Here is a 57,671-nt window from a genome sequence, read left to right on the forward strand (position 1 = left end):
AGCTGGCTGGGCGCACTTGGTACTGGAAAATCACGCCTGTTGCCACCACGCAGCCATTGCTGAAAGCATTTGATGTGAGTGTCGCGCTCGAGAAAAACGCGAGCCCAGTCGTGACGGTACGAAGTTATGTGGCGCAATAAGAATCCACGCGCAAGTAAGCGCCAACTGGCAAAAGGTTTTACACTTATTGAAGTGTTGGTCTCGATTGCCATCTTTGCCAGTTTAAGTGTCGCCGCGTATCAAGTGGTATCGCAAGTGCAGCGCAGCAATGCACTATCACAAGAGCGAACTCAGCGCTTAAATGAAATTCAGCGCGCCATGGTGATGATGGATAATGACTTTCGTCAAATGGCGATGCGCCAAACGCGGACAAATGGTGAAGAGCCCGCGAGCCAACTGATTTTTTGGTCAGATTACTTGCTCGACTCCGACACTAAAGGGCTAATGTTTGCTCGCTTAGGATGGCACAACCCTCAACAGCAGTTTCCCCGAGGGGAGGTCACCAAGGTTGGCTATCGTTTAAAAGAAGAAACATTACAACGAGTATGGTGGCGCTACCCTGACACGCCAGTGGGTCAACAAGGCATCGTTACCCCATTGCTGACGCAGGTCGAATCGTTTGATATGCGTTTTTACGATGGTAAACAATGGAAAAAAGAGTGGGATGATGAAAAATCGCTACCGAAAGCGGTTTCTGTAATCCTTACTCTCAAAGATTATGGAGAGATTGCCCGCACCTATCTGACTCCTGATGGCACATTGAGTCAGAAAGAAGGAAGTTCAGGAGGCAGCAATAATGGTTAATCGTCAGCGCGGTGTCGCTTTGATTATTGTGCTGATGTTACTGGCGATTATGGCGACAGTTGCCGCCAGTATGTCGGAGCGTTTGTTTTTGCAGTTTCAGCGGGGCGCCAATCAAGTTAACTACCAGCAAGCGTATTGGTATAGCCTTGGGGTAGAGGCGTTGGCAAAAGTCGGTATCGAGCAAAGCTACAAAGACACCGATACGATCAATATGAGTCAGCCGTGGGCAATAAAAGAACAAGTCTATCCGCTAGATTATGGTCAAGCGGCGGGACGAATTAGAGACAAACAAGCGTGCTTTAACCTCAATGTATTGAGCCGTGTACAACCGACGGGACAGCAAATCGCAAGACCTTATTTAGTCAATGTGCTGCAGCGTTTATTGGAAGAATCGGATGTTGAATCGTATCAGGCAGAAATCATTGCAGACTCTACCTGGGAATACATTGATGCTGATGACACCGTTCGCTCCACAACCGGGGTCGAAGACAGCACATATGAAGCGATGAAACCCGCGTATTTAGCGTCAAATGGTTGGATGGCAGATGCCACCGAGTTGCGAGCGGTTTATCAGGTGAGTGGTGAGATTTTCCAAAAATTGGAACCGCTAATCTGCGCATTGCCTAGTGATGATTGGCGTTTAAACATAAATACGATTGAAGTCGAGCAAGCTCCGATTTTGGTGGCGATGTTCTCACCAAACTTAAGCAGTAGTGATGCTATTCAGCTAATAGAAAAACGCCCGTTTGATGGGTGGGATAGTATTGATGAGTTTTTAGCTGAGTCAGAGATCGCTGGCTTAAGTGAAGATGTAAAGAAAAACGCCAAAGGCTATTTGGGTGTGGATAGCGCCTTTTTTGAATTGGATGCACAAGTGTTGGTGGATGAATCACGTGTACGTATCCGAAGCCTTTTGCAAAGTACAAATAGAGAGACGGTGACCGTAGTTCGCCGTCGTTTTGGAGGGATCAGTGAGCGAGTTTCTGACCGTTCGGCTGAGTAGCGAACAACAAAGTACCATTCCTTGGGTGGTGTGGTCGACAGATCAACAGGAAGTGATTGCCAGCGGTGAAATCGCCGGATGGGAACACTTAGATGAGTTGATCTCTTATGCAGGTCAGCGCCAAGTTGTGGCGCTATTGGCGAGTAATGATGTGGTCTTGACGCAAGTGGATATACCGCCAGGCGCAACACGTCAATTCGACGCGATGTTACCGTACCTCGTGGAAGATGAAGTCGCGCAGGACGTTGATGGCCTTCACTTTACCGTGTTAGGTAAACAAGCGGATAAAGCGCAAGTGTGCGCTGTTGAACGCGCTTGGATTCAGACCGTATTGCAGCGTTTTTCAAGCCAAGGCATCACCATCAAACGCATCTTGCCAGATGTGCTTGCGTTACCTGTTCAGGGAGAGCATAGCAGTGCCGCGATGCTTGGTGATCAATGGTTGATTCGTCACTCAGCGACAGAGGGTGCGGTTGTCGATGCTTCTTGGTTAGACCTTTACCTCTCTTCTTATCTACAAAATCATGAAGGTTGGAAGCTCGATTGCTATAGCTCAGTCCCTGAATCTGCGTTACCTGAAGTATGGGAGCCGCAGCCAGAAGAAATGACCATGGGGTTACTGGCGAAGGGGGTGACAGAAAGCAAAGTCAATTTGCTGACCGGGATCTTCAAGCCTAAATCTTCTTGGGGTAAATACTGGAAGCTCTGGCAAAAAGCCACCATTGCTGCGGGCGTGCTTATCGTTGTTATGGTTGCGCAGCAGTTGCTCGTCGTCCACAAGTACGAAGCACAAGCACAAGCGTATCGTGAGGAGAGTGAGCGTATTTTCCGCCAGGTGTTCCCGAATAAACGACGAATTCCTACCGTTAGTTATCTCAAACGACAAATGGATGATGAAGAGCGCCGCTTATCTGGTGGTGGCGGTCAGCAGGCGATGTTGTCTTGGTTGGCGGCACTGCCCGCGACACTGGGTCAGGTCAGCGATTTGGAAATCACCAGCTTTAAATATGATGGTCAACGTGGCGAAGTGCGAATTCAAGCTCGCAGTTCAGACTTCCAACCTTTTGAGCAGGCTCGCGTGAAATTGGCAGAGAAGTTTAATGTTGAGCAAGGACAGCTGAACCGTAGCGATAACGTTGTGGTTGGCAGCTTTGTTTTGAAGCGTTTGTGAGGTGATGATGAAAAACTTAATTTCTCAAGCTCAGGTTTGGTGGAGCAGCATCTCACAGCGTGAGCAGCGTTTGGTCATGGGATGTGGCGCTATCGCCGTTATCGGCATTATTTATTGGGGGTTGCTACAGCCAATGAGCCAACGTGCGGATCTAGCTCAATCACGTATTCAAAGTGAAAAACAGTTGCTGGCTTGGGTACAAGATAAAGCGGATGGCATTACTGCACTGCGCAAAAGCAGCGGTGTGAGCTACTCTAGCCAACCGTTGAATCAACTGGTTTCTTCTTCAGCCCGTCGTTATAAAGTTGAGTTGATTCGAGTACAACCTCGCAATGAGAGTGTTCAGGTGTGGATCAAACCACTCGCGTTTAATCAGCTGGTGGATTGGTTACGTTACTTGAAAGAGCAACAGGGTATTGAAGTCGAATTTTTAGATATCGACCGAACGGATCAAGCGGGCATGATTGATGTGAACCGCCTTCAGTTTAAGCGAGGTTAAGGTGAAGCGAGCAGTACTTTACGTTGTTATCTTTATCGTCTTTTTTTCAGTCAGTCTTTTAATGGGGTTACCCGTTTCTTGGGTGTTACAGCAAGCACCAACCGTGAGAGGACTAGACATTCAGGGGGCCAATGGCTCTGTATGGCAAGGTCAAGCTTCTAGTGTTCGTTGGCAGCGCCAGAACCTTGGAGAAGTTAATTGGGATTTCCAGTGGTCGAGTCTACTAACTGGTAAAGCTGAGTTTGCCGTACGCTTTGGTCGTGGTAGTGAAATGGACGTTCGTGGTCGCGGTTTTGTTGGCTATAGCTTGAGTGATGGCCCTTATGCCAAAAACTTAGTTGCCTCGATCCCGGCAGTAAAAGTTGTTGAGCAAGCACGTCTCCCTGTTCCCGTCGGCGTTGATGGGCAACTTGAGTTAAATATTCGTCATGCGACTTATGCCGCGCCTTGGTGTAAGAATGGTGAAGGCACTTTAGTATGGAATGCCAGTGGTATTCAAAGCCCTGTTGGTAGTCTAGAACTCGGTCCTGTGATTGCCGATCTAAACTGTCAGGACAGTGTGTTGACGGCTGCAGGTGAGCAAAGCAGTAAACAAGTCTCAGCGGCGTTCTCGGCAGAGCTGATGCCTAATCAGCGATACTCAACCAAAGCCTGGTTTAAGCCAGGAGCTGAGTTCCCATCCAGCATGAGTGAGCAACTGAAATGGTTGGGCAAGCCGAACCCTCAAGGTCAATACGAGTTTAATTACCAAGGTCGCTTCTAACCTATCATGACAAAAACCAAAATTCTCAAAGAGCTGCGATTGTGCAGCTCTTTTTGCTTTTGGAACATAGTAGGCGAAACCCTCTATTCGCTGTACAAAGATCGTGGTGATAATAGGATGTAATTATAAGGTTTTGATTTTAAAGGGATGTTTTTCTTGTGTTCAGCGCTTTAAGCGATTGGAACATAGTAGGCCAAATGCTCCTAACGCTGTACAAACAGGTCAAAAAGAAAAGGCCACGAACATATTCGTGGCCTTTCTATTGCTAGAATTTTGTGTTCTAAATTTTACCGATAGGGGCTTAATCTTTGCGTTGTAAAATCTCATTCCAAGGTAAATCCGCATCACCAAGCACAATAAAGTTTGGGTTTTCTAGTGTTTCCCGCTCGTTATATGACAGCGGCTCCAATTGCGTGCTGAGAATACGTCCGCCCGCTTCTTCAACAATGCATTGTGTCGCAGCGGTGTCCCACTCGCCAGTTGGGCCTAGTCGGAGGTAGCAATCTACAGCGCCTTCTGCAACAAGACACGCTTTTAATGCTGCAGAGCCGAGCGGAATTAAATCGTAATTCCAAGCGCTGCTCATGCGGCTAGTGATGCGATTGATGTCTTGACGGCGGCTAATAGCAATCGCGATGCTTTGCTCTGGCTGCTCGTGTTTGTGCGTATGGATTTTTACGCTGTCCGACATGTCGGGAATTTTCCAGGCACCTTTGCCACTATAAGCGTAATAAGTCACGCCAGAGACAGGGCCATAAACGACCCCCATGGTTGGTTTATTGTTGTCGACCAGTGCAATAATAGTCGCAAAGTCGCCGCTGCGAGCGATGAATTCTTGAGTACCATCGAGAGGGTCGACTAACCAATACCGTTCCCACTGAGCCCGTTGCTCGAGGCTGATGTCTGCGTCTTCTTCTGACAATACGGGAATGTCGGGTGTGAGTTCACTCAAGCGTTCTGTGATGAGCTTGTGAGCCGCGATATCTGCGCTCGTTACCGGAGTCTCGTCACTTTTTGTGTAGGCCTCGTACTGTTTTTTTTCATATATTTCGAGGATCATTTGCCCGGCACTACGGGCAATTTCGATGACTTGAGGAAGCAGGTGAGATAGATCTTTTGTCATTGGCATAAGTGATAGTCCTTACTCACAGTATTATTCGGTTCTCATGACCGTTATTGGTTATGTTTGTGAGTGGTGTTTGGTAAGTGTTTCAGTGCCAACATTAGCGCGGTGATGCTTCGTGCTTCACAGAAATCCATGTGAGTTAATAACTCTTCGGCTTGCGCAAGTGGCCAACGCACAATTTCCAGTGGCTCAGGCTCATCGCCTTCTTGCTTCTCTGGATAAAGCGCCTGTCCTAAAAATAGAGTCATTTTGCTCGAAAAGTAAGACGGCGCGAGGATAACTTGTTTCAACGGAGTCAGCTGATTGCAGCCAAAGCCGATTTCTTCTTTTAACTCTCGATCCGCAGCTTGGTGTGGGGTTTCACCTGGGTCAATCAACCCCTTCGGGAAGCCCAACTCGTAGCGTTCAGTCCCAGCGGCGTATTCACGTACCAGTAATAAATCGCCTTGCTCAGTCACAGGAACCACCATCACCGCATCGCGCCCACTTGGCTTCATGCGTTCATAAGTACGGTGTTCACCATTGGAAAAACGAAGGTCGAGCGCTTCCACGGCAAACAGTTTGGATTTTGCGACCGTTTGGCATGAGAGTATCTCTGGTGGGGTCCGTTTCGACATGGCGCTGGCTCCTTGGTGTCGTTGGCGTTTACGAGATGCGTAAGATTCTTAATATATGAGAACTCCGCCTGAGTTTCTAGCGGATTTTGCGGGCAGAACTAAGCATCTCAAGGTTACCTCAGTATCGATACAAAAATGGGAGACCGAAGCCTCCCATTTTCTGACCGTATTTACTCTTAGTAGTAAGAGTGATCACCACGGTCATGTTCTGTTGCATCACGAACAGCGGTGAGTTCACCAACGAATTGGTTTAGCAGTTCTTTCTCGATGCCTTCTTTTAGTGTTACGTCAACCATAGAACAGCCATTACAGCCGCCACCAAATGCAACAATAGCAATGCCGTCTTCAGTGATTTCAACCAAGTTTACGTGACCACCGTGGCCAGCAAGCTGTGGGTTGACTTGAGTTTGGATAATGTATTCAACGCGCTCAACCAGTGGCGCGTCGTCCGCAACTTTACGCATTTTAGCGTTCGGAGCTTTTAGCGTTAGCTGAGAGCCCATTTTATCGGTAACAAAATCGATTTCAGCGTCTTCAAGGAATGGCAGACTTAGCTCATCCACGTAAGCTGAAAAACCGCTGTAAGGGATTTCAGTGTCGGTCGCTTCTACTGCTTCTGGTGGGCAGTAAGACACGCCACACTCAGCGTTTTGTGTACCTGGGTTCACAACGAAAATACGAATGTTAGTCCCTTCAGGCTGTTGACCTAAAAGGTTAGCGAAATGCGTTTGCGCAGTTTCTGTAATAGTAATATTTGACACGACGAATACCCGAGTAAATTTGTAGGTTACTGCTGCTATTCTACTCTTGTTGACGTATGGGTCTAGTCTTTTTGATGCTAAGGCATGGCGAAGCGATCTAGAGAGAACGAGGAGCAGGTGTTCTGCAGATGCAGTAAATATCGATGCTTTCTACGCCAACTTCAAGTAGTAAATGACATAATTGTCGGACGGTACTGCCTGTGGTGACCACATCATCGACGATGGCAACATGGGAAGATTGCGGTCGCTTATTGAGAACAAACGCGCCTTTTAGGTTTTGTTCACGGCTCGCTTTAGTATTGCCGCGCTGTGATTGGGCGAGTCTGACCCGGCGAAAGACCTTCGCGTCGAAATTGGTTTGCAATTGCTGGGCGAGGTGTCGGGCTAAAACATCACTTTGATTAAATCCCCGGCGCAGGTAACGCTGCCAGTGCAGTGGCACACTGGTAATGATTGGAGCTGGTGTTGTAATGTGCTGCGCCAGTTGCTCGGTCAATGCCTTTACATGCCAAGACTCTCCGTGATCTTTAAAGCGTTGTACTTCCCGTGAAAGGGGAAAGTCGTAATCGCCTAACGTGTATAGCCTTTGCCATGGCGGTGGTTCTGAAAGGCATTCACCACAAATACTATCCGTACTCATCTCCTCTTTCTGTAACGTTAAACCGCAACGTTGGCATCGCTTGATTGGAGTTAGGTGCTGTAAACAGTGCTCACACCAACGCAGAGCATGCGTGTGGTTTGGTGTTTGAATAGGGAACCGACACAGACCGCATTGACTGCTCAACACGCGATGCATGATGTTTTGCCAGTGATGAGATAACATAGCGCTTATTCATGGTGATATTTTACTCAGCCTAACGCTTGGCTGATGGCGTAGGGAATAAAATTAGTGGGAGAGATTGAGAGCATGAGCACGAAATTACATTGGCAGTCGTTTGGTGAAGGACCTGATCTGGTGTTGCTACATGGTTGGGGTATGAATGGCGCGGTTTGGCAACAAACCGTCGAATCACTTCAAACTGATTTCCGTGTTCATGTTGTTGACCTTCCGGGCTATGGACACAGTGCCGAGCATCATGGTGAAGATTTAGACCATATTGCTAACTTGGTCGCGCAAAGTGCGCCAAAGAAAGCGATTTGGCTTGGCTGGTCCCTCGGAGGCTTAGTGGCGACGCATGTCGCATTAAACATGCCCGAGCGTGTGACTAAGTTGATCACCGTCGCCAGTTCACCAAAATTTGCCGCAGAGAAGCCTTGGCGCGGTATTCAACCGAATGTACTGAGCGCGTTCACCTCTCAGTTGTTAGAAGATTTTTCACTGACCATTGAGCGCTTTATGGCGTTGCAAGCGATGGGCAGTCCATCTGCACGCAAAGATGTGAAACAACTCAAGCAAGCGGTACTGTCGCGCCCTCAGCCAAACCCTGAGTCGCTGTTGGTTGGGCTAAACATCCTTGCTGATGTGGACCTGCGCGATGCATTGACGTCTCTTTCTGTACCAATGCTGCGTCTTTATGGTCGTTTGGATGGATTGGTGCCGATTAAAGTGGCGAATGATTTAAGTGAACAGTTACCTCATACTCAGCAGTTTGTTTTCAATCAGTCCTCTCATGCGCCCTTTATGACTGAACATGATGAGTTTTGTGCCCAAATTCGAGAGTTTGCTCACGATTAATCAAATACGAGCGGAAAAAGCTCAAGCTGTTTAAAAAGTGGTCGACATAAAGGTTGGTGAGGTTTTATTAGCCAATAAAGCTAAGCCATATTGACGAGTTGGGCGACTCTGAGGAGGGTTCGCAATGATTGTGTCACCGACCAACGTAAGTGTGCCACTGATCGCCCCATCCGTGAATGTGCAGACGGAACAAGCAGCTCGCGACAATAAAGTCCGAGAGCCTGTGACGCCAACGGTCGCATTGGCCAAAACCAATGCAGAGCGAAAAGTAAAAGGCGATGACAAGCGCCGACGTCAGTCTTCTTGGGATCCTTCAGAGCATCCTGATTATGACATGGAAACAGAAGTCGACACGCGTTATCAAGAAGAGCCGGAAGATACACTAGAACGGCTTTTTAGTTTGCTTGCGCTCAAGTCGTACAGTGAAGACCAAGGTAAGGGCTACGCAATTCGTTTTCGCTTACCAAAGCGCATTTTGGATGCTGCGATCAATGAAGGATTAATGGAAAAGCGCAGGAAGGTGATCAAGTTTCATTATGGTCATGCAGTCGCTCCCCATACCCCGTCAGAAGTGATAGCAGTATTATGACGACTCAATATCCTACTCAAACAAAAACGCTCCAAGCAGATTGAACTGATTGGAGCGTTTTCTTTTTAGCAGTGAAACCTAGGTAAGGTTACTTTTTCGCTTTAGCAAACGCCGCCGCAAAAGCACCGCCCATTGCACTGTTCGATGAAGACTCATCGCGGCGAGGCTGACGACGTTGTGCTTGGTCATTACGACGTGGTGCGGCTGAAGAGCGTTGGCTACGGTTATCTTGACCCGGCTCGTCGTTCAAACGCATCGATAGACCAATACGCTTACGCTGTACGTCCACTTCCATCACTTTTACTTTGACGATGTCACCTGCTTTCACGACTTCACGTGGATCAGAAACATAGCGGTCAGTCAGCGCAGAAATGTGGACCAGACCATCTTGGTGAACACCGATATCGACGAAGGCACCAAAGTTGGCTACGTTAGAGACCACGCCTTCTAGTATCATACCCGGTTCTAGATCAGAAACTGAGTTTACGCCTTCTGCAAACGTAGCGGTCTTGAATTCAGGACGTGGGTCACGACCCGGTTTATCCAGTTCTTTGATGATATCGGTAACCGTTGGGACACCAAAGTGTTCATCGGTATAGTCCACAGCGTGTAAGCCTTTGAGGAATGCTGAGTCACCAATCAGTGCCTTGATGTCTTTGCTGTTTTTCTCAGCAATTGCTTTGACTACTGGGTACGCTTCCGGGTGGACTGCTGAAGCATCAAGTGGGTTCTTGCCGTCCATAATCCGTAGGAAGCCCGCACACTGTTCGAACGCTTTAGGACCCAAGCGAGGTACTTTCTTTAACGTCGTACGTGCTTCGAAACGACCATTTTCGTCGCGGAAGTCGACAATGTTCTGCGCGATGGTGCTTGATAAGCCTGCTACGCGCGTTAATAGTGCGGCAGAAGCCGTGTTCACATCAACTCCAACCGCGTTTACACAGTCTTCCACAATCGCATCTAGGCGTTTTGCCAACATAGATTGGCTTACATCGTGCTGGTATTGACCCACACCGATCGATTTCGGATCGATTTTCACGAGCTCAGCCAATGGATCTTGCAAACGACGCGCAATCGACACTGCACCACGCAGTGATACATCCATATTCGGGAACTCTTTCGCTGCGAGTTCAGAGGCCGAGTACACCGATGCGCCTGCTTCACTTACGATGATTTTCTGAACTTTTAGGTTGCCGCGTTTGATTACGTCTGCGACAAAGCTATCGGTTTCACGAGAAGCCGTGCCGTTACCAATCGCAATTAAATCCACGTTGTACTTACGCACTAACTGGTCAACGATTTGCGCTGATTTGTCGTATTGTTTTTGCGGGGGGTGAGGGTAGATGGTTTCCGTAGCCAGAACTTTACCCGTTGAATCGACAACCGCGATTTTTGAACCGGTACGCAGGCCAGGATCGAGACCTAGTGTTGCGCGAGGACCTGCCGGCGCCGCCATCAACAAATCTTTTAGGTTGGTCGCAAAGACTTCAATCGCTTCAATTTCAGCACGCTCTTTCATTGCGCCCATCAATTCGGTTTCCATGTGCATCGATACTTTGATGCGCCATGCCCAGCTGATCACTTGTTTGCGCCATGCATCTGCTGGTGCGCTACTTAACGTCACACCATAATGGTCGGCAATGATGGTTTCACAGTAAGATTGGCGAGCACCTTCTTCCTGCTCTGGGTCAGCGTTCATGGCTAAAGTCAGGAAGCCTTCATTGCGGCCGCGCAACATCGCAAGTGCACGGTGAGAAGGGACTTTGCTCAGCGGTTCGTTGTGATTGAAGTAATCTTTGAACTTCTCACCTTCTTGCTCTTTTCCTTCAACGACTCGTGAGACAAGTTCCGCATTACGATTTAAGTGGTTACGGATTTTTTCCAGTAAGTTTGCGTCTTCAGCAATGCGTTCCATGATGATCGCACGGGCACCGTCTAAGGCGGCTTTGGTATCTGTGATGCCTTTGTCGGCATCAAGATATTTACTTGCTTCGCTTTCTGGCTCGGTTTGCGGATGATTCCACAGCATGTCAGCTAGCGGTTCTAAGCCGGCTTCAATGGCGATTTGGCCTTTAGTGCGGCGTTTAGGTTTGTAAGGTAAGTAAAGGTCTTCAAGACGAGTCTTGCTATCGGCTTGAATAATTTCTTGCTCAAGCTCAGGCGTCAGTTTGCCTTGCTCTTGGATCGATTTGAGAATGGTTTGACGGCGGTCATCCATTTCACGAAGGTAAGACAGACGGCTGTCCAGAGTACGCAGTTGGGTATCATCAAGGCCACCCGTCACCTCTTTGCGGTAACGTGCAATAAAAGGGACGGTGTTACCGTCATCAATTAGGGTGACAGCGGCGTTGACTTGCTCAGGGCGAACATTCAGTTCTTGAGCAATCATACGACAGATAGCTTGGCTCATCCGTGTTTTCTCTTTCAATTCGGTTTGGGTTGTATAGAACATTGGGGTCGTTCGAAGAATTTGCAATGTTTTAAATTAACGAGACAAAAATTTACCGGGCGCTGGTGGACATCAGTCAGATTTGTGTCAAAACTGTAATTAAATTGAGAACTTATATCCGCAACTATCGACTAACCTATATCCACGGTTATTGATATAACTAAATGTACCTCGGCTTATACGGATAATCATGATGAAAAAAATGTCTTTGGCGTTAGCGCTTACGAGTGCCTTACTTGTCGCCCCGCTTAGTTGGGCACAATCCATATCAGCAACCACACAAGACCCTGTATATCAGCTTGATGACAAGTTGGTGCTTGGACGAGTGGAGAGCGTTTACTACAGTGATATTCCAGAGCTAAAAGCGGTACCATTTATTGGCAAGATTGATACTGGTGCTGACACCACGTCTATGCATGCAGAGAACATCCATGTCAGTAGCTCTCATCCCGACTACCAGAACTTGAAAGACAACGAGTTGTTGTGGGCGATTGTCGATGATTTAGGTGGGACGAAGGCGAAGTGGGATGCCGATACTTTTAAACCATATCAAGTGAAGGTGAGCTTTACGGTTCCTCATCCTTACACAGGAAAAGAAATACAGATTACCGACGATCTGGAGCGAGTGAGCGCCATTCGTAGTCGAACAAGCAAAAAACCTATTTTACGCCCGACGATAAAAATGCCGATGACGATTGCAGGCCGCACCGTCGATACAGAAGTGAACCTGACCAAGCGCACGCAATTCTCTTCTCCTATCTTGATTGGTAAAACCTATCTCGATAACAATGCGTGGGTATTCGCTGGCTACGACTATCTTCAAGAGCAACCAAGCGCAAAAATGATCGGCAAAAAAGAGACGGTTGAAGTTGAGGGAGTGCCATACAAGATCAGCATCTCAACCACCAGCCGCTACACCAACGTTCACGCACTGGATATCAAGGTTGATAAAAAGAACAATGAAGTTTCTTTCACGCTAGAAGGTGAAAACGGCAAGCGCCACCCAATGACGTTACCTTTGGTACGCATGCTGAAAACCACCAAGAGCGAGCGTCCGTTGGTCTACTTACCAGTGAAAATCGACGAAAACGAAACTCAACGTTGGTTAGTCTATTTGCGTGACCGCAGTAAGTTCAGTTCACAAATTCGCTTGGGTCAGGATGTCGCGAGCCAACACTTTGTGATTGATACCGACAGAGAAAACCTATTGGGCGGTGTTGAAAAAACGTTCAAGAGCGCACTCAAGTCAAAGCCCCTCGTGATTTCACCGGAAGAACAAGTCACCATTGATGGTTATACCGTTCCTGCTTACCCCACGTTTACGGTGAAAACGCCATTACTGCGTGTAAATGGCTTTGAAGTAACAGAAAAAGGTAAGGATGAATCCGTCACGTTTTATTTAATGAACAATGAGGGTAAAGAAGAAAAAATTACCAAGCCTGTGGTGAAAAAACTCAAAGTGGGTAGCACTGTGCGTCCCGTTGTTGATGGCGATTTCCTTTTCGGTAGCAAAGAGACATCAATGGAATTTGCACTCGACGTGCTAGATGAAGACGAGACGCAACCATTTTTCGTCTTTGGTCATGACATCGCCAAAGGCGGTGTGCTGCTGAATACTCGCGCCGACCATTTACTAGATGCAAGGCCACTTTTCAAAGCTGGTCATATCGAAGTGGCTGAAGTGGAAGGGATGTCTTTCCCTGTTAAATTGGACACTGGTGCTGACGTGAGCTCGATTAATGCCAAGGACATCAAGCGCTTTCAAAAAGACGGTAAAGATATGGTGAGCTTTACTTATGAAAACGATCTAGGCATGACCAAGGCGTTTACCCGTGAGGTGGTGGATGTCATGCGTATAACGGCCAAAAAAGGAGAAAAGGCCAACGAACGGCCGGTAGTAGAAATGCACGTTAAACTTGGCGAGTTAGAGAAGAAGATCCGAGTCAATCTGCAAGACCGAGGTCGCTTCCATTACAGCATGATTTTAGGTAAAAACTTCCTAAAACATGGCGCGGTTGTTTCGAGTGATACGAATTACATCGTGACGCAAAAACCAGATTACGAAAAGTAGCACTCTGGCCGCCTTATTATCTTGATACCCAAAGCCCGAACGAAGCCAGTGCTTTGGGTATATCATCTCCTTAATGCTGCTCAAGAGCGGCATTTTTTAGTTGAGATAGGAGTTAACTTGAAAACTAAGCTGATTACCCGTGAAGGTTATAACAAACTCAAACAAGAGCATGATTACCTTTGGAATGAAAAGCGTCCTGAAATCACCAAAATTGTCACCTGGGCGGCGAGCCTGGGCGATCGCTCAGAAAATGCGGATTACACCTTCAACAAACGTCTGCTTCGTCAGATCGACCGTCGTGTTCGATTTCTTCGCAAGTTTCTGCCTGAAGTCACGATCGTTGACTATTCTCCGCAGCAAGAAGGCAAAGTCTTTTTTGGTGCTTGGGTTGAAATAGAAAATGAGGCAGGAGAGGTGAAGAAGTTCCGCATTGTTGGGCCTGAAGAGATTTATGGAGATGCGAAAGACTACATCTCTATCGATTCACCTATGGCGCGAGCGATGTTGAAAAAACAAGTGGATGAAGAGTTCACGGTGCGAACCCCAGAAGGTGAAAAAGAGTGGTTCATTAACTCGATTGAATACAACAAACCAGCCTTGGAAGACTGAGGCTTTATCACCGATTCAAGTCTTTTGGAGTTCACTAGAAGTGACTTGAGTCTCAACGTCAGCTTATTGGATACAAAGGCATGGTGCCTTTATCGGAGAAGTAAAATGAACAAAGCAGTCATGTGTAGCGCTGCACTAACAATAGGATTCTCACTCTCAGTGTTTGCTCAAGATGAAGTGAAAGGCTGTGACGCCAAAGAGTTAGCGGTAGAACAGCAGCTTGAGTATGCGAAAGCACAAGGTAATGAACATCGAATTAAAGGCTTAGAACAGGCACTTACCGCTATCCAGAATGAATGTTCGGAAGGTGAACTGCGTCAAGAACTGCAAGCGGAAGTGGACGAAAAGGCGCGAGACGTTGAGGAGCGTGAGCAAGAACTAGCGGAAGCGCAGCGCTCAGGGAAAGCAGACAAAATCGAGAAAAAACGTCACAAATTGGCAGAAGCACAACAAGAGTTACTTGAGGCCAAACGTGAACTGGAATGGAATTATGGCCAATAGTAGGTGCTGAAAATACCTGCTAGAGAGAGAATAAAGCGCTTAAGATAAAAAGAGTAACAATTTGCTTGAGCACGTTAGGAAAAACAGTGATACATTTTCGACAATAGATGCTTCTGAAAGGATGTTTCAATGCAAGAAAATCATAAAATTTTAGTGGTTGATGACGATGCTCGTTTACGTGCTCTATTGGAGCGTTACCTTTCTGAGCAAGGTTTTCAGGTCCGAAGTGTCGCCAATGGCGAACAGATGGATCGCCTACTAACGCGCGAAAACTTTCACTTAATGGTGCTGGACCTAATGTTGCCAGGTGAAGACGGTTTGTCGATTTGTCGTCGTCTACGCCACGCGAACAACATGCTGCCAATCTTAATGCTCACCGCGAAAGGTGATGAAGTGGACCGCATTGTGGGTCTGGAAGTGGGGGCGGATGATTATTTGCCAAAACCATTTAACCCACGTGAATTACTCGCTCGCATTAAAGCCGTACTACGCCGTCAAACCGTAGAGTTGCCGGGCGCGCCAAGCACCGAAGAAAAAGTAGTGGAGTTTGGTGAGTTCCGACTCAATCTAGGCACTCGCGAGATGTTCCGCGGTGACGAGGCAATGCCACTGACCTCAGGAGAGTTTGCTGTCCTGAAAGCGCTCGTGACGAATGCGCGAGAGCCGATGTCACGAGACAAATTGATGAACATGGCACGTGGCCGTGAATATTCTGCGATGGAACGTTCTATTGACGTGCAAATCTCACGTTTGCGTCGCATGTTAGAAGACGATCCGAGCAAGCCACGCTACATTCAAACCGTGTGGGGGTTAGGTTACGTTTTCGTCCCAGACGGCAAAGAGGTGTAATCTCCTCACTCCATAGCCAGCACTTGGCTATAGCAACTTCAGCCTTCAAGTCCTTCCCTTCGAAGGCTGAAATTTCGCGATTAGGACCACCAGGAACGTTCCATGCGCATCCGAAGTTCACTGACACAATCTATCCTGCTGTTCATCTCTTTGCTCCTCGCTAGCCAAGTTTTCTCTTACTACGCCGTTTTTAACTACGCGTTGATGCCGAGTTTGCAGCAGTTCAATAAAATTCTCGCCCATGAGCTCAATTTGGTGCTTGATGATGAAGGGCCATTAAAATCTGATGCACCGCTGAGACGTCAATTATTAGAAAGGCTGGGGGTGACGGTTCACAGCCTCGACAGCGATAAAGCGGTTGAATTTCATCACGCGATGTCGATTGATTTGATGTCTGAAGAAATGAGCCAAGAGCTAGGTTCGCCCACCGAAGTGCGCTTATTGCTTGGCGATGAAAGTTACATCTTGTGGATGCACATCGAAAAGTTGCCGAACTCCATCATTCGTATTCCTTTATCTGAGCTGCAAGAAGAAGATTTTGCACCGCTATTTCGTAACAGCTTGATTATGGCGCTGCTGATCATTGCTGGTGGTTGGTTGTTTATTCGTTTACAAAACCGCCCACTTTTGGCTTTAGAGAGAGCCGCGAAAGACGTCGGTCGAGGTGAAATCCCGCCACCGTTGGCAGAAAAAGGCGCATCGGAAATTCGCTCTGTCACCCGAGCGTTTAATCAAATGTCCAAAGGCATTCAGGAGCTCGAAGAAGATCGCGCCCTATTAATGGCGGGGATTAGCCATGACTTGCGAACACCGCTGACGCGCATTCGCTTAGCGACAGAAATGATGTCTCCCGAGGATAGCTACCTTGCTGAAGGGATCATTAGCGATACGGAAGAATGTAATGAGATCATTAGTCAGTTTATGGACTACCTCAAACCGGTGAATAAAGAATCGTTTGAACCTGTGGATATCAGTACGATTGCCAGTGATGTCGCCAGTTCAGAAGGTGGCTATGAGGCTGAAATTGAAACGGATCTTAATCCTAACCTGCCACCAGCTAAAGGAAGCGCCATTGCGATTAAACGGGCGATCAGTAATTTAGTTGTCAATGCACTGCGTTACGGCAATGGCTGGGTCAAAATCAGTACCGGTGTGACGGCAGATAAGCAGCTAGTGTGGATATCGGTAGAAGACAACGGACCGGGCATCGAGCATTCTCAAATCGCAAAATTATTTGAACCCTTTACGCGTGGTGATACAGCTCGCGGTAGTGAAGGCACTGGGCTTGGGCTGGCGATAGTGAAGCGTATAATCAGCCAGCACTCAGGCTCTGTGGTGATGCGTAATCGCAGTGAAGGCGGTTTAATCGCTCAAATCAGCTTTCCTACCAAGTAAGTCGGTGACTGTACCATTTAAAACAAAAAGCCCAACCTAAACTGGTTGGGCTTTGCTTTTCTCTACAATCTTAAGACTCTTTCACTTCTTGAGGAAGTTCATCTTCGTCTTCCAGTTTCTCTGGCAGAAGTAGGTTTAAAATGATCGCTGTGATACCACCTGCAGCAACGCCAGTGGAGAAAATACTCTTAATAAATTCTGGCATGAATTGCAGGATCTCTGGTTTTTGCGCGATACCAAGCCCCATTGAGAAGGATAAGGCCATGATCAGAATTGCGCGGCGATCGAGCTCAACACGAGAGATAATACGCACACCAGCGGCTGCAATCGTACCAAACATGACAATCGTTGCGCCGCCAAGTACTGGCTCAGGAATCAGCTGAACAAAGCTAGCGACACCAGGAAACAAGCCAAGAATCACTAACATGCCAGAAATAAAGTAACCCACGTAACGGCTCGCAACCCCTGTTAGCATGATGATGCCGTTATTCTGGCTAAAGGTGGAGTTCGGGAAACTGTTAAACACGGCTGCGATTGCAGAGTTTAAGCCGTCTGCTAACACACCACCCTTAATGCGTTTCATGTACACAGGGCCTTTGACTGGCTCGCCAGACACTTCGGATGTGGCGGTAATATCGCCGATGGCTTCTAGTGCGGTAATAAAGAAAATCAGCACCAGCGGAATGAACAGAGACCAGTCAAGCGATAAGCCATATTGCATTGGTACCGGTAGTGCTACAAGCTCGGTTGTGCCTAGCTGAGAAGTATCTACCATCCCCATAAAATACGCCATGATGTAGCCTACTAGCATCGCAATCACAATCGAAGCCACACGGATATATGGGTTTTTCGAGCGGTTTAATATCACAATCAAGCCAAGTACCGTTCCAGCGAGCGCTAGTTTGTCTAAGCTGCCGAAGGTTCCTTCATTTAATGCCGCGTAGCCACCCCCCATTGATACCAAGCCGACTTGAATCAGTGTGAGACCGATAAGAGTGACGACAATGCCTGAAACGAGCGGAGTGATAATGCGACGGGCATGCTCTAATACGCGAGATAGGAAAATCTCCGCAAATGATGCCACTAAAATCGTACCAAAAATGGCTGCCATCATGGTGCTGATGTCTGCTCCACCTGCTTTCAGCGATAGGCCTGCACCAATAATAGGACCTAAAAAGTTAAAGCTGGTGCCTTGAACAGAGAGTAAACCAGAGCCAATTGGGCCAAAGGTGCGAATTTGAATAAACGAAGACACGCCTGACGCAAATAAAGACATGCTGATGATGGTATTCGTTTGGTCTGCTGGTACACCCAAAGACTGACAGATGATCAGTGACGGAGTGATAACCGCGACGAACATCGCCAATAAGTGCTGAAGTGCGGCAAAAATGGTTTGAGGCAAAGGTGGTCGATCATTGAGTTGATAGACCAGTTCCGAAGATCGGTTTGAAGTTGTCATTGTTTGTCTCGCTAGTCGCAATATATTCCCAGATCTCGCTGAATGGGAGAGCAGGGTGGAGTTGACGTCGTTACCTGTGATTGCTGTTAATCAGAGTCAACTCAGGTTGGTGGAGTGTGATGCAACACACTTAAAAATTTGTGCGCGATTATAGAGAGATTTATCTAAAAAGCAAACGATTGCTTTGGTTTTTAGCGTATTAAAAAACGAGCCATTTGGCTCGCTTTCAATCATTACGCTTTGGAGTAAATATCCCGCTCACCCAACCAGCGATCGATAATCGCTGTTGCGTTAGTCGGGTAATTGTCATGAATATGACGCGCAATACGCTGAACTTCGGGAATCAGGCGTTGATCTCGAACTAAGTCTGCAATTTTGAAATCAGCAAGACCAGTCTGCTTTGTACCCAAGAGTTCGCCCGGACCACGAATCTCTAAGTCTTTCTGTGCGATGACGAAGCCATCGTTACTTTCACGTAGTACTCCCAGACGTTTTTGCGCGGTTTTCGACAGTGGAGAGTGGTACAGCAGCACACAATGGCTAGCAACGGAACCTCGGCCCACGCGACCTCTCAACTGGTGTAATTGTGCCAAACCAAGACGTTCAGGGTTTTCTATGATCATCAAGCTAGAGTTTGGCACATCAACGCCAACTTCAATAACCGTCGTTGCGACCAGCAAATGCAGTTTATTGTCTTTGAAATCTTGCATCACCGCTTGTTTCTCTGCCGGCTTCATTCGGCCGTGTACTAGACCAATTTTTACGTCCGGTAGCTTACGTTGAAGCTCTTCAGCGGTATCTGCCGCGGCTTGCGCTTCTAATACTTCCGACTCATCAATCAGAGTACACACCCAATATGCCTGCTTACCTTCGTTTAAGCAGGCATTTCGGACACGCTCGACGATGTCGTCACGTTTTGTGTCAGGAATGGCGACGGTTTGAATCGGCGTTCGACCCGGAGGCAGTTCGTCAATCACAGAAGTTTCCAGGTCAGCGTATGCGGTCATCGCTAATGTGCGAGGAATGGGCGTTGCCGTCATGATCAACTGATGTGGGTAGGCGCCTTGTTTAGCACCTTTTTCACGTAACTCTAATCGCTGATGGACACCAAAGCGGTGCTGTTCATCAATGATGACCAAAGCAAGGTGATGAAACTCAACGTGCTCTTGGAATAGCGCGTGAGTACCCACTACCATTGGCGCTTCACCACTGGCAATGCGAGCCAGCTCGGCTTCCTTTGCTTTACCTTTGAGTTTGCCCGCTAACCAACCGACTTGAATGCCCATTGTTTCAAACCAGTTGGCGAAGTTGATCGCGTGTTGCTCAGCCAATAGTTCGGTTGGTGCCATGAGTGCCACCTGATAGCCGTGCTCAATGGCACGAACGGCGGCCAGAGCGGCAACCAACGTCTTCCCCGATCCCACATCACCTTGCACTAGGCGCATCATTGGGTGGGGTTTTTCTAAATCGGTTTCAATCTCTTGTACTACTCGGGTTTGAGCGTTTGTAGGAGAGAAAGGCAGTTGGGCTAAAAGCTGCGTTTTTAGTTTATTACAAGGACCGAGAGGTAGCGCTGAATCCTTCTGACCTTTGCTACGCACCGCCAACATCGAGAGATTCTGTGCGAGCAACTCTTCCATGATTAAGCGGATTTGGGCAGGATGTTTGCCTTCGTCAAACTCATCTAAATTAATGGTTGGTGGTGGGCGATGAATGGTGTGCAGTGCTTGCGACATCGTGATTTGATGGTTATACAGCCCGGCTGGAAGTAATTCCTGCACTGCGGTTTTATCAAGCAGGGCTAAAGCTTGTTCGGTAAGGTTGCGCAATGTGATTTGGCGTAAACCATCTGTAGTGGGATAAACAGGGGTTAAGCTCTGTTCTACATCGGGCTTTTGCTCGCTGACGTAAAACTTGTAGTCAGGATGAACAATTTCCAAGCCCATGCCACCGCGCTTAATTTCACCGTAAGCATGTACTAACTTACCTTGTGTGAAATTGTTCTTCATGGCCGCGGTAAAGTTGAAAAAGCGCAGCGTGATAGTGCCATTACCGTCGCTGATTTTTACCGTTAACATTTTGCGCTTACCGAAGATGGTATCGACTGCCATGACCTTGCCTTGCACGGCCGCCCAAAGGCCGGCATGCAGTTTAGCAATAGGATAAATACGGGTACGATCTTCGTAGCGCAGTGGAAGATGAAACAGCAAATCTTGAACGCTATGTAAGCCAACTTTGGCGAGTTTTTCTGCGACTTTCGCGCCAACCCCAGAAAGGGAGGTTAATGGGACGGCAGATAACATTTGGGCGGACATAGAGGGCTCAAGAAAATGGTTAACATAGCAGTATGTTAACCATGGAGCTGTGTTTTTGTACAGGAAAAAATAGTCATGCTTTAGTTCGTGTCATGATCTGACTGATAACCTGTCATTCCGAGGAGCCTAGTGACATCAGGAATCTATTTCCAACAAGTATGTCGTTGAAGTTAACACTATCAGCATCAGCACACTCGGGAACTAGATCCTGAATCACGCTCCTTCGTCGCTGTTCAGGATGACGAAAGCCTGTTACTTGCTTTGCATCTCTTGCCACCACGCGTCATCGGCGATGATTTGACCTTCTTCATCGAGTGGTGGGTAAACGAGCCCTTTTCGTTTCGCGACTTTTGCCAGCACAGGGTGACCACGTTCAAAGAGAATACGGTTGATTGTCTCTTTAGGCAGAGCGCTTTCTTCTCGGTCATACATGCCTGCGGCTTCACGTTGACGTTGCGCTTCATACAAAATTACGGCACTGGCAACCGATACGTTTAGTGACTGCACCATGCCCACCATCGGGATAATTATGTCTTGATCGGCAAGTTGTTTGGCTTGCTCTGAAGCGCCAACTTTTTCACTGCCTAAAATGATGGCAGTTGGTTTGGTGTAGTCGATCTCGCGAAAGTCGACGGCGGTGTCCGAAAGATTGGTCACCAAAACCTGCATACCTTGCGCTTTGAGTTCGGTAATCGCAGTTTCAATCGAATTGTGAGTATCAACTTCCACCCAGTTACGCGCGCCAGCTGAGGTATGGCTCAGCGTACGCATTTTATCAGGCCAAATGGCATGAACTTTGTGTAAACCTGTCGCGTCAGCGGTGCGGATCACGGCAGAAACGTTGTTTGGCTTATGCACTTCTTCGAGACAAAGTGTCAGATCAGTTTGGCGAGTTTTTAGGACTTGGTGAATGCGGTTGTAACGTTCTAGGTTCATATTTATTGAGGTATAAAAAATCGCCACCTAACAGAGTAGGTGGCGATAGAAGTTAGTTCTTTCTGCGTCTGACTCGGGTTGCTTGAGGCATTGCCTTAATCTTACGCATGATACCAGCAAGGTGGACGCGATCTTTCGTCGTCAACAGCACAGTCACAGTGTACAAACGACCATCACGTTCTTCCGTTGAAAGACCATGAATGTTTGACCCTGTTTTCGAGATCACGTTGGTCAGTTCTGCAAGAGCACCTTGGTTGTTCAGCATGTCGACTTTAAGTTCAGCAATAAACTCTTTGTCGTAGTCGTCAGACCAAGCGACAGCCATATAACGGTCTGGCTCTTTCTGATAACCACGAACGTTCGGACATGTTTCTCGGTGAACAACCAAACCACGACCAGGCGATACGTGAGCAATAATGTGATCATCTGGGATAGGATGACAACAATTTGCAAACGTCAGCAATAAGCCTTCTGCGCCACGAATCGGAAGCTTCTTCTTCGAGTCCGTTGGGATTGAGCTTGTTGTCGTGAGCTCTTCGGTATCACCAAGGAGACGACGTGCAATCACAATACTCATCAACTCACCCAATCCAATAGCTGCCAATAAATCATCGATGCTTTCTAGGCGAAGATCATTCAAGACTTCTTGGATATTTTCTGGATAAATTGAATCAATCGAGTGGCGGCCAAGTGCGTGATTAAGTAGGCGACGACCTAAAGTAATCGACTCTTCACGACGCATCGTTTTCAGTACTTGTCGAATCTTAGTGCGGGCACGAGAAGTCACGACATAGTTTAGCCATGCCGCATTCGGACGCGCACCAGGGGCACTGATAATTTCCACCGTCTGACCGTTTTTCAATGCCTTACTCAATGGGTAAGGGTTACGATCAACACGAGCACCAACACAAGAGTTGCCTACATCGGTATGTACGGCATAGGCAAAGTCGACAGCCGTTGCGCCTAAAGGCAATTCAACGATACGACCTTTTGGTGTGAAGACGTAAATCTCATCTGGGAAAAGATCGGATTTTACGTTTTCAATGAATTCGAATGAGTTACCCGCGCTTTGTTGTAGCTCTAACAGGCTTTGCATCCAACGCTGAGCTTTCACTTGCGCAGTGGTGCCAGACTTGTCGCCTTTGTCTTTGTAAGACCAGTGTGCCGCGACACCTTTGTCCGCCATTTGATCCATATCTTCAGTACGGATCTGAACTTCAACAGGTACGCCATGTGGGCCAACCATGGAAGTGTGTAGCGATTGGTAGCCGTTCGCCTTTGGTACCGCGATGTAATCTTTCATGCGACCAGGACGTGGCTTATACAAGCTGTGTACTTGGCCTGAAACGCGATAACAAGTATCAGCGGTATCAACAACGACTCGGAACGCATAGATATCCATGATGGTGTGAAAGCGCTGTTCTTTGGTTTTCATCTTGTTATAGATAGAGAACAGGTTTTTCTCACGACCAACCACACGAGCATTCAAGCCGAAATCTTGCAGACGGCCTTCTATTTCGCTGTGAATACGTTGGATCATCTCTTTACGATTGCCGCGTGCCGCTTTTACCACTTCTTTTAGTACGCGGTAGCGGTTGGGATATAGCGCTTCAAAGCCCAGCTCTTCGAGTTCGGTTTTGATATTGTGAATACCAAGACGATGAGCGAGTGGCGCGTAAATCTCTAACGTTTCACGAGCAATACGACGTTTTTTATCTGGTCGAAGCGCGCCAAGCGTACGCATGTTGTGCGTGCGGTCAGCCAGTTTGATCAGAATGACGCGGATATCTTGCACCATGGCCAGAACCATCTTACGAAAGTTCTCAGCCTGAGCCTCTTTCCTATCGCGGAATTTGAGTTTGTCCAGTTTAGATACACCATCAACCAATTCTGCGACAGTGTTGCCGAATTTCTCTTCGAGATCTTCTTTAGTTACATCACAGTCTTCAATGACGTCATGCAGCAAAGCAGCTTGGAGGGTTTCGATATCAAGGCGCATTTCGGCCAAGATACGAGCCACAGCGACAGGGTGGATGATGTATGGTTCACCGCTAGAGCGGGTTTGCCCTTCATGGGCATCTCTCGCTACCACATAAGATTGACGCAGAGCCTCAATCTGAGGCTCTGTTAGGTATTCTTGGGCAACGTCTTTGAGGCTATCGAATAGATACAAATTATAGGCCCGGGAGGTTGTTGAATTCTAAAGTCAGAATTAACGGTTGTGAGCGATGCTGCTTACTGCCGCTAGCTCTGCCGCTTCTTGCTCTTGCTGTTCTTGACGTTCACGAGCGTCTAGAACTTCTTTAGTAATTAAACCTTCTTCGATTTCGCGTAGAGCGATAACCGTTGGCTTATCGTTCTCTTCTGGCACTAGTGCATCTTTACCGCCAGTTTGCATTTGACGAGCGCGGCGAGCCGCAATCAGTACTAGGTCGAAACGGTTGCCAACTTTTTCAACAGCGTCTTGAACAGTTACGCGTGCCATGAGGACTCCAAATAGTTAACTAAAATTTTAGAATGACGAGAAAGTATACAACCTAACTACTTTATTTACTAGCAATTAGACAAGCCACCGTTTGTGGACTTTCTCAGGTAGTTTATTGTGTTTTTCGCACTGAGCAAAAAACGAGAAATTCTTTATGTTTTACAGCGTGACTTTTTTGAAGTTACTCTGCTAACAACGCGTCAAGCATACCTTTATATTTAGCAGCTTGCTTTTCTTCCTTCAATCTCTCTGCACGCAAGATGGCTTTAAAGTCCATCAAAGCGGTATCAAAATCGTCGTTTACGATCACGTAGTCGTATTCGCTGTAATGAGAGATTTCTGACTTGGCTTCAGCCATACGTTTTGCGATCACTTCATCGCTATCTTGACCACGAGTGTTCAAGCGACGCTCTAGCTCACCGTTTGATGGTGGCAGGATGAAGATGCTTTTGGCTTCAGGCATTTGCTCACGGATTTGACGTGCGCCTTGCCAGTCGATATCTAGAAAAACGTCGATACCTTTATTTAGCGTTTCTTCAATCCACACACGAGAGGTGCCGTAATAATTACCAAACACTTCAGCGTATTCTAGGAAATCACCTTTAGCGATCAGGGCTTCAAACTCATCTTTCGCTACAAAATGGTAGTGGACACCATTTTCTTCACCAGGTCGCATGTTACGCGTGGTATGAGACACAGACACTTTCATTGCGTAGGTTGGATTGCGTTCCAACATCGCTGAGATCAAGCTAGATTTACCTGCGCCGCTAGGTGCAGATACGATATAGAGAGTACCTTTGCCCATTGTACTGTTCCACTTTTGATTGGATTGATTGAGTGCCGAAGGAAAGTCCGACATTCTTATAACGATAGCACTGGCAATGATAAATCAACCACCAAAGGGATGGATATTGGTGATAATCCCGCCAGAAAAATGGAGGCGAAGAGTATCATGATCTCTATTTTGTTACCAGTTGATCTTTTCGTCTTACTTAAATGTTGAAAAGAGATCGCGTGCGCACAAACAAACGAAAAAAGGGGAAGCTTTCACTTCCCCAGGCGTGCGACTGACTCACACTTAATCTTCAAATTATCCTTGGGATTCTAGGAAATTTATCCAAGGGCTAACGGTAGACCTAAATTTTGGCGATTGAGCCGCGCCTTTCATTGCCTGTAAGGCCTTTTGTGGCTGTTTAAGCTCGAAATAGGCCATTCCGCGAATGTATTCAAGTTCTGCCTTTTGCTCTTTAGAGGCATTCGATGCTGCGTTTTCTACAAAGCGAGTCGCTTCAGAATACTGCTTGTCTTGTACCATTAAGCGAGCAATCTGAATTTGCGTTTTAGCAGAAGGAGCGATGTTATATGACTTTTTATAAGCGAGAATCGATTTATCTAGCTCTTTAGCTTGCTGCCAGAAGCTGGCCAAGCGATCATAGTTTTCCTTCGTCTTTTCAATGTTTCCAGATGCCATCTCCTTCTCAAGAGTTTTGGCCGCTTTATATGGAATACCTTGGTAAGCTAAGAAGTTTACAAAACGTAAGTACTCTTTCTCTCCTTCCAGTTTCCCCATTTTGTAAACCATTTCTAAGGTTGCTAAAGAGTTTTGCTCTTGACCCAACTCCATATAAACGCCAGAAAGTTGCATCCAGTAACGCTTTTTCTGAGGGTACTTTGAAGTAAGGGTTTTAAGCACACTGGCAACGCTTTTCAGCTGGCCTAACTCGTAGTGAGAGGCAACGAGAATTAAGTACCAAGACTCACTTGGGCTCTTGCTCATCGCAATTGCTTTTTTGGTTGGTGGGATTGCATTTCTGTAATCTTCCAACTGGACATAAGCGCTTGCTAACGTGATATAAGCATGAGCTTGAGGTTTTTCTTTGGTTGTTTCTGCAACTTTGAACCATTCCTTCATCGTTTTCACAGACAACGTGTACTTCTCTTCAGCTAGGTAAAGCTGAGCCAAGCTGTAGCGAACTTGTTGAGCGACTGGAACGGGAAGCGCATCGAGCTTTAATGCTTCGGCAAAGTATTTCGCGGCTTGCACATAATTGTCTTGTAGCGAATACAAAAAGCCCGTTTGCTGAAGTAAAACTGCTCGGTCGTATTTTTTCGAACTTGTGCTTTCTAAAGCGCTTGCTAGTTTTTCTTTCGCTGCTGAATATTTTTCAGTTGCGATCAACTCTTGCACTTTGTTGACGGTTCGAAATGTCCGATCTGATAACTGAGGAGCTTCTTTTGCCATCGTAGGAGCGGCAAATGCCACTCCTGCGAAGAGAATTAAAGAAGCCACTTTGCTTTTCCATAAACTTTTCATCGTGACTCCTTAATTGGTTGAGAACTCTATTTCTTGCGATAGGCGCGAGCTAACAGGTTTCCCGTCAACCAATTTTGGTTTAAATGTCCATTTAGAGACTGTTTTTCTTGCCGCTCGACCGAGGCCTAAGCGTCGTGGTTGCTCTTTAAGAACTTTGATGTCCTCTACGGCACCACGTGCATTTACAGTAAACTCTAGTAAGACAACCCCTTTTTCAATTCCTGCTTTCGCAGCCTTTCTAGGCATTTGAGGCTGGAATGTTGCAAGAGGGGTCGGACCTCCGCTACCCGCTAATTGTGCACCTCCACCCTGGCTATAATGTCCAAGCACCGAGCCACCTGTAACATTTACGGGTAGGTCAAGTTTTGGCATATCCATTGGGGTCTGCTCCATCACCGGTTTTACTGTCGCTGTCACTTTCATTTCTGGCGGCGGCGGCGGACGCTTAGGTGGTGGTGGTTTTGGAAGTTCGCGTTTTTTCTCCTGTATTTTTTCTTCTGGTTTAATGCGAATAAACTCGACCATACGCAGGTCATCATTCGACACTAACTCGTGGCGCTCTTTGTTTACTAGCTTGTCCATCCCCCAGAACAACCCGAGGGAGACAATGAGCGCCAGTGCAATTGAGGCCAGATACCGCATAAGCTTAATCCTTATTGGTTGCGGCAATGGAGATGCTTTCTACACCTGCCATTTTGATCTGGTCCATAACCTTCACGACTACGCCAGCATTTGCTTCAGTGTCGGCTTGGATAACAACTGCGCCATCAGGACTTTCTGCACGAAGACGTTCAATATTCGCGCGAACCGCGTCCACTTCGATGCGGCGTTTATCAACCCAAACATCACCCGCCGCACCAACTGCGACCATGATGTTACCTTTCTTAACGGTTTGCGCTGAGCTTGCCGTCGGACGGTTTACTTCTAGACCTGCTTCTTTTACGAACGATGTTGTTACGATAAAGAAGATCAACATGATAAATACGATGTCGAGCATCGGTGTCATATCGATAGCGGTTTCATCACTGCTATCACTGCTATAGCGTCTTTTCATGACCTATACCTCTAATTCCATTTACTCAGGCAATATGCTTTAGCTTATCTTCCAGCTTTTGCGTTGTGACTTTGGCTAAATGATCAAGACGTGAACTAAAGAACAGTCCTGATAGAGAAGCCACCATCCCGGCTAAAGTTGGGATTGTTGCCTTTGAGATCCCCGAGGCCATTGCTCGAGGGCTTCCTGTTCCTGTTACCGCTAAGATGTCGAATACTTGGATCATGCCGACAACGGTGCCGAGTAGACCCAGTAGGGGACAGAGTGCAATCAATACTTTCACGATTGGTAGTCCCTTTTTATTCTCAATATCCTGACGAGAAACGATTTCTTGTCGGATCATCTTAGCGTTCCAACTTTGATGCTCTGAGCGCCCTTGCCATGAGCCAACGGCTTTTTTCATGGCTTTTGGAGCGACGGCAGCAAAATAGAACCAACGTTCTAACAATACTGCCCACAGCATAAAGCTGAGGATGAAGATGGCTACGAGTACATCGCCACCCATTCCCAAGAAGCGCCTAATTGATTCAAGTTCTCCAACTAACCACCACATAACGCCTCCTTAGCTTTCGGCTTTATGCAGTTTTTCCTGATAGCGAGCGATGAAGCCTGCACTCTGTTCTTCAAGAGTTTGAACCAAACGACGACCTTTGCTGTGTACGATGGTGTAAAGGAACAGCAATGGAATTGCGACAACCAGACCTAGCATAGTGGTAACAAGAGCTTCAGAAATACCGCCAGCCATCAGTTTAGGATCGCCGGTACCGAACAGAGTAATGGCTTGGAATGTGCCGATCATACCCATTACCGTACCCAGTAGGCCAAGTAGAGGAGCTACAGAAGCAAAAAGCTTGATTGAGCTGATGAAGCGCTCAATGCTTGGAGCATTACGTAGAATGATTTCGTCCAGCTTCGCTTCCAGATCTTCAAGGTTGTCACCTTTGTGCTCTTGGTAAGCTTGGATAACTTCACCCAATGGGTTGCCAGGAATCACGGTTTCTGATTTCGCTTGCTTACGCATTTTACCGCCAATCACTTGAAGGCGTAGGAAGCAAACAAGAGCAATGATAGCGCCAACTGCACCCATACCAAGGATGACGTAACCTACAATGCCACCTTGATCAATACGTTCTTGAACGGTAGGACTTTGCACAAGTAGAGACAAAATGACACCACGGGATGGGTCAATAAACAGTGGTTCATAGCTGTTTGACGCTGATTCAAAGCCTGCAACATGACGTGTAATATTGGTGCGAGGCTGTCGAGAGAGTTCTTCGAACTTACCTGTTTGAGGTACATAAGTGACGTACTTACCATCGGCAATCGCGTTAAATTCACCGACAAGAGTGACATCGCGAACCGCTTCTTTACCTTCGCCATAAACAACCGTTGCTTGGGTTGTTGCAGTTTTGCCAGAAGCAACCACTTGTTGGAGAATGGTATGCCAGAAAGCTTCTAGCTCTTGTGTTGACGGCAGTTCTTTACTTTCAGCCAGTTTCGTTAGTAGAGCGTCACGCTCTGGGAACTGAACAGCGTTTTGAGAGGCTGCAAATAAGCCCTTAAACTCTCCCGCATACTGGCGGACCACACCAAACATTTCGCCCAAAGTACCAGAGCGAACACGTAGGGTTTCTGTTAGTTCAGTTAGCTGCTTATCGTTTTCATCAAAGGTTGCTTTAAGTTGATCGCCCAGTGCTTGCTGCGCAGCTAACTCTTCGCGAGCTTGTTGCAATAATGCCGCTTGCTTATCGCGATTGTTCTTGAACTCAGCTTCACGGGCTTTGTTCTCTTTCGACTCAACGATGCTTTCTGATTTTACGTTTTTAAGTAGTTCAGATAAGTTTTTAGGCGCTTCTGCTTGTACGCCAGAAACCATAAATAAGCTCGCTAGTAGGCCAGCGGCTAGAGTTTTGAATCCTTTCATCTCTTATTCCTCCCCAGCAAATACAGGCAGTTTGATTAGCGCTGGTGGCGCTTGCTTCTTCGCGATACGAAGGCCTTGCTGTACCGCGATGCGGTAGCTTTCTGGTAATGTTTCCCATTGACGTGTTTGTTGGTTCCACATACCTGTCTCACCACCGTCTGGAGATTGGAATAGAAGTGCTGTGCGACCAATACGTAGGAAATCGTAAGTCACGATTTCACCATTTCGGTCTAGGCTAGCTTTGTAAGATTCGATTGAGCGAGAGAAGCCTTCTTCAATTTGGTACGCTTCCATTACTTTACGGAATTTTTCTGAAGTTGTTACGTCGGCGCGATCCATGAGACGACGCAGTTCTTGAACTCGCTTATTACGCTCTTTTTTCTGGAAAGGCAGATCGAGAGTCACAAATTCGTCGAGTGCATCGATCATTTTTAATGTAAGTGGCACCACTTCTGTTGCCGTTTGATCGATTTGAGCAATTTGGTTATTTAATGAGTCCAACTCGCCTTGCTGCGATTGAACCATACGGTTAATTTGCTCGTTGTAGACTTTCATACTGTCGATTTGACGAAGTAAGCCTTTGTATTCTGCCAACATGCCTTCAGTGCTTTCGGCATAGTTGTCGATTTTTTGTTGCGAAGCTTCTGAAGATTGATTTGCTTTTGCTTGTGTGGAAACGACAGCACCAGAGTTGGCCGCTACAGAGCTACTACTGATAGTAAGCAATGCTGCAGCTATGGCACTGAGACCAAATTCCTTGAATTTCATGGTTGCATCCTTGTCAGTGTTTTAGTCAGTCGAAAAGGGCGCGGAAAACCCGCGCCAAATATTTTTTAGAAGTCGTATGATGCCTCGATGTAAAGCTGACGGCCGATTGGATCGTCATATCCAGTTGCATAGAATGGAGAGGTATCATTTAGAGGATCGGCAGGCGGTACCTTGTCAAACATGTTGATAGCACCAAGAGTTACACGACCACTCTCGTTGAATTGGTAAGAAGCCGTTAGGTTCCATGTTGTCATGCTAGCGATTTCTGCTTTGTAACCAGCTTTCTTAGCAGAGTCACAGTCATCAAAGTAGTAACGGTTCGCATAGCTTGAACACATACGGTCACGGTATTTACCAAATAGGTTGATAGCGACATCTTCGTATGCCCAGCCAAGGTTTAACGTTGCGGTATATTCAGGCATGAAATCTCTTTCATCCGTTACTGGCTCACTGTCGTTTTCTTGATATTCAGCAATCAAGATCTTAGTTACAGCTACGCGCGTATTGAATGAACCGAACTCATTAGTGTCGTAAGCATATTTCACAGCAAGGTCAACACCAGAACGCTCTTCATATGACTGGTTGACTGGGCCGTAAGATACGGACTTGATTGTACCATCTGTATTACGAACTACTTCTGTGCCTGGGTATTTACCTGGATCGTTAATTACGTCTTGGTAAGTTGGTGCTGTTACGACGTCTTCCATCTTGATGTGGTACCAGTCAACGGTTACGCCAAGGTCATCCACAGGTTCCCAAGCTAGACCCAAGTTAATGTTTGTACTTGTTTCTTCTTTCAGCTCAGAGTTAGGGCCGTTAAGCGTATCGAAGTATTGAGTATCACACTCTGGGTACTTATCTTTATCTTGTGGGCCGCTACCACCAGCGTTGGCACAAAGCACAGGGTCAAAACCAGAACCAAAGCCTCGAGTTTGATCACCAAATAGTCGTTTCAAGTCAGGAGCTCGGAAACCTAGACCGTAGCTACCACGAAGCAATAGAGTGTCAGTAGGACGGTATGCTAGTGCTACTTTAGGAGTGAAGGCTCCGCCTGTTGCCGAGTCGTCGAAGTAGTGGTCATAACGACCAGCGACAGTCATTTCCAAATCTTCAATGATAGGAATTAGGGCTTCGACACCAAGACCAATCTGATCACGGTCACCGCCACCTGATGTTCCGCCTAGACCAGAGAAACCACCAGCTGCTGTTGTCGCATCAATCGTTTCATTGTAGTCAGTACGGTTCCATTCACCATAAACAGCAAAGCCAGACATACCAGCAGGCAGTTCAACCAAATCACCAGCCAGTGAGCCGTTAACAGAGTAAAGCTTTGAGTAGGCTTCTTTGCTTGATGTGCCGCTGTATTTGTTTACGACGTCTTGAGAGATAGGCCCTAGAAGATCGACATCGCCATTTTGTACGGCTTGATCAAGAGTTAGGAAGATTGCTGGATTGCTTGTTTCAACGCTTTGCTCAGAGTAACCAGCTGATAGGTCCCAATCATACGTATCAGCAAGCAGGCCGTTCAAGCCTAAGGTTAAGCCAAAAGAATCGGCTTCAGTGTTACTTTCGCGTGGGCCAAATTCGACCATACGGCGAGTGTATTCACCTTCGCCGCGGAAGTGAGTGGCATCAACTTCTACGCTGTAAGGGTTAGGTTCGAATTCAGATTCTGTAGACTTGTAGCCAAAACGGGCTTCTGCCATGGCAGTGACATTGTCGTTAATGTCCATTTCACCACGTAAAAGCAGGTCTACTTGTTTATTTTCTGGTTTCAACGTTCGGTATGCAGAGCGGTTAACACCACACTTGCCATCCGCTCGTTCAATAGCGGCATCACCAACGACTTCTTTACATGAAGAACCAGCATCAGCTGGTGTTAGAAGTGTTCCGTTTGCGCCTTCAAAGTTTGCACCGTAGCTAGAGTAACCACTTAGCTGAGAACGGCTTGAACCGTCATCGCCAGCCCAATCATCTCGGTCAGATTGCTTAAGCATTTCGTTGCCCGCAAATTGGCCAACGAAGAGAATACGTTTATCGTCAAAATCTTTACCGGCAACAACGTCTAAACGGCCATTTTGGTAGCCACCATCTGTTGCGTCACCCGCACGTACTTTTACAGAAACGCCATCAAAGTCTTTCTTTAAAATGAAGTTTACGACACCGCCGATCGCGTCGGAGCCGTAGATAGCGGAACCTGAATCAGTCATTACTTCAACACGCTCGATAGCGGCAACAGGGATTTGACCAATGTCTTGGAAGTTAGATGTGCCATCTTGAGCCAGTGGGTATTGAGGAAGGCGACGACCATCGATAAGAATCAATGTGCGTGAAGCGCCAAGACCACGTAAGTTGACTGACTGTGCTGCAGGTGTGAATGAGAAAGAGTTCGTTTGAGCCATTACACCACCGGTGTTTTGAGTCAAACTGTTCAACACGTCTTGCGCGCTGTTAAAACCTTTAGATTCAATATCTTTACTATTAATAACAGTAACTGGTGAAGGACCTTCCATATCCGTCGTGGAGATACGCGAACCAGTAACTTTCATCTTTTGAAGTTTTTCAACTTGTTGCTCTTCTGCCAGTGCTGTTGCTGGGGCTACGACTGCTGCTGTCCCCAACGCAAGGCTTATCGCAACAGATAAAGCGGTTGTGTTTTTATACATCCTTGTTGCTCCGATTATTATTATTTCCTATGTCTGGCCGCATAGCGGCCAATTGTGACGTTAATATTTCGTTAACGTTCGGCCAATGTATAACCGAGATGAAAAAAGGAAGTCAAACCAGTGGTAAACGGGGATGCTTAAATGTAAAAAAGATGTAAATAACCAGGGTTGGTTTAAAACGCGGAATAAAAAACTAAATAGCCTTACCAAGGCGACATCAAATTTCAATAAAACACCGTATTTTGTGTTTCTTATAAACTTTAATGACTTATCTTGCCTATGGTTTTTTAGTGGGTAATTGAATCTGAAAAAAGATATTTTTCCAGTGAATTATTCTGAGATGAGTTTTATATCGAATCCATACTTTGGTGACTCGAACTTATAGGGTGGTATCAAAATATGATACCCATTGCTGTAAAAGGGCTCACTCGTATTTTTAGGTCAAATATACATGTGGTGGATATGTCTATTTATTCCATGTATTTGCATTTTTATGTAGGTTTTTGGCTCTAAACAGCCTAGATTGATATTCTGTGTGAATTATTTTTGTGGTTTTTTATAATTTTTTACAAAAACATTTCTGTTTTTCGACTTCGGAGGAAGTTTGTCATGTTTTGGTTTCAAACACTTGAAGCTGATGTGGATTCAAGATAAATATGACGCTGAAATTATTGCAGTAGTAGAAAAGTCTGGTTCTTGAAACGCAGGGAGTGTGTTTCAACAGTTTTAGTTACTACGAGATAAATATGCACCACTTTAGGCGGGGAACTTCCTCTTTCACTCCGCCTGAATTGGACAGTAGACAAGGAGCAAGTTGTATATGCTGTCGTACTTTTTACGCCGTTTGGCGTTGGTGATACCAACGTTTCTCGGGATAACTATTCTTATCTTTGCTATCACTCGTTTCGTGCCGGGCGGACCTGTTGAACGCATGTTGTCACAAATGCAGTCTCAAGGGGATGGTGCCGCATCAATGACGTCTGCTGGTGGCAATACCGCCCTTTCTGATGATCAAATCGCTGAGCTAAATGCGTTTTACGGTCTGGATAAGCCAGTGACAGAAGCGTATGTGGAGTGGCTAAGTCGCTTGGTCGTGCTAGACCTTGGTGAGTCAACACGTTACTACGAACCTGTCTCTGACATGATTGCAGAGCGTTTACCTGTGTCGTTATTTTATGGCGGCATGACCTTTTTTATCAGTTATTTTATCTCGATCCCTCTTGGTTATTACAAGGCGCTCAAGCACGGCTCTGTGTTTGATTCCGCTTCTTCAATACTCATCTTTGTGGGCTATGCATTGCCTGGCTATGTGGTGGGTGTATTGCTCATCACGCTATTTAGTTATCACTTGGAATGGTTTCCTATGGGAGGCTTTGTCGGCGATGACTTCGACGATTACGAAACTTTCTTTGAACGCGCCAAGGACATCATGTGGCACGCGGTGTTGCCTTTAATCTGTTACCTCATTGGCGACTTTGCAACACTGACAATGACGATGAAAAACAACCTGATGGAAAACCTTTCTTCAGACTATATCCGTACAGCTATCGCGAAGGGCTTACCTTTCAAAAAGGCGGTTCGTAAGCACGCGTTGCGTAACAGCTTAATCCCAATCGCGAGTCACTTTGGTAACTCTTTGTTGTTCTTCATGACTGGTGCCTTCCTGATTGAAGTTATCTTCAATATTGATGGCATTGGCTTATTGGGTTACGAATCAATCATGGAGCGTGACTACCCTGTTGTTATGGGTATTGTCGCCATTAATGCGCTGTTGCTGCTCATTGGTAACATTATTTCAGATATTTGTGTTGCTTTAGTCGACCCACGTGTGAAGTTTGGAGCGTAACATGATTAAAGTTAGTCCATTAACTCAAAAGAAAATTCGCCACTTTAAAGAGATCAAACGAGGCTATTGGTCGTTTGTCATTCTCTCAATCATGTTGATCTTGTCGCTCTTTGCTGAACTTCTGATTAATAGTAAAGCGCTAGTCGTCAAGTACGATGGTAGCTACTATTTTCCTGTTGTCAGTGATGTCCGTTTAGGCAGTGAATTTGGCCAAGAGTCATCCAGCGAAGCGGATTATCGCGTACTGCAAAAAGCGTTTGAGGCCGAAGGGAGCGACAACTTTGTTATTTTGCCGCTTGTGCCATGGAACCCATATGAACAGGATTTTAGTGGTGATTTCCCGCCAACAGCGCCTAGTGCCGAAAACAAGCATTATTTAGGTACAGATGTTATAGGTCGCGATATTTTGGCACGACTTGTCTACGGATTCAGAACGGCAATGGGATTTGCGTTGCTCACCATGGCAATTTCCTACGCGATCGGCACCGCAGTTGGTTGTGCTATGGGTTTTTGGGGCGGTAAATTTGACTTGTTTGTACAGCGACTTATCGAAATCTGGTCAATGGTGCCGTTTTTGTACGTCATTATGATTCTTGTCTCAATCGTTCAACCGACGTTCGCTCTCTTTGTCGCTATTAACGTGCTTTTCACCTGGATGGGCATGACATGGTACATGCGGACCATGACTTATAAAGAAGCGGCACGAGAATACGTAATGGCGGCACGTGCTTTAGGGGCATCGACGGGACGTATTTTGTTTAATCACATCCTACCGAATACGATGGTAATGATTGTGACATTGGCGCCGTTCACTATTGCAGCAAACATCACTGCGCTGACCGCTTTGGATTATCTAGGTTTAGGTCTTATGCCACCAACGCCAAGTTGGGGGGAACTGCTACAACAAGGTAAATCTAACCTAGACTCGCCATGGATTGTTGCCTCAGTGGTGACGTCAATTGTACTCGTGTTGGTAATGGTGACCTTTATTGGTGAAGCCATTCGAGCAGCCTTCGACCCGAAAAAATTCACACGCTATGTTTAAGCGAGCATTGTGAGCAAAACATAAAAAAGGGAAGTTTTATGAAGAAATTATTTTTAGCGTCCACGCTGAGCGCCCTGAGTTTTGGTGCAATGTCAGCAACGCTTCCGACTGACTTAAACTGGCAAACAAACTGGGATGAGCCTCAATATGGTTCGCCTGAAGCGAAACGTGGAGGGACCTATCGCACCTTCATGTCAAGTTTTCCACAGACGTTACGTAGTGTTGGCCCAGACGCCAATGCGGGGTTGCGTTCCTTTATCTTGGATGAAACCCCTGGATTGGTGGTTCGCCACCCAGACACTTTAGAGTTCATCCCTGAACTTGCTAATGAGTGGGCGTTAGCTGGCGACAATAAAACCGTTTATTTCAAACTCAATCCAGAAGCCAAATGGTCGGACGGCAAGCCTGTGACTGCCGACGATTTTGTATTCATGCTTAAGTTTTATCGTTCTAAGGATATCCTAGAGCCTTGGTACAACGATTATTACAACAAAACCATTGCGGATGTTATTAAGTACGACGCTCATACGTTTGCTGTTAAGGCCGCGAAAGAGTTCAATCCGGAAGAATTGTTGCTACGAATGGGGGCTTTACGCCCACGTCCCGCACACTTTTATGCCAACCCTTCAAAGGATGAAAATGGTGATGGTATTCACGACAACTTTGTCCGTTACTACAACTTTAAGAGTGAACCAACAACCAGTGCGTACTACCTAGATGATATCAAAAAAGGTAGAAGTGTGACTTTCAAACATGTTGGTGAAGATTGGTGGGGTTACAGCAATAAGTACTACCAAAATCGCTACAATGTCGACAAGATTCGCATCACAGTGATCCGCGATAGCGATATTGCGATGAAGCATTTTGAAAAGGGTAAGTTGGATGCATTTGGTCTGGTTCTGCCAAGTCTATGGCACGATAAATCGAACACAGAACCGTACCAAAAAGGCTACATTCAAAAGTTCTGGGGTTACAACCAATTTCCAGTCGGTGCGGGCGGCGTATGGATGAACACCGCGATGCCTTTACTGGATGATTTAAACGTTCGCAAGGGCATTACTTACGCAATTGATTTTGATGGCATGATTGAAAACATCATGCGTGGTGACTACTCCCGTAAGCCAAACCCGACGGGTTATGGCCATGGTAAATACACCCTACCAGACGCAAAAGCACCGAAATTTGACCCCACAAAAGCGGCCGAGGCATTCGCAGCCGCAGGCTTTAACAAAATTGGTTCCGATGGTATTCGTGTCAATGATAAAGGTGAGCGTTTAAGCTTCGAGCTGACCTACGGAACACCTGTTCATACTCCTCGTATTGCTTTTTTGCGTGAGCAAGCCAAGCTAGCAGGGTTGGATATTGAGCTCAAGTTGGTTGATGGCTCATCCATGTTCAAATACGTCCGTGAGAAAAAGCACGATTTGGCTTTCTTAGATATGGGGACGTCCGAGATCCCAACGTATTGGGAGTACTTCCATTCAGTCAATGCAAATAAGCCGCAAACTAACTCTTTCACAAACTACAGCACGCCAGAGCTGGATGAAAAGATCATCGAGTATCGTTTTAGCATGGATATGGATAAAAAGATCCAGCTAGGTCATGAGATTCAGCGTGACATCATTGATGCGCACGTTATCGTAACAGGCTACATGATTCCTTATGTCCGCTACGGTCACTGGCGCTGGCTAAAGTTTCCTGATAAGCCAATGAATCGCATGACAGAGGCGTTGTTCAGTGGTGGCATCATAGGGGATGGCACTTACTGGATTGATAGCGATATCAAGAAAGAAACCAAACAAGCGATGAAATCAGGCAAAGCTTTTGAACCTGTCGTCGTCGTAGATGACACTTATAAGCTGTAAGGATTGGTTATGGAAAACGATGTAATCCTAAGTGTTAAAGATCTCGAAGTTGAATTCACCACCGATGATGGACCAGTGAAGGTGCTGCATGGTGTGAACTTTGATGTGAGAGCTGGACGTACACTCGGTCTGGTGGGAGAGTCAGGCAGTGGTAAGAGCGTAACCTCAATGTCGATCATGGGGCTTTTACCTAAGCCATATGGCAACATCATCAAAGGTGAAGTGAATTATCGCGGCACCAACCTAGTTGATTTGCCTGCGGAAGAGATGTACGCCATGCGTGGCGATCGCATTTCGATCATCTTCCAAGATCCGATGACGGCGCTCAATCCAGTACACACTATTGGTCGTCAAATATGTGAAGTGCTTGAACTCCATCGACCAGAGCTCGACAAAAAGGAGCGGGAGGCGTACTCGATTGAGATGCTGGCAAAAGTCAAAATCCCAATGCCAGAGAAGCGATTGAATGAGTATCCCCATAACCTATCTGGCGGTATGCGCCAGCGTGTTATGATCGCGATGGCGTTGGCCTGTAAGCCGGACATTCTGATTTGTGATGAACCGACTACGGCGTTGGATGTTACGGTTCAGGCGTCTATCCTTGAACTGATGAATGAGCTTCAGGAAGAAACAGGCATGGCGATGATCTTCATCACTCACGACCTCGGGGTTGTGGCAGAAGTGTGTGATGATGTTGCCGTGATGTATGGTGGGCGTATTGTCGAAAAAGCAGAAATTTTTGAGTTGTTTGATAACCCGCAGCACCCATACACAGAGCGTTTAATGGGGTTGATGCCGAGCTTAGATAATGAGCCGAAGCAGATGATCGATATCAAGCCTATTGATGCCAGTATGTTTGCCAGTTAACTGGGCAAAGTGAACGAGTCATAAAAGAGGATGTTATGGCAAAAGAAGTATTAAGAATTGAAAATCTTAAGCAGCACTTTGTTTCTGGTAAAGGGCTGTTCAAGAAAGGCTACACCATCAAAGCGGTAGACGGGGTTTCACTGTCTGTTTCTGAAGGTGAAACACTGGGACTAGTTGGTGAGTCAGGTTGTGGTAAAAGCACCCTTGGGCGCACGATCTTAAAGTTATACGAGCCAACGGAAGGTAAGATTTTCTTTGAAGGTAAAGACATCACTAAACTGTCTGTCAAAGAGATGCGATCGCTGCGTAAAGACATGCAAATCGTCTTTCAAGACCCAATGGAATCACTCAATCAGCGTCATACCATCGGTATGATTCTAGAAGAACCGTTTGTTATTCATAAAATCGGTACGCCAGCCGAGCGCAAACAGTGGGTAAAAGAGCTTTTAATCAAAGTGGGCTTGCCAGAAACGGCAGTCAACCGCTATCCACATGAGTTTTCAGGCGGCCAACGTCAGCGTATCGGTATTGCTCGCGCGATTGCATTGAAGCCTAAATTACTGATTTGTGATGAATCGGTATCTGCGTTAGATGTATCGGTACAGGCACAAATTCTGAACCTATTACTACAACTGCAACAAGAGATGAACTTGGCGATCATCTTTATCTCTCACGATCTCTCTGTGGTGAAACACGTTTCTGACAAAGTTGCCGTGATGTATTTTGGTAAAGTGGTAGAAGCAGGCAGCGCGAAAGAAATTTATGCAAACCCGCAAAACGAGTACACCAAGAAACTCCTATCTGCGATTCCGATCACCCACCCTAAATATCGGAAGAAAAAGCGCCTGGCTGAAAAAAAGCAGCAAGTGGCGTAAGTGATGCCACAGGTCCTCTAACACAAAAACGCTCCGCCAAATAAGCGGAGCATTTTTATAGGTCTATGTTAGGTCTTGGTGTTGATTGACGCCTGAGTATTATGATTGATTGAAGATCGTTGCATGCTAAACTCAAGGCCTATCTTCTTTGTCTGGATAATGGACCATGCCGTCGAATTTACCGAAATCCTTTAGTCGACCGTTCCTGAAAATCTTCCATATTTTGGAGGCGGTATTACTAGTCTCTATTACCTTGGCGACCTTGTACGCCATGATGCAAGAGTTTGTACACGTATTTGTCGAGAAGCGTGTCTTACTCACGGATATTCTTTTGATGTTTATCTATCTGGAAGTGCTCGCCATGGTGCAGCAGTTCGTGATGAACGGAAAAATTCCGGTACGCTATCCTATCTATATCGCGATGATGGCGATCGCCCGCTATATCACACTAGGAATGAAAGAACTGGATGCGGTTTTGGTTGTGTGGTTATCTCTGGCAGCGTTTATCTTAGCTGCGGCAACCTTGCTCATCAGAGTCGGGCATCATTATTGGCCCTACGTTGATAACAGAACCTTGGAAAAAGATGAATAAAAGAAAGTCCCGCACTAGCGGGGCTTTTTTGTTTCAATACTCGATGACTTTTAGATCATTCAATGTTTTGGAACTGTCTTTCTGAGCGTGTGTTTTTATTAAAAAAACAAAACATTAAGCTTTTTATTCATATTTGAAGACTTTTTGAATCAGTTTGGACACTAGAAAACTGCTTGTTAATGCTGGTGGCCTGTTCATGGATAGATACACAGGGGCAATGCCCATGAGGGGTCTAAGACTAAAAATAGAAGTCGACGATGAGTTTAGCGTCAAAACCCCAGAAGGTTACAAAGAGTGGTTTGTGAACGCCATTCGCTACTCATAAATGACGTTGTTCAGCCTGTAGTTAGGCCTAGTGCATACGTTTAGCGCGACTTTCGGCGTACGTCACTAGGCGAATGCTGAAAGCTGCGTTTGTAGGCACGAGAAAAACTCGACAGCTGCGCAAACCCGACTTCGGCGGCAAGTTCTGTCATAGGCATATGGCTGTTACGCAGCAAAAATTGTGCTTTTTGCATGCGTCTCTGCATCACGTATTTTTGTGGTGTCACTCCAAACTGCCTTTGGCATAAGCAGTAAAAATGGCTTTCGCTGAGGTGCATCGCCTGAGCTAGCTGGGCATTGGTTAACGCTGTCGAAATGTTTTGATCGATATACGTATTCAAATGGCTGGCTTCTAAGCGACGATGCGGGGCTGGTGAGGTGACACTGGATGACATTTGCCCAAGCTGCGTTAAAAATAATGACACGAGCTGGCAGTTTATCTGCGGTGACATTTGGCTCTGACTGACTTTCTGCGCAGCAAAGTCCAGCAATATCTGACTTTCTGTACCCAGGTCTAGGAAGTAAGGCTGCTGAAATACCGATTCCTTTAATGACAAGTTACACGCTTGTTCCAGCGCTTGGATGTAAGGATCAGCTGGCGCTAAGTCGATGACCAATAACTCACTATCTTCACTTAAACCATTATAAAAATGAGGGGCATTGTCGGGCACTATCGCCACTGTGCCATGGCCTATATTTCCACTTTCGCGTTCAAACTCGCACGCCATTGTGCCTCGCCAGCCTAACAATACCTGAGCGTAGCTGTGCAGGTGTTGGCCCTGGCGTCTGGCAATAACATTTCTTCTTATCTGAGTTTGATTCACAGTGAGTTTCCTACTTGTATCCGCGCGCTTAGTTTCCCCAATGTAGCTTTTCCTTTCCCAAAGTTTTTCAGTTCCGGAGTCTGGGTTAAATACCGCAGAGTCTCGGGCAAATGAATGGCGCTATTAATAGATAAAATAACAATATATTAACAAGGAAGGAAGAATGACATGCAACTTAACCAGCAACAGGTTCGCGACGCACTAGCTTGGCTACCATTGGTCGACGCTTTAAAAGATATTTTTACCCGTGATGTAACGGCGCCTATTCGTCACCATCACACGATGAATGTGCCGCAAGACCCTAGCGCGACCTTGTTATTAATGCCGGCATGGATTGAAGGCGAGTACTTGGGCGTAAAACAGGTGAATGTCTTTCCGGGGAATTCTGCGCGTAATCAACCTGGACTCAGCAGTCACTATTTACTGAGTTGTGGTCAGACAGGGCAAATGCTGGCTCAGATCGATGGCAATGAGCTCACCGCGCGCAGAACTGCGGCGGCTTCGGCACTAGCTTCTCGTTACCTCTCGCGTGAAACGGCCAGTAAAATGTTGATGGTTGGGGCAGGACGCGTTGCACGACGCCTAGTACCAGCCCATATGAGTGTACGTCCAATTGAAACTGTTCATGTGTGGGATATTAATCCGGCTGCGGCAGAGCAATTGGCTACAGAATTGCGTGATGAGGGCGTTGATGCCATTGCATGCTCCGATGAGCAACTGGAAACGGTCGCGCGCAAAGCCGATCTCATTAGTTGTGCCACGCTTTCAACCGAGCCCCTCATTAAAGGTGAGTGGCTGAAGCCGGGCGCGCACTTAGATTTGGTGGGGAGCTTTACGCCGACAATGCGCGAGACCAACAACGAAGCGTTACAGAGAGCGAATGTATTCGTGGATGTGAAGGCGGCGGCACTGGTTGAAACGGGCGAGTTGATCATGCCTATCCGTGACGGAGCGATTACCGAAGAGAAGATTTTAGCGGACTTTTCGGTGTTGTGTAGTGGCCAACATGCAGGACGTGCAGAGCTCGACGAACCAGAAACGGCGATCACGTTGTTTAAATCGGTTGGCGACTCTCGTGAAGATCTGGCGGGCGCGATTCTGGCTTATCAGTCAGTGCAGGGTGCGTAAATCGTAATCAGGCCGACGCATATCTTGGCTTTTCTTTTGCCCTGCTTGCGGCTTTGTTATCCGCTATCAGGCTTTCCATGCGCTCCGCACCTTTTCAGGTGCGGTCCCTTGCGACGTGATTTGGAAAAAGACCTATGACTAAAAAGAACTCAGATTATACGGCGCCACCACCACTAGGCCTGGCGGTCGTACCGATTATCCTCACCATTGGCTTGTTAGCGACACAGATTTTTTATTATGACGACTTTACTCCACATATCGCGTTAGCGATTGGTTTTGCTATTACCGCGTTAGTTGGCTGGTACCAAGGGCTGCGTTGGCAGGACATCGAATCCGGTGCATTCCGTGTCTTACACGTGGCGATGCCCTCCATTGCAACCCTTATTGTGGTAGGGATGCTGGTAAGTACGTGGATAGCCAGTGGCACAGTACCGACTCTTATCTATTACGGTTTAGTCTTGATTGAACCAGAGTGGTTTTTGGCAGCCACCATGCTGTTGTGCTCTTTGGTATCTCTTTCGATTGGTTCGAGTTGGACAACCGTGGGCACGGTCGGGCTGGCGTTGGTTGGAATCGGTTTTGCGTTTGGTATTCCAGCATATTGGACGGCGGGTGCCGTTGTCTCAGGCGCTTTTTTCGGCGACAAGATCTCACCGTTATCGGATACCACTAACCTTGCTGCCGCCGTAACCGAAACCAATGTATTCGCTCATATTCGTAATATGATGCCGACAACCATTCCAGCTATGCTGATCGCTTTGACGCTTTACTCGATTCTTGGTGGTGTGGTGATGGGGGATGCGACCTCTGACGCTCAACAACAGCTACAACAAATCACCGCGATTCAATCGGGCATGGAGAGTCATTTCTTACTTGGTTTGTTGCCTTTACTGCCGCTCTTGGTGGTGATGCTATTGGCGTTTTACAAAATAGCACCGATCCCAGCCCTGTTTATTGGCTTTGTTCTCGGCGCTGGTGTCGCGGTTCATAATTACGATTACAATCTGAATGACATTCTCACGTTTGCCCACAGTGGGTACAAGATAGAGACCGGATCGGCCGCGTTGGATAACTTACTAAATCGCGGTGGCGTTACCTCAATGACTTGGGTGATCACTTTGATGATGTTTGCGTTGGCATTTGGTGGTGCACTGGAGCGGACTGGGTGTTTAGAGTCGGTCGTGAATGCCGTGATGAAGTCGACACGAGGCTTCAAAGGGTTACAAACGAATGCCATTCTTACTTCCGTTGCGACCAACGCCGTATCGGGTGATGTGTACCTCTCGATTGCTTTACCTGGGCGTATGTTTGGGCCGCAATATGACAAGTTGGGCTATAGCCGACTCAATCTTTCCAGGGCGATTGAAGAAGGGGGCACCTTAGTCTCGCCATTGATCCCTTGGAATGCAGGTGGTGCATTTGTGATGGGAACTTTGGGGCTGATAGTCGCACCAGGCGATTACAGTGCTTTGTTGTATGCACCGTTGGCGTTTGCTTGTTGGTTATCACCTGCGATTGGCATTTTATACGCCCAGACAGGGTGGTTCTCAAAGCGTGTGGAGCAAGAGGCGCCGGCAAGCACAGAGCCTGTCTCACCAGCGAGTAGCAGTACCCATTAAACCGTAGCCAATACATTCTTTAGCTAAGCCAGTAGGTAGAACATGACACAATCCGCGAAACATACCCCTTTTAACGACGAGCCCACCGTTGCGGTAGTGGGGGCTGGAGTGGTGGGGCTTTGTACCGCCCTAGAAGCACAGCGTCATGGCTTTCAAGTCACTTTGTTTGACAAGGGTTTGCCGGGTGAATGCGCTTCGTTTGGTAATGCTGGCTATTTAGCTACAGAACTGATTGATCCTCTGGCAACGAAAAAGACACTGGCTGCGGCGCCAAAGATGTGGATGGATCCCAAGGGGCCGTTGGCCCTTCCTTGGAAGTATTTACCTCAAGCCCTGCCTTGGTTGGCGCGTTTTGTTCGCTCGGCTTCTTCTGCACGAGTGGAGGCAAGCCGACAAGCGCTCTACCAGCTCAATCAAGCGGCCGTTCCTGCTTGGCAACGCTGCTTGGCTGATATAGGGGCCGAAGAATATCTTGTTCCGTCAGGTTACCTGTTGGTATGGGAGTCAGAAAATAAGTTAGACGAGGCCAAAACGCATGCTGCTTACCTTGCTCAATGGGACATAGAAAGTGTCCTACTGCAGGGCGCACAACTGAGGGAAAAAGAGCCAGAGCTGGCTGAGACTGTCAGTCACGCTCTGTTTTTCCCTAATGCGTGTCGAGTGAAAGATCCTTATTTACTATCGAAGCAACTGTTTGCGGTTTTTCAAGCGCGCGGTGGGTGTTTTGAACAAACAGAAGTGAGTGAAATTCTTCCGCAAGAGAACGCAGTTGGGGTGATCACGGCGACGAGTCAAAATAGGTTCGAGCATGTGGTGCTTTGCACCGGCGCTTGGGGTAAGCCTCTGTTAGAACAAACAGGGATATCTGTTCCACTTGAAGCGGAGCGCGGGTACCACCTGACGATAGAGACTGCCGACATGGAGACGCCGCCACTCCAACATCCGATTGGCTCTGCGGAGCGTAAATTGGTGATGAGCCCTTTGGCGTCTGGTTTAAGGGTGGTTGGGATCACGGAAATAGGTGGCTTGCGTTTACCTGAGTTTGCTCGCAGGTTTAATGTGCTGCGCCATCACAGTAGGCAACTATTGCCACGATTAAACAACCCTGCTCTTAAAGTGAGTGAGTGGATGGGACATAGACCGACTCTGGCGGATTCGTTGCCAGTGATAGACCAGCACCCGCGTCATCCACGGTTATTGTTTGCCTTTGGGAATCAGCACTTGGGGCTGACTCAAGCCGCCATTAGTGCAGAGTTGGTTATTAGCCTATTGCGCCAAGTGGAGCCTGAGTTTGACGTGCAGCCGTATCGGGTAGACCGATTCTAAGGCCCGAAGACAGCAGATAGTATCGTGATAAAAAAGCACGTCGAACGGAGATCTCACATGTCGATTCACACTGGCACATCATTGATATATTGCCACTTGCCTGCACCTGATTACCCCCCGCAGATTCGTGGTTGATGATGAATTCCATGGATGTGTATAGAAGAGCGAAATAAGAAAGCCCTTTTAATTAAGGGCTTTATACATGGACATGGAACTGGTTGGAATCTATTCTATATTCTGGATCTGCTCACGCATCTGTTCAATCAGTACTTTCAGTTCAACGCCCGATGCGGTGATGTCGGTGCTGATCGATTTCGACGCTAGCGTGTTCGATTCACGGTTGAACTCTTGCATCATGAAGTCCAGACGACGACCCACTGCGCCACCTTTTTTCAGAATGTTTGTGGTTTCTTTTACGTGAGAGTCCAAGCGATCGAGCTCTTCAGCAACATCCGATTTTTGCGCTAGCAAAATCAACTCTTGCTCGATACGAGACGGATCCAGTTCCACTTTAGCGTCTTCGAATTTCGAGAATAGTCGCTCACGTTGCCACTCTAGTATTTCTGGCATGCGGGCACGCACTTTTACGACTTCTGCAGAGATGGCATCTAAACGCTGTTCAATCAGCGCTTTCATGTTCTCGCCTTCACGAGCACGCGCTTCAATAAACTCATCCATTGCGCCATCAAACGCTTCTAGTAGTACTTTATTTACCGCATCCATGTCTTGCTCTGGCGTTTCCATTACCCCCGGCCATTGCATGACTTGAAATGGGTTGATTCGGCTCAGTTCACCAGTCATGTGCATGACTTGTTCAGCGGCCTTAATTACCTGGCTAGCAAGCGCTTCGTTGATGCTAAGCTCACCTTTTGCGGCAGGGTTTGCTTCAAAGCGCAGATTACATTCCACTTTGCCTCGCGCTAAGCGCTTACGAAAACGCTCGCGTAAAACGGGCTCTAATCCGCGAAATTGTTCTGGCATGCGGAAGTATGTTTCTAAATAACGCTGGTTCACGCTGCGGATTTCCCATACCGCAGAACCCCAGTCGCCTTTTACTTCTTTGCGTGCATACGCTGTCATACTGTAAATCATCGAATTTTCCTGTCTTCATTTTTTGAAAATTACTTCAAGAGTGTATCACGCTGCGTCGATAGGTGCGCGGGATGTATGGATTGTTTATGTTGTGCCAGCGGCGTAACCTATGAATCCGGAATCGATTCCGTTATAATCTTCGCCCAACCAAATCGTCTTCTCCTCATATTTAAGGTAGATGCCCATGCGTCCAAACGATCGCAAGGCGGATCAAGTTCGCCCTATCAAAATTACTCGTAACTACACAGCTTACGCTGAAGGGTCAGTGCTAGTTGAGTTCGGTAACACCAAAGTGTTGTGTAATGCGACCGTAGAAGAATCTGTGCCACGTTGGCTAAAAGGCCAAGGTAAAGGCTGGGTTACAGCTGAATACGGCATGCTACCACGAGCAACACATTCTCGTACTCGTCGTGAAGCGGCAAGTGGCAAACAAGGCGGCCGTACGATGGAAATTCAGCGTCTTATTGCGCGAAGCCTACGTGCTGTTGTCGATCTAAAAGCCATGGGTGAGTTCATGATCACCGTTGACTGTGACGTTATCCAAGCTGATGGTGGTACGCGTACTGCATCCATCAGCGGCGCAAGCGTTGCAATGGCTGATGCGTTCCAACACCTAGTGGATAGCGGTAAGCTAAAAGCGAATCCAATGAAAGGCCACGTAGCGGCAGTTTCAGTTGGTTTGCTAGGCGATGAAGTATTGTGTGATCTTGAATACGTTGAAGATTCAGCGGCAGACACAGACATGAACGTGGTAATGACCGAAGAAGGCAAGATGATTGAAATTCAGGGCACTGCAGAAGGTGAACCGTTCAGTCACGAACAGCTGATGGCATTGCTCGAGTCGGCGAAAATCGGCATTACGGAAATTGTCGCAGCGCAGAAGGCGGCGTTAGCCAATTGATTTTAATAGCTCCCATTATGGGGGCTATTTTTTTATCTCGACAATAGAGAAATGAATGATTGTCGAGAAGAGACACAAGAAACCAAGGATATAGAGAGAAAATAATGAAAGCATACCAGCGTGAATTTATTGAGTTTGCACTTGAGAAAGAAGTTCTTAAGTTTGGTGAGTTTACTTTGAAATCTGGCCGTAAAAGCCCGTACTTCTTTAACGCTGGTCTTTTCAATACTGGTCGTGACCTAGCGCGTCTTGGTCGTTTTTACGCAGCCGCGCTTGCAGATTCGGGCATTGAGTTTGATGTGCTGTTTGGCCCGGCGTACAAAGGTATCCCAATCGCGACGACAACAGCAGTCGCGCTGGCGGATCACCACGATATCGACACGCCTTACTGCTTCAACCGTAAAGAAGCGAAAGATCACGGCGAAGGCGGTAACCTTGTAGGCTCTGCGCTTGAAGGTCGAATCATGCTAGTGGATGACGTAATCACAGCAGGTACTGCAATCCGTGAGTCGATGGAAATTATTAAAGCAAATGGCGCAGACCTTGCTGGTGTACTGGTTGCTATCGACCGCCAAGAGAAGGGCAAGGGCGAGCTTTCTGCGATTCAAGAAGTTGAGCGTGATTTTGGTTGTGCCGTGATTTCAATTGTAAGTTTGGGTGATCTTGTGACTTACTTAGAAGAGAAAGGTGACGCTGCTGAGCACTTGGAAGCAGTTAAAGCCTATCGCTCGGAATACGGCATTTAATTGGTTACTTTTTCTGAAAAAGTAAAAAGGGCAGATGGATATCCATCTGCCCTTTTTTTAGTTTTTGGATTTATCGCCTTGACGACTTACTTATAGCGAATGCCTTTCTCGACATGCTCATCTTGCATGGTTTTGTAGCGTTTATGGAGCCACATCCATTGCTCTGGAGCGCGTAGGATGACCTCTTCCACATACTTGTTCATGTAAGCGGCAGCGGCGACTTCGTCTTTTTGTGGATAGTCGGCTTCAATGCACTTATCGGCGATGATGTCGTATTTCCCTTCACCATTGCGAAACCCTGAGCCTGGGATGATCGCACATTTTGAGGTATACGCCAGAATACTTGTACCCGTTGTCGTACACGCATCGTCTACGGCAAAGAAGGGCACAAATACAGATTTTTTTCGACCGTAATCGTGATCCGGCAGATAGAACAGACGCTCACCGCTGCGTAATACACGAATCATCTTTTTCACATCTTTACGATCAATCAGTTTATTGCCGTTATGTGTCCGTCCCCAATACTGGATAAAGTTATAAGCAGGATTATTATGCGGACGAAACGCGCCGTACCCGGCCACGCCGAGCACGGCGAAAGCACGTGCAGTGATCTCTAGATTAAGAGCATGGACACAACAAAGTAGGACGCCTTTACCTTCTTTGGCTTTTTCACGCAGTGCGCCGAGATCTTTCTCGACGATAAGTTTTTTAAAGCGCCAAGTCGACCAGAACCAAGTGATTCCGGTTTCTATGAGTGCCATACCGGTATTTTTGAAGTTCTCTTCAACAATATGTTGAATCTCTTCAGGTGTTTTGTCTGGAAAGGCCAATTCTAAGTTACGTTGAGCAACGTGGACACGCTTTTTACCGTAGCGCATGCCAAGTTTACCGAGTGAACGACCTAATGAAAGCAGCAGCCGATAAGGAAGAATATTGACGAGGATGGCCAACAGACCAAAACCAAGCCATACGCCCCAGTTACGAGGGTGAAGAAGTGAAAGAGAAAACTCGGGCTGCGTGTATTTGTCTTTACTCATAGTCTTTTACTTTATTTGTGCACTCAAAAGCGCCCAGTACTCGTCAAAGTTTGCAGTCGGCTGGTATTTAAAGTCGCTACGCACAAAGCGGTTTAGGCTCCCCTCAACTTGTCCCAGAATTTGCGCGGCTAGGATGCGCTCTTCGACAGGGAAAGACTTCCCTTCACGAATCTTACGTTCACGCAGGATTTGGCGCAATTGTGTTTCTATACGCTCAAAGAGTTGATTGATGCGTTCACGTAGACGTTCATTTTCAAACATTAGAGCATGACCCGACAAAATGCGTGTCAGACCTGGGTTACGTTCAGAGAACGCCAAAATAAGGTGCATCACCATACGAATACGCTCTAGTGTATCTTTTTCGTCGTCTAGAATACGGTTGATACGTGTCATCAAGGCTTCTTCAATGAACTCAATCAACCCTTCGAACATGCGCGCTTTACTTGGGAAATGACGATACAGCGCGGCTTCTGAAACGCCGACTTGCTTGGCCAGTTTTGCCGTAGTAATGCGTGAAGCGCCATCTGTTGATTCAAGCATTTCTGCCAATGCTTGTAAGATCTCTTCACGACGGTTGGATTTTTTACTGCCGGCCATTAGTTACTTCCTTTCAAAATACAAAGTTGAGCGGAGGGGATTATAAGACGCTATTTCGCCTCAAACTAGACCACTAAGGGTGGAATGGGAGATTTAACACCCTTAGTTGTCATTTTTGTACCAAATTTATGCCAGCTTTTGTAAAAAATTGGCAGGGTTTTCAAACGTTAGTTACATCAATTGATGCATTTTTTCGAGAATTTTAAAGCTCAATGCTTCTTTTGATTCTAAAGCGAGCGCAAGTTCACCTTCAGGCCAGTAAAGGGTAATTGCGTTGTCGTTGCTGTTAAATCCTTGCCCTGAAACCGAAACGTCGTTTGCACAGATCATATCGAGGTTTTTCTTTGTTAACTTGCCTCGAGCATAGGTCTCTACATCATTGGTTTCAGCCGCAAAACCGACGGTAAACGGACGCTTCTCCGTCATTGCTGCCACAGATGCAACAATATCAGGATTTTTAACCATATTAATGACCATTTCGTCGTTGTCTTCTGTCTTTTTCAACTTTTGAGACGCGATCGTTTGTGGGCGGTAGTCGGCAACGGCAGCGCAGCTAATAAACGCATCATGCCTGTTTGCATGTGTCATAACGGCTTCGTGCATCTCTTGTGCACTGGAAACATTAATGCGCTCAACACCTACGGGCGTATTTAAACTGACAGGACCGCTCACGAGGGTGACTTTTGCTCCCATCTGCGCTGCGGCGCTCGCCAATGCATAGCCCATTTTCCCGGAGCTATGGTTCGTAATGTAACGCACTGGATCAATCGCTTCGCGAGTTGGTCCGGCGGTAATGAGTATCGACTTACCTTCTAGCAATTTTGGTTGAAAGAACTGTTCACATAGATGTACTAGCTGCATTGGTTCCAGCATTCGACCTGGTCCTACATCACCACAGGCTTGCTCTCCTGCCGCAGGGCCCCAGATGTGCATACCACGACGCGCTAACGTAGCGATGTTCTCTTGGGTTGCGATATTGCGATACATCTGTTGATTCATCGCAGGAGTAACAGCAACAGGGGAATCCGTCGCGAGCACGAGCGTAGTAAGTAAATCGTTCCCCATGCCTGCGGACATGCGCGCGATTAAGTCCGCGGTCGCGGGCGCTAATAGCACTAAATCTGCCCATTTGGCCAATTCAATATGGCCCATAGAGGCTTCCGCTGCTGGGTCTAGTAAACTGTCCGAGACAGGACGGCCCGAAACGGCTTGCATGGTTAAAGGGGTAATGAACTCTTTTGCGGCTTTCGTCATTACAACTTGAACTTGCGCTCCCCTCTCTATGAGGCGACGGGTTAGCTCCGCACATTTATACGCGGCAATACCGCCACTGATGCCGAGTAGAATTTTCTTTCCTGCTAGTGTTTGCATGTGAGATCTCCAATTTGATGACCGGATTTTAACACAATTCAAAGTCTGACCGCCCGAGCATATATAACGAGAAGATAATTCACATCAAACTCCAGAGTATTAATCTGACCGAGGAAGGGAAAATTCTCGCCTACCTCACAGACAAGTTGCGCGGAGTTTGCAAGTCTGAAAAGAAAAAGAGGTAGTGGAAACCATGGTGTTGAAAAGTCGAAATAAATTGCTGTTGATAACCCTAATTCCACTGTTGTTGATCACCACGTTGATCTCAGTGGTGTATTACATCAACAGCAGTAAAAGTTTGGAAGCGGAGCTGGCAAGAGACAGGCAAGAGCTCATCGAAACGAAGAAGAAAGAGCTACAAGCCTACATGATGATGGGTGTGACGGCGATAAAACCGTTATACGACACGGATGTAAATGGAAGTAATAAAGAGGCAGCAAAAGAAATTCTGAAAGCCATGCGCTTTGAAAGCGATGGTTACTTTTTTGCCTACGACTCTCAAGGTGTGAATACGTTACATGCCATCAAACCTTCTTTAGAGGGTAAAAACCTTTACGACTTAAAAGATGAAAATGGGGTCGCAGTTATCGCGGGCTTGATTGATGCTTCTCAAAAAGGGGATGGGTTCCTCTATTTCTCGTGGCACAAACCGACCATTGACGCACAAGCGCCTAAGCTAGGCTATGCAGAATATTTATCGAAATGGGACTGGGTTTTAGGCACTGGTGTTTATATTGATGACATCGACCAGCAAGTTGCGATGCACAGAGAGTTAAAGACTCAAGAGCTAAAAGAGCATACGTTATCTGCCGTGTTGATTTCCGTTGTTGGGTTGATCATTACCAGTGTTCTCACCAGTATCGTGGTGTCGAAAGGCATTCAGCCATTACAACATGTCGCGGCGTCATTGAAAGATGTAGCCGCAGGCGGCGGTGACTTAACGGCTCGTTTAAAAGTCGAAAGTCAGGATGAAGTCGGTGAAGTGGCGGCCGCGTTTAATGAGTTTATGGATAAGCTGCACCCACTGATGCAAGACATTCATCGCTCTGCGACGACAGTACAGACCGTTTCTCAAAGCCTGAACACTCAGACCAGCCAAGCGAGCGGTCAAATGCAGGATCACTGTTTAGAGACGGACAAAGTCGTGACGGCAGTGACGCAAATGAGCATGACAGCCAAAGAAGTAGCCAGCAATACCAATGCGACAGCACAGGCGATTGAGGATGCCAACAGTCAAGTTACCGAAGCTCAGCGTGAAGTGGAACAAGCAATTGAAGGCATTACCGAGCTAGTGAGGGAGATAGACAGTACGTCAGATGCAATTTCTGAGTTGAGTTTACAAACCGAAAAAATAACCAAAGTGCTGGATGTGATTGGCGAGATAGCCGAGCAAACGAATTTGTTGGCCCTAAATGCGGCGATTGAAGCGGCTAGAGCCGGTGAGCAAGGCCGAGGGTTTGCCGTCGTTGCGGATGAAGTTCGCTCGCTAGCCAGTCGTACGCAAAATAGTACTCATGAAATTGGTGACATGCTTAAGCAGCTACAAAATGGTGTATCAAGAGCGGTCAGTACGATGTCGGTGAGCCAAAAACGAGGTGTAAAAACGGCGGAAGAATCGGCGCTCATTCAGCAATCTCTTTCTAGTGTTCATCATTCTATCGGAACAATTCGAGATATGGGTATTCAAACCGCGTCTGCTGCCGAAGAGCAAAGTGCGGTTGCAGAAGACATCAACCAAAACTTAGTGGCTATTCAACAGATCGTGAACAACATTAATGAGACGTTGCAGCATGCCGAGTCAATCAGCACGCAGCTATCACAATCTGGAACAGAAATTCACGGCTTGGTTGGCAACTTTAAACTCTGATGAACTGTTAAGTTGCATGGAAAGCACTGATGGTACGAAGAAAGCGAAAGTCATACTCGACTTTCGCTTTTTGTTTTGTGGAATAGGGGCACTTTCCATATAAAGAGACATCAGATGATACTGAAAGCTATGCCAACTGAGTCCATGCCCAGAGAGAAGTTGTTGCAACGAGGACCGCAAGCATTGACCGATGCTGAGCTACTGGCCATCTTCTTGCGCACAGGCAGCCGCGGAATGAACGTGATTGAGCTTGCAGACTTCCTTATTCAAGACTTTGGTTCGCTCAGACAACTATTTTCAGCATCAGAGCAAGAGTTTTGTCGTCATAAAGGGTTGGGACAAGCCAAGTATGTTCAGTTGCAAGCGGTACTAGAAATGACGCAGCGCTATTTAGCGGAAACGCTAAAGCGTGGTGACGCCTTAACCAGCCCCGACCAAACTAAGTTATATCTGTCTTCTATTTTAAGGGATCGGCAAAGAGAGGCTTTTTATATTCTTTTTCTCGATAACCAGCACCGAGTGATAAAAGATGAAATTTTATTTGAAGGAACGTTGGATGCCGCGTCGGTTTATCCGAGAGAAGTCGTCAAGCGAGCTCTGCATCATAATGCGGCGGCTTTGATTTTGGCGCACAATCATCCTTCAGGCGTTGCTGAGCCGAGCCAAGCTGACAGAAGGATTACAAGGCGTCTCACCGACGCATTAGCATTGGTGGATATTCGTATTTTGGACCATTTCGTCATCGGAGATGGGGAAAGTGTCTCTTTTGCTGAAAGAGGCTGGATATAACTGTGCGTTTTTTAGGTTGTTAGTTGCTAAAAATCTGCTATCATCCACGCCACTAAATTTTTAACTGAATTCAGCTTGGACTGCTAAAAAAATCTGCTGTCTAAAAAAAGATCACGAAAACCTGTAAAAAGGATCTGTTCGGGTCTTGAGCAATGCATATCAAGTTAGTATAATGCGCGACCTTTGATAGCCTTGTATGGATTTTCCATAGCGGTTCTTAACCTCTAACTTCTTTTCGAGAGATAGAGAGGTTCGGCCACCAAGGTTGATATCGAGCTGAAACGATTTTGGAGAAGACATTCATGTCACGAGTATGCCAAGTAACTGGTAAGCGTCCAGTAACGGGTAACAACCGTTCACACGCACGAAATGCTACTAAGCGTCGTTTTCTGCCGAACCTACAAACTCATCGTTTCTGGGTAGAGAGCGAAAAACGTTTTGTTAAACTACGTCTATCTGCTAAAGGTATGCGCATCATCGACAAGAAAGGTATTGATACTGTTCTTGCAGACATGCGTGCACGTGGCGAAAACGTTTAAGAGGAAATAAGCAATGGCAAAGAAAGGCGTTCGTGAGAAAATCCGTCTAGTATCTTCTGCAGGTACAGGCCACTTCTACACAACTGATAAGAACAAGCGTAACATGCCAGGCAAATTTGAGATCAAAAAGTTTGATCCAGTAGTTCGCCAGCACGTTATGTACAAAGAAGCAAAAATCAAATAATTGGTTTCAGTCTCTTTGATGAATTGAAAAACCCAACTTTCGAGTTGGGTTTTTTATTACCTGAATAAAAAAGTGCTGAAAAAAGTGTTCAGTACGTTATCGGATAATAAAGCACTGCTGAAGTCATTTTATCGGTCCGACGCTACACTAGAATTTTTGATTTATCGCTCTCTACCGCTTTGCCACCAATTCTCTACACACTTGCACACCGTTGTTCTAGTCAAGCTCAATACTCTTTGGTAGTTTACTCATAACTATAAGAGAGTAGAGATGGTTATGCGTGTGAGTCCGGCTCGTCGCCGCCGATGGAACAATATTCTTATTCTGGGCATTATCGCGTTTATAGTGATCTTAAATGCGCCGATGTGGATCAAAACTTACCTATTAACAGACCAAGCAGACCCCTACCCAAATGTACTTCGCTCCGACTATACGGTGGAGACTTTGTACTATAGTGGCTGGGAGTTCGAACTGCATGATGGACGATGGCAATCTAACGTCAAAGTCGATGCACCGATCAGTGAACTTGTATCACGCTGGCAATCATTGGAAGGGACCGAGCTTACCTCGGAACAGTTCGATCATTTAAAACCTAACCTGACGATACCTGAAACGGTAGAAGTTTGGTATCAGGATCTCGAAGAGCCGCAGCGGGTAACTTTCTTTCGTTTACCTGATTTTTGGCTATTTAAAACCTGGCAAGACAAATGGGTCGCTATCTCCGTCGATGAAAACTACCTTATGCCAGAGTAAAGCCTTTTTGCGCCTATACCTCTAACAAGCTTTCCTATTTATCGTTTTTCTTTTCGATTATGCTAGCAGCGAGAACTATTAGCCGGTGAATTGGAGAATCTAATGCCTGAGTTGCCAGAAGTTGAAGTCAGTCGTATGGGGATTAGCCCCCACATGGTTGGACAAACGATCCAGTCGTTTACTTTTCGAACGCCTAAATTGCGCTGGGATATTCCTATAGAGCTTAAAAAATTGGAAGGGCAGGTGATCCGTGCGATTAGCCGTCGTGCGAAATACTTACTGATCGAGACAAACACAGGTACAGCCATTGTTCACTTGGGCATGTCTGGGTCTTTACGTGTCCTAGATGCCGACTTTCCGCCAGCAAAGCACGATCATGTAGATCTCAAACTAAGCAGTGGAAAAATACTGCGTTATAACGATCCGCGTCGTTTTGGGGCATGGCTGTGGTGTGCTCCTGGCGAGTCACATGCTGTACTAGCAAACATGGGGCCTGAGCCTTTAACTGAAGAGTTCAATGCGGAATATGTAGCGGAGAAAGCTAAAAATAAGCGTGTCGCCGTCAAGCAGTTCATCATGGACAACAAAGTCGTGGTTGGTGTCGGGAACATCTACGCGAATGAGTCGTTGTTTAAATCTCGAATTCACCCTTCAAGGCCTGCAGGTAAGCTAACTTCTCAAGAGTGGGGGTTACTTGTTGAAAATATCAAAATGACACTTGAGATTGCCATTACGCAAGGTGGGACTACGCTGAAAGACTTTGCGCAAGCCGATGGAAAGCCGGGTTACTTTGCACAAGAGTTATTAGTTTACGGAAAAGCCGGAGAGCCATGCCCAGAATGCGGCGAACGACTTCAAGAGCTAAAAATAGGGCAGCGTAATACCTTCTTTTGTGGTGAGTGTCAGAAGTAAGACGAGCTAATATCGAGCTTAAGTTGTTGTAATCTTGCGCTCGAGCCTCAATAATTCAATCAGTTTCGAATAACTTAGTAAATTATATGAAAGTCATTTATCCGGGCACTTTTGATCCAGTGACTAATGGTCATCTCAATCTAATAGAACGCACTCACGAAATGTTTGATGAGGTTGTGATTGGCGTAGCCGCAAGCCCATCGAAGAACACCATGTTTTCATTGGAAGAGCGCGTTGCACTGATGCAGGACGTTGTAGCGCATTTACCGGGGGTGACGGTAAAGGGGTTCTCTGGGTTATTAGTGGACTTCGCGAGAGATGAGCAAGCTAAGGTTCTTATTCGTGGTTTGCGAACAACGGTAGACTTTGAATACGAGTTTGGACTGACCAACATGTACCGAAAGCTATTACCAGGTATCGAAAGTGTATTTTTGACACCTGAAGAAGAGTTTGCGTTTCTATCGTCGACTATCGTGAGAGAAGTGGCCATTCATGGCGGAAGTATCGATCAGTTCGTTCCCAAGCCAGTAGCCATCGCGATTGGGGAAAAACTGAATGAAAGACAGTAAATTCCCTTATTATTTCTCAAACGCTCTCTCGATACTTATCCCTCGTTTTGTATATCGAGCACAAGCAAAGCGTTTACTTTCGAATTTAACTGAAGCCGAGAAGCAACTCTGCCTTGAGCGGGTGAACTATTACAACAAGTGTGAAACGCCGTTTTCAGTCGATAGCCGAGAACAAAGTTACGCGACTGTCGATACATTCAAAAAAACGAAAGGTTGGACGTATTTTTTCGATCTTCGCCAAGTTGTACGCTATTTCCCTTCCAGTTTTGCGTTTAACTACATCAACGGTGATGTTACACACATTCCCAATGTACCGAGCTTTATAAAAAGCCGCCCTATTTTTGGTAACAACCAAAATTCAGTGGTATTGAAACTTAACCAAGTTCGTCATTTTAAATTTGTTGATGATCCTGTTCGCTATCAAGATAAAAAGGACATGGTCGCTTGGCGTGGTGTGGGTTTTCAGCCTCATCGTCAAAAGGTGATTCATGCGTTCTACAACCATCCGCAATGCAACATTGGCCAGACCCGCCCGGTAGAAGGGCAGCCTTGGGAAAAAGGCTTTATGAGCATTGAGGAGCAACTTCAATACAAGTTCTTGTTGTGTATAGAAGGCAATGATGTGGCCACCAACCTTAAGTGGGCTATGTCGTCTAACTCCTTGGTTATTATGTCAAAGCCAAAATATGAGACTTGGTTTATGGAAGGTAAGTTAGAGGCTGGTGTCCACTATGTTGAAGTGAAGGATGACTATTCGGATTTGCCCGAAAAGATGGACTATTATCTAGCGAATGAGCAAGAAGCATTAGCGATCATTGAAAATGCGCACCAGTGGGTTGAGCAGTTCAAAGATAAACGTAAAGAGCGTTTGATCTCATTGATGGTTGCCGATAAGTACTTCGCTTTATCTCAGCAACAATAAAAAAGGGGCGCTTCGCCCCTTTTTTATAACCTTAAGCTTCTAGAAATTGATCAACACCATTCTCACAGCGTTTAAGCTTGTTTTTAATGGTGTTCTCTAAAATATCGTCATTTTGTCCGAGTGACGCACGAGAGTTTTCTACGTGGTACAAGTGGTAGCCTACACCTGCGAATTTTAGGTAAAGACGTGACTTACCCGCATTCAACATGCGATGAACAAACTCGCTGTCTTCGCGTCCCCATCCAACAAAATCTTGGTTGAAGCCATTCACCTCGATG

56 protein-coding genes and 1 pseudogene (2 of these 57 cut by a window edge) are annotated in these 57,671 nt (G+C 46.6%); 33 read left to right on the forward strand and 24 right to left on the reverse strand.

Annotated features, from left to right (window positions below; all coding sequences use genetic code 11):
* The 6 genes in view from gspI to EX191_RS15615 are tightly spaced (at most 7 nt apart) and all read left to right on the forward strand, a layout consistent with a single transcriptional unit that may run on beyond the window.
* Positions 1–140, forward strand: the 3' end of a protein-coding gene (gene gspI / locus EX191_RS15590; RefSeq protein WP_031780439.1) for a type II secretion system minor pseudopilin GspI. It extends 256 nt beyond the left edge of the window; only the last 140 of its 396 coding nucleotides appear in the window; its start codon lies off the left edge, out of view; its stop codon occupies positions 138–140.
* Complete coding sequence (gspJ, locus tag EX191_RS15595) at positions 127–804, forward strand: type II secretion system minor pseudopilin GspJ (protein ID WP_006741790.1); 678 nt, start codon at positions 127–129, stop codon at positions 802–804. The genes gspI and gspJ overlap by 14 nt, the downstream gene beginning before the upstream one ends.
* Positions 797–1,807: a type II secretion system minor pseudopilin GspK gene (gene gspK / locus EX191_RS15600; RefSeq protein ID WP_193448017.1), complete on the forward strand. Its 1,011-nt coding sequence runs from the start codon at positions 797–799 to the stop codon at positions 1,805–1,807. Before gspJ ends, gspK begins: the two co-directional genes overlap by 8 nt.
* Positions 1,776–2,978: a type II secretion system protein GspL gene (gene gspL, locus EX191_RS15605; RefSeq protein WP_005394975.1), complete on the forward strand. Its 1,203-nt coding sequence runs from the start codon at positions 1,776–1,778 to the stop codon at positions 2,976–2,978. The genes gspK and gspL overlap by 32 nt, the downstream gene beginning before the upstream one ends.
* Before the next feature lie 7 nt (positions 2,979–2,985).
* A complete protein-coding gene (locus EX191_RS15610) occupies positions 2,986–3,477 on the forward strand; it encodes a type II secretion system protein M (protein ID WP_005394974.1) in 492 nt (163 codons plus the stop codon).
* Position 3,478: 1 nt separating this feature from the next.
* Positions 3,479–4,240 carry a type II secretion system protein N gene (locus EX191_RS15615; protein WP_104971139.1) on the forward strand — a complete coding sequence of 254 codons (762 nt, stop codon included), beginning with the start codon at positions 3,479–3,481 and terminating at the stop codon, positions 4,238–4,240.
* A 301-nt stretch (positions 4,241–4,541) separates the two neighbouring features.
* Here EX191_RS15615 and cysQ read toward each other — a convergent pair whose 3' ends face one another.
* The 4 genes from cysQ to EX191_RS15635 all read right to left on the reverse strand — a co-directional run bounded on the left by cysQ (position 4,542) and on the right by EX191_RS15635 (position 7,567).
* Entirely contained in the window at positions 4,542–5,369 is an 828-nt protein-coding gene (gene cysQ, locus EX191_RS15620; protein ID WP_193448018.1) for a 3'(2'),5'-bisphosphate nucleotidase CysQ, read from the reverse strand.
* A gap of 44 nt (positions 5,370–5,413) precedes the next feature.
* Positions 5,414–5,983 carry an ADP compounds hydrolase NudE gene (gene nudE / locus EX191_RS15625; RefSeq protein ID WP_005394971.1) on the reverse strand — a complete coding sequence of 190 codons (570 nt, stop codon included), beginning with the start codon at positions 5,981–5,983 and terminating at the stop codon, positions 5,414–5,416.
* A 176-nt stretch (positions 5,984–6,159) separates the two neighbouring features.
* On the reverse strand, positions 6,160–6,744 hold the full coding sequence (gene nfuA, locus EX191_RS15630) for a Fe-S biogenesis protein NfuA (protein WP_193448019.1): 585 nt from the start codon (positions 6,742–6,744) through the stop codon (positions 6,160–6,162).
* A gap of 97 nt (positions 6,745–6,841) precedes the next feature.
* Complete coding sequence (locus tag EX191_RS15635) at positions 6,842–7,567, reverse strand: ComF family protein (RefSeq protein WP_193448020.1); 726 nt, start codon at positions 7,565–7,567, stop codon at positions 6,842–6,844.
* A gap of 84 nt (positions 7,568–7,651) precedes the next feature.
* Here EX191_RS15635 and bioH point away from each other — a divergent pair, with 84 nt between their 5' ends.
* Both bioH and EX191_RS15645 read left to right on the forward strand, forming a co-directional pair.
* Positions 7,652–8,419, forward strand: a complete 768-nt coding sequence (gene bioH / locus EX191_RS15640) for a pimeloyl-ACP methyl ester esterase BioH (RefSeq protein ID WP_006741796.1) — start codon at positions 7,652–7,654, stop codon at positions 8,417–8,419.
* A gap of 124 nt (positions 8,420–8,543) precedes the next feature.
* Positions 8,544–9,008 carry a hypothetical protein gene (locus EX191_RS15645; protein ID WP_005379316.1) on the forward strand — a complete coding sequence of 155 codons (465 nt, stop codon included), beginning with the start codon at positions 8,544–8,546 and terminating at the stop codon, positions 9,006–9,008.
* 88 nt (positions 9,009–9,096) lie between these two features.
* On the opposite strand, the gene EX191_RS15650 is transcribed toward EX191_RS15645, so the two are convergent.
* Positions 9,097–11,418: a Tex family protein gene (locus EX191_RS15650; protein ID WP_074191898.1), complete on the reverse strand. Its 2,322-nt coding sequence runs from the start codon at positions 11,416–11,418 to the stop codon at positions 9,097–9,099.
* Positions 11,419–11,647: 229 nt separating this feature from the next.
* Here EX191_RS15650 and EX191_RS15655 point away from each other — a divergent pair, with 229 nt between their 5' ends.
* The 5 genes from EX191_RS15655 (at position 11,648) to envZ (ending at position 16,882) form a co-directional block, all read left to right on the forward strand.
* Entirely contained in the window at positions 11,648–13,528 is a 1,881-nt protein-coding gene (locus tag EX191_RS15655) for an ATP-dependent zinc protease family protein (protein ID WP_193448021.1), read from the forward strand.
* A gap of 117 nt (positions 13,529–13,645) precedes the next feature.
* The gene (gene greB / locus EX191_RS15660; protein WP_005394962.1) at positions 13,646–14,137 is read left to right on the forward strand and encodes a transcription elongation factor GreB; all 492 of its coding nucleotides are present in this window, start codon (positions 13,646–13,648) and stop codon (positions 14,135–14,137) included.
* A gap of 105 nt (positions 14,138–14,242) precedes the next feature.
* The gene (locus EX191_RS15665; RefSeq protein ID WP_005394961.1) at positions 14,243–14,638 is read left to right on the forward strand and encodes a DUF1090 domain-containing protein; all 396 of its coding nucleotides are present in this window, start codon (positions 14,243–14,245) and stop codon (positions 14,636–14,638) included.
* Positions 14,639–14,767: 129 nt separating this feature from the next.
* A complete protein-coding gene (gene ompR, locus EX191_RS15670; protein WP_005394960.1) occupies positions 14,768–15,487 on the forward strand; it encodes an osmolarity response regulator transcription factor OmpR in 720 nt (239 codons plus the stop codon).
* 102 nt (positions 15,488–15,589) lie between these two features.
* Positions 15,590–16,882 (forward strand): two-component system sensor histidine kinase EnvZ, encoded by a 1,293-nt coding sequence (envZ, locus tag EX191_RS15675; RefSeq protein WP_047009400.1) that lies wholly within the window; start codon positions 15,590–15,592, stop codon positions 16,880–16,882.
* 70 nt (positions 16,883–16,952) lie between these two features.
* Here envZ and EX191_RS15680 read toward each other — a convergent pair whose 3' ends face one another.
* The 13 genes from EX191_RS15680 to EX191_RS15740 form a co-directional block, all read right to left on the reverse strand.
* Complete coding sequence (locus EX191_RS15680) at positions 16,953–18,341, reverse strand: uracil-xanthine permease family protein (protein WP_193448022.1); 1,389 nt, start codon at positions 18,339–18,341, stop codon at positions 16,953–16,955.
* 233 nt (positions 18,342–18,574) lie between these two features.
* Positions 18,575–20,656 (reverse strand): ATP-dependent DNA helicase RecG, encoded by a 2,082-nt coding sequence (gene recG / locus EX191_RS15685; RefSeq protein WP_193448023.1) that lies wholly within the window; start codon positions 20,654–20,656, stop codon positions 18,575–18,577.
* Positions 20,657–20,908: 252 nt separating this feature from the next.
* Entirely contained in the window at positions 20,909–21,592 is a 684-nt protein-coding gene (gene trmH, locus EX191_RS15690) for a tRNA (guanosine(18)-2'-O)-methyltransferase TrmH (RefSeq protein ID WP_193448024.1), read from the reverse strand.
* 52 nt (positions 21,593–21,644) lie between these two features.
* Positions 21,645–23,765, reverse strand: a complete 2,121-nt coding sequence (gene spoT / locus EX191_RS15695; protein WP_193448025.1) for a bifunctional GTP diphosphokinase/guanosine-3',5'-bis pyrophosphate 3'-pyrophosphohydrolase — start codon at positions 23,763–23,765, stop codon at positions 21,645–21,647.
* A 39-nt stretch (positions 23,766–23,804) separates the two neighbouring features.
* On the reverse strand, positions 23,805–24,077 hold the full coding sequence (gene rpoZ, locus EX191_RS15700) for a DNA-directed RNA polymerase subunit omega (protein WP_005379346.1): 273 nt from the start codon (positions 24,075–24,077) through the stop codon (positions 23,805–23,807).
* A 181-nt stretch (positions 24,078–24,258) separates the two neighbouring features.
* A complete protein-coding gene (gene gmk, locus EX191_RS15705; protein WP_005394946.1) occupies positions 24,259–24,882 on the reverse strand; it encodes a guanylate kinase in 624 nt (207 codons plus the stop codon).
* A gap of 285 nt (positions 24,883–25,167) precedes the next feature.
* The gene (locus EX191_RS15710; RefSeq protein WP_047009404.1) at positions 25,168–26,391 is read right to left on the reverse strand and encodes a tetratricopeptide repeat protein; all 1,224 of its coding nucleotides are present in this window, start codon (positions 26,389–26,391) and stop codon (positions 25,168–25,170) included.
* 9 nt (positions 26,392–26,400) lie between these two features.
* Positions 26,401–27,033, reverse strand: a complete 633-nt coding sequence (locus EX191_RS15715; protein WP_006741809.1) for an energy transducer TonB — start codon at positions 27,031–27,033, stop codon at positions 26,401–26,403.
* Between the two features lie 4 nt (positions 27,034–27,037).
* Entirely contained in the window at positions 27,038–27,445 is a 408-nt protein-coding gene (locus EX191_RS15720; protein WP_005379359.1) for an ExbD/TolR family protein, read from the reverse strand.
* A 25-nt stretch (positions 27,446–27,470) separates the two neighbouring features.
* Positions 27,471–27,998: a MotA/TolQ/ExbB proton channel family protein gene (locus tag EX191_RS15725; protein ID WP_005379363.1), complete on the reverse strand. Its 528-nt coding sequence runs from the start codon at positions 27,996–27,998 to the stop codon at positions 27,471–27,473.
* Positions 27,999–28,007: 9 nt separating this feature from the next.
* Positions 28,008–29,369 (reverse strand): MotA/TolQ/ExbB proton channel family protein, encoded by a 1,362-nt coding sequence (locus EX191_RS15730; protein WP_193448026.1) that lies wholly within the window; start codon positions 29,367–29,369, stop codon positions 28,008–28,010.
* Between the two features lie 3 nt (positions 29,370–29,372).
* Positions 29,373–30,137 carry a DUF3450 domain-containing protein gene (locus tag EX191_RS15735; RefSeq protein ID WP_006741812.1) on the reverse strand — a complete coding sequence of 255 codons (765 nt, stop codon included), beginning with the start codon at positions 30,135–30,137 and terminating at the stop codon, positions 29,373–29,375.
* A 65-nt stretch (positions 30,138–30,202) separates the two neighbouring features.
* Positions 30,203–32,803 carry a TonB-dependent receptor plug domain-containing protein gene (locus EX191_RS15740; RefSeq protein ID WP_047009405.1) on the reverse strand — a complete coding sequence of 867 codons (2,601 nt, stop codon included), beginning with the start codon at positions 32,801–32,803 and terminating at the stop codon, positions 30,203–30,205.
* Between the two features lie 820 nt (positions 32,804–33,623).
* Between EX191_RS15740 and EX191_RS15745 the strand changes: the two genes are divergently transcribed.
* From EX191_RS15745 to EX191_RS15775, 7 genes and pseudogenes are all read left to right on the forward strand, one after another.
* Complete coding sequence (locus EX191_RS15745) at positions 33,624–34,649, forward strand: ABC transporter permease subunit (protein WP_005394935.1); 1,026 nt, start codon at positions 33,624–33,626, stop codon at positions 34,647–34,649.
* 1 nt (position 34,650) lies between these two features.
* The gene (locus tag EX191_RS15750; RefSeq protein ID WP_005394934.1) at positions 34,651–35,694 is read left to right on the forward strand and encodes an ABC transporter permease; all 1,044 of its coding nucleotides are present in this window, start codon (positions 34,651–34,653) and stop codon (positions 35,692–35,694) included.
* A 38-nt stretch (positions 35,695–35,732) separates the two neighbouring features.
* On the forward strand, positions 35,733–37,559 hold the full coding sequence (locus tag EX191_RS15755; RefSeq protein ID WP_193448027.1) for an extracellular solute-binding protein: 1,827 nt from the start codon (positions 35,733–35,735) through the stop codon (positions 37,557–37,559).
* A 9-nt stretch (positions 37,560–37,568) separates the two neighbouring features.
* On the forward strand, positions 37,569–38,426 hold the full coding sequence (locus EX191_RS15760; RefSeq protein WP_005379371.1) for an ABC transporter ATP-binding protein: 858 nt from the start codon (positions 37,569–37,571) through the stop codon (positions 38,424–38,426).
* 35 nt (positions 38,427–38,461) lie between these two features.
* Positions 38,462–39,301, forward strand: a complete 840-nt coding sequence (locus EX191_RS15765) for an ABC transporter ATP-binding protein (protein WP_005394930.1) — start codon at positions 38,462–38,464, stop codon at positions 39,299–39,301.
* 166 nt (positions 39,302–39,467) lie between these two features.
* A complete protein-coding gene (locus tag EX191_RS15770) occupies positions 39,468–39,893 on the forward strand; it encodes a phosphate-starvation-inducible protein PsiE (RefSeq protein ID WP_012841209.1) in 426 nt (141 codons plus the stop codon).
* Positions 39,894–40,131: 238 nt separating this feature from the next.
* A pseudogene (locus tag EX191_RS15775) lies at positions 40,132–40,218 on the forward strand (transcription elongation factor GreB); the annotation flags it as partial.
* A gap of 40 nt (positions 40,219–40,258) precedes the next feature.
* On the opposite strand, the gene EX191_RS15780 reads toward EX191_RS15775, so the two are convergent.
* Positions 40,259–41,041: a helix-turn-helix domain-containing protein gene (locus tag EX191_RS15780; protein ID WP_193448028.1), complete on the reverse strand. Its 783-nt coding sequence runs from the start codon at positions 41,039–41,041 to the stop codon at positions 40,259–40,261.
* Positions 41,042–41,209: 168 nt separating this feature from the next.
* Here EX191_RS15780 and lhpI point away from each other — a divergent pair, with 168 nt between their 5' ends.
* From lhpI to EX191_RS15795, 3 genes are all read left to right on the forward strand, one after another.
* A complete protein-coding gene (gene lhpI / locus EX191_RS15785) occupies positions 41,210–42,169 on the forward strand; it encodes a bifunctional Delta(1)-pyrroline-2-carboxylate/Delta(1)-piperideine-2-carboxylate reductase (protein ID WP_193448029.1) in 960 nt (319 codons plus the stop codon).
* Positions 42,170–42,303: 134 nt separating this feature from the next.
* Entirely contained in the window at positions 42,304–43,788 is a 1,485-nt protein-coding gene (nhaC, locus tag EX191_RS15790; protein WP_193448030.1) for a Na+/H+ antiporter NhaC, read from the forward strand.
* Positions 43,789–43,830: 42 nt separating this feature from the next.
* On the forward strand, positions 43,831–45,114 hold the full coding sequence (locus tag EX191_RS15795) for an NAD(P)/FAD-dependent oxidoreductase (RefSeq protein ID WP_193448031.1): 1,284 nt from the start codon (positions 43,831–43,833) through the stop codon (positions 45,112–45,114).
* 225 nt (positions 45,115–45,339) lie between these two features.
* On the opposite strand, the gene EX191_RS15800 is transcribed toward EX191_RS15795, so the two are convergent.
* The gene (locus EX191_RS15800) at positions 45,340–46,206 is read right to left on the reverse strand and encodes a YicC/YloC family endoribonuclease (RefSeq protein ID WP_005395766.1); all 867 of its coding nucleotides are present in this window, start codon (positions 46,204–46,206) and stop codon (positions 45,340–45,342) included.
* A 184-nt stretch (positions 46,207–46,390) separates the two neighbouring features.
* Between EX191_RS15800 and rph the strand changes: the two genes are divergently transcribed.
* Positions 46,391–47,107, forward strand: a complete 717-nt coding sequence (gene rph / locus EX191_RS15805; RefSeq protein WP_104971148.1) for a ribonuclease PH — start codon at positions 46,391–46,393, stop codon at positions 47,105–47,107.
* A gap of 104 nt (positions 47,108–47,211) precedes the next feature.
* Positions 47,212–47,853, forward strand: a complete 642-nt coding sequence (gene pyrE, locus EX191_RS15810) for an orotate phosphoribosyltransferase (RefSeq protein WP_006741831.1) — start codon at positions 47,212–47,214, stop codon at positions 47,851–47,853.
* Between the two features lie 86 nt (positions 47,854–47,939).
* Here pyrE and EX191_RS15815 read toward each other — a convergent pair whose 3' ends face one another.
* From EX191_RS15815 to coaBC, 3 genes are all read right to left on the reverse strand, one after another.
* Complete coding sequence (locus EX191_RS15815; RefSeq protein WP_193448032.1) at positions 47,940–48,890, reverse strand: Kdo(2)-lipid IV(A) acyltransferase; 951 nt, start codon at positions 48,888–48,890, stop codon at positions 47,940–47,942.
* 6 nt (positions 48,891–48,896) lie between these two features.
* Positions 48,897–49,487: a nucleoid occlusion factor SlmA gene (gene slmA / locus EX191_RS15820; RefSeq protein WP_005379386.1), complete on the reverse strand. Its 591-nt coding sequence runs from the start codon at positions 49,485–49,487 to the stop codon at positions 48,897–48,899.
* Positions 49,488–49,658: 171 nt separating this feature from the next.
* A complete protein-coding gene (coaBC, locus tag EX191_RS15825; RefSeq protein WP_193448033.1) occupies positions 49,659–50,858 on the reverse strand; it encodes a bifunctional phosphopantothenoylcysteine decarboxylase/phosphopantothenate--cysteine ligase CoaBC in 1,200 nt (399 codons plus the stop codon).
* A gap of 193 nt (positions 50,859–51,051) precedes the next feature.
* Here coaBC and EX191_RS15830 point away from each other — a divergent pair, with 193 nt between their 5' ends.
* The 8 genes from EX191_RS15830 (at position 51,052) to EX191_RS15870 (ending at position 57,393) form a co-directional block, all read left to right on the forward strand.
* Positions 51,052–52,725, forward strand: coding sequence for a methyl-accepting chemotaxis protein (locus EX191_RS15830; protein ID WP_193448034.1), 1,674 nt, complete (start codon positions 51,052–51,054; stop codon positions 52,723–52,725).
* Positions 52,726–52,839: 114 nt separating this feature from the next.
* Positions 52,840–53,514 carry a RadC family protein gene (radC, locus tag EX191_RS15835; RefSeq protein ID WP_193448035.1) on the forward strand — a complete coding sequence of 225 codons (675 nt, stop codon included), beginning with the start codon at positions 52,840–52,842 and terminating at the stop codon, positions 53,512–53,514.
* Positions 53,515–53,816: 302 nt separating this feature from the next.
* The gene (rpmB, locus tag EX191_RS15840; RefSeq protein ID WP_005384783.1) at positions 53,817–54,053 is read left to right on the forward strand and encodes a 50S ribosomal protein L28; all 237 of its coding nucleotides are present in this window, start codon (positions 53,817–53,819) and stop codon (positions 54,051–54,053) included.
* 13 nt (positions 54,054–54,066) lie between these two features.
* The gene (rpmG, locus tag EX191_RS15845; protein WP_004410866.1) at positions 54,067–54,237 is read left to right on the forward strand and encodes a 50S ribosomal protein L33; all 171 of its coding nucleotides are present in this window, start codon (positions 54,067–54,069) and stop codon (positions 54,235–54,237) included.
* A gap of 276 nt (positions 54,238–54,513) precedes the next feature.
* Entirely contained in the window at positions 54,514–54,990 is a 477-nt protein-coding gene (locus EX191_RS15855; protein WP_193448036.1) for a hypothetical protein, read from the forward strand.
* Between the two features lie 102 nt (positions 54,991–55,092).
* Positions 55,093–55,902 (forward strand): bifunctional DNA-formamidopyrimidine glycosylase/DNA-(apurinic or apyrimidinic site) lyase, encoded by an 810-nt coding sequence (gene mutM / locus EX191_RS15860; RefSeq protein WP_150916115.1) that lies wholly within the window; start codon positions 55,093–55,095, stop codon positions 55,900–55,902.
* An 86-nt stretch (positions 55,903–55,988) separates the two neighbouring features.
* Complete coding sequence (coaD, locus tag EX191_RS15865) at positions 55,989–56,471, forward strand: pantetheine-phosphate adenylyltransferase (RefSeq protein ID WP_005395788.1); 483 nt, start codon at positions 55,989–55,991, stop codon at positions 56,469–56,471.
* Complete coding sequence (locus EX191_RS15870) at positions 56,458–57,393, forward strand: glycosyl transferase family 90 (RefSeq protein WP_193448037.1); 936 nt, start codon at positions 56,458–56,460, stop codon at positions 57,391–57,393. The genes coaD and EX191_RS15870 overlap by 14 nt, the downstream gene beginning before the upstream one ends.
* Before the next feature lie 31 nt (positions 57,394–57,424).
* On the opposite strand, the gene EX191_RS15875 is transcribed toward EX191_RS15870, so the two are convergent.
* Positions 57,425–57,671, reverse strand: the 3' end of a protein-coding gene (locus tag EX191_RS15875) for a glycosyltransferase family 2 protein (protein WP_193448038.1). It continues 542 nt past the right edge of the window; only the last 247 of its 789 coding nucleotides appear in the window; its start codon lies beyond the right edge, outside the window — the gene reads right to left on this strand; its stop codon occupies positions 57,425–57,427.

This window comes from Vibrio chemaguriensis (assembly GCF_012275705.1).
GTDB lineage: Bacteria > Pseudomonadota > Gammaproteobacteria > Enterobacterales > Vibrionaceae > Vibrio > Vibrio diabolicus.

Excerpts from the sequence above, each read along its gene's own strand:
- gspJ (WP_006741790.1), top strand. The coding sequence starts at position 127 with ATGTGGCGCAATAAGAATCCACGCGCAAGTAAGCGCCAACTGGCAAAA.
- gspK (WP_193448017.1), top strand. The coding sequence starts at position 797 with ATGGTTAATCGTCAGCGCGGTGTCGCTTTGATTATTGTGCTGATGTTA.
- EX191_RS15610 (WP_005394974.1), top strand. The coding sequence starts at position 2,986 with ATGAAAAACTTAATTTCTCAAGCTCAGGTTTGGTGGAGCAGCATCTCA.
- cysQ (WP_193448018.1), bottom strand. The coding sequence starts at position 5,369 with ATGCCAATGACAAAAGATCTATCTCACCTGCTTCCTCAAGTCATCGAA.
- nudE (WP_005394971.1), bottom strand. The coding sequence starts at position 5,983 with ATGTCGAAACGGACCCCACCAGAGATACTCTCATGCCAAACGGTCGCA.
- EX191_RS15635 (WP_193448020.1), bottom strand. The coding sequence starts at position 7,567 with ATGTTATCTCATCACTGGCAAAACATCATGCATCGCGTGTTGAGCAGT.
- bioH (WP_006741796.1), top strand. The coding sequence starts at position 7,652 with ATGAGCACGAAATTACATTGGCAGTCGTTTGGTGAAGGACCTGATCTG.
- EX191_RS15645 (WP_005379316.1), top strand. The coding sequence starts at position 8,544 with ATGATTGTGTCACCGACCAACGTAAGTGTGCCACTGATCGCCCCATCC.
- EX191_RS15650 (WP_074191898.1), bottom strand. The coding sequence starts at position 11,418 with ATGAGCCAAGCTATCTGTCGTATGATTGCTCAAGAACTGAATGTTCGC.
- EX191_RS15655 (WP_193448021.1), top strand. The coding sequence starts at position 11,648 with ATGATGAAAAAAATGTCTTTGGCGTTAGCGCTTACGAGTGCCTTACTT.
- EX191_RS15665 (WP_005394961.1), top strand. The coding sequence starts at position 14,243 with ATGAACAAAGCAGTCATGTGTAGCGCTGCACTAACAATAGGATTCTCA.
- ompR (WP_005394960.1), top strand. The coding sequence starts at position 14,768 with ATGCAAGAAAATCATAAAATTTTAGTGGTTGATGACGATGCTCGTTTA.
- envZ (WP_047009400.1), top strand. The coding sequence starts at position 15,590 with ATGCGCATCCGAAGTTCACTGACACAATCTATCCTGCTGTTCATCTCT.
- EX191_RS15680 (WP_193448022.1), bottom strand. The coding sequence starts at position 18,341 with ATGACAACTTCAAACCGATCTTCGGAACTGGTCTATCAACTCAATGAT.
- recG (WP_193448023.1), bottom strand. The coding sequence starts at position 20,656 with ATGTCCGCCCAAATGTTATCTGCCGTCCCATTAACCTCCCTTTCTGGG.
- trmH (WP_193448024.1), bottom strand. The coding sequence starts at position 21,592 with ATGAACCTAGAACGTTACAACCGCATTCACCAAGTCCTAAAAACTCGC.
- rpoZ (WP_005379346.1), bottom strand. The coding sequence starts at position 24,077 with ATGGCACGCGTAACTGTTCAAGACGCTGTTGAAAAAGTTGGCAACCGT.
- gmk (WP_005394946.1), bottom strand. The coding sequence starts at position 24,882 with ATGGGCAAAGGTACTCTCTATATCGTATCTGCACCTAGCGGCGCAGGT.
- EX191_RS15710 (WP_047009404.1), bottom strand. The coding sequence starts at position 26,391 with ATGAAAAGTTTATGGAAAAGCAAAGTGGCTTCTTTAATTCTCTTCGCA.
- EX191_RS15715 (WP_006741809.1), bottom strand. The coding sequence starts at position 27,033 with ATGCGGTATCTGGCCTCAATTGCACTGGCGCTCATTGTCTCCCTCGGG.
- EX191_RS15720 (WP_005379359.1), bottom strand. The coding sequence starts at position 27,445 with ATGAAAAGACGCTATAGCAGTGATAGCAGTGATGAAACCGCTATCGAT.
- EX191_RS15725 (WP_005379363.1), bottom strand. The coding sequence starts at position 27,998 with ATGTGGTGGTTAGTTGGAGAACTTGAATCAATTAGGCGCTTCTTGGGA.
- EX191_RS15730 (WP_193448026.1), bottom strand. The coding sequence starts at position 29,369 with ATGAAAGGATTCAAAACTCTAGCCGCTGGCCTACTAGCGAGCTTATTT.
- EX191_RS15735 (WP_006741812.1), bottom strand. The coding sequence starts at position 30,137 with ATGAAATTCAAGGAATTTGGTCTCAGTGCCATAGCTGCAGCATTGCTT.
- EX191_RS15740 (WP_047009405.1), bottom strand. The coding sequence starts at position 32,803 with ATGTATAAAAACACAACCGCTTTATCTGTTGCGATAAGCCTTGCGTTG.
- EX191_RS15745 (WP_005394935.1), top strand. The coding sequence starts at position 33,624 with ATGCTGTCGTACTTTTTACGCCGTTTGGCGTTGGTGATACCAACGTTT.
- EX191_RS15750 (WP_005394934.1), top strand. The coding sequence starts at position 34,651 with ATGATTAAAGTTAGTCCATTAACTCAAAAGAAAATTCGCCACTTTAAA.
- EX191_RS15755 (WP_193448027.1), top strand. The coding sequence starts at position 35,733 with ATGAAGAAATTATTTTTAGCGTCCACGCTGAGCGCCCTGAGTTTTGGT.
- EX191_RS15760 (WP_005379371.1), top strand. The coding sequence starts at position 37,569 with ATGGAAAACGATGTAATCCTAAGTGTTAAAGATCTCGAAGTTGAATTC.
- EX191_RS15765 (WP_005394930.1), top strand. The coding sequence starts at position 38,462 with ATGGCAAAAGAAGTATTAAGAATTGAAAATCTTAAGCAGCACTTTGTT.
- EX191_RS15770 (WP_012841209.1), top strand. The coding sequence starts at position 39,468 with ATGCCGTCGAATTTACCGAAATCCTTTAGTCGACCGTTCCTGAAAATC.
- lhpI (WP_193448029.1), top strand. The coding sequence starts at position 41,210 with ATGCAACTTAACCAGCAACAGGTTCGCGACGCACTAGCTTGGCTACCA.
- nhaC (WP_193448030.1), top strand. The coding sequence starts at position 42,304 with ATGACTAAAAAGAACTCAGATTATACGGCGCCACCACCACTAGGCCTG.
- EX191_RS15795 (WP_193448031.1), top strand. The coding sequence starts at position 43,831 with ATGACACAATCCGCGAAACATACCCCTTTTAACGACGAGCCCACCGTT.
- EX191_RS15800 (WP_005395766.1), bottom strand. The coding sequence starts at position 46,206 with ATGATTTACAGTATGACAGCGTATGCACGCAAAGAAGTAAAAGGCGAC.
- rph (WP_104971148.1), top strand. The coding sequence starts at position 46,391 with ATGCGTCCAAACGATCGCAAGGCGGATCAAGTTCGCCCTATCAAAATT.
- pyrE (WP_006741831.1), top strand. The coding sequence starts at position 47,212 with ATGAAAGCATACCAGCGTGAATTTATTGAGTTTGCACTTGAGAAAGAA.
- EX191_RS15815 (WP_193448032.1), bottom strand. The coding sequence starts at position 48,890 with ATGAGTAAAGACAAATACACGCAGCCCGAGTTTTCTCTTTCACTTCTT.
- slmA (WP_005379386.1), bottom strand. The coding sequence starts at position 49,487 with ATGGCCGGCAGTAAAAAATCCAACCGTCGTGAAGAGATCTTACAAGCA.
- coaBC (WP_193448033.1), bottom strand. The coding sequence starts at position 50,858 with ATGCAAACACTAGCAGGAAAGAAAATTCTACTCGGCATCAGTGGCGGT.
- EX191_RS15830 (WP_193448034.1), top strand. The coding sequence starts at position 51,052 with ATGGTGTTGAAAAGTCGAAATAAATTGCTGTTGATAACCCTAATTCCA.
- radC (WP_193448035.1), top strand. The coding sequence starts at position 52,840 with ATGATACTGAAAGCTATGCCAACTGAGTCCATGCCCAGAGAGAAGTTG.
- rpmB (WP_005384783.1), top strand. The coding sequence starts at position 53,817 with ATGTCACGAGTATGCCAAGTAACTGGTAAGCGTCCAGTAACGGGTAAC.
- rpmG (WP_004410866.1), top strand. The coding sequence starts at position 54,067 with ATGGCAAAGAAAGGCGTTCGTGAGAAAATCCGTCTAGTATCTTCTGCA.
- EX191_RS15855 (WP_193448036.1), top strand. The coding sequence starts at position 54,514 with ATGCGTGTGAGTCCGGCTCGTCGCCGCCGATGGAACAATATTCTTATT.
- mutM (WP_150916115.1), top strand. The coding sequence starts at position 55,093 with ATGCCTGAGTTGCCAGAAGTTGAAGTCAGTCGTATGGGGATTAGCCCC.
- coaD (WP_005395788.1), top strand. The coding sequence starts at position 55,989 with ATGAAAGTCATTTATCCGGGCACTTTTGATCCAGTGACTAATGGTCAT.
- EX191_RS15870 (WP_193448037.1), top strand. The coding sequence starts at position 56,458 with ATGAAAGACAGTAAATTCCCTTATTATTTCTCAAACGCTCTCTCGATA.